The organism is Caballeronia sp. LZ033 (assembly GCF_031451265.1).
In the GTDB taxonomy this organism is placed as follows: Bacteria; Pseudomonadota; Gammaproteobacteria; order Burkholderiales; family Burkholderiaceae; genus Caballeronia.
Genome location: NZ_JARUXQ010000001.1, coordinates 522411 through 579635 on the forward strand (window position 1 = coordinate 522411; position 57225 = coordinate 579635).

51 protein-coding genes, 1 tRNA gene and 1 pseudogene (1 of these 53 cut by a window edge) are annotated in these 57225 nt (G+C 65.9%); 33 read left to right on the top strand and 20 right to left on the bottom strand.

Annotated elements, in window-relative coordinates; genetic code table 11:
• Positions 1-145: 145 nt before the first annotated feature.
• From QCE62_RS02510 to mutL, 4 genes and pseudogenes are all read right to left on the bottom strand, one after another.
• Positions 146-361, bottom strand: a complete 216-nt coding sequence (locus tag QCE62_RS02510) for a HepT-like ribonuclease domain-containing protein (protein WP_309913928.1) — start codon at positions 359-361, stop codon at positions 146-148.
• A 106-nt stretch (positions 362-467) separates the two neighbouring features.
• Positions 468-720: pseudogene (locus QCE62_RS02515) on the bottom strand (nucleotidyltransferase family protein).
• A 45-nt stretch (positions 721-765) separates the two neighbouring features.
• A complete protein-coding gene (gene miaA / locus QCE62_RS02520) occupies positions 766-1713 on the bottom strand; it encodes a tRNA (adenosine(37)-N6)-dimethylallyltransferase MiaA (protein WP_309913931.1) in 948 nt (315 codons plus the stop codon).
• On the bottom strand, positions 1710-3692 hold the full coding sequence (gene mutL, locus QCE62_RS02525) for a DNA mismatch repair endonuclease MutL (protein WP_309913934.1): 1983 nt from the start codon (positions 3690-3692) through the stop codon (positions 1710-1712). Before mutL ends, miaA begins: the two co-directional genes overlap by 4 nt.
• Before the next feature lie 190 nt (positions 3693-3882).
• Between mutL and QCE62_RS02530 the strand changes: the two genes are divergently transcribed.
• From QCE62_RS02530 to QCE62_RS02545, 4 genes are all read left to right on the top strand, one after another.
• Entirely contained in the window at positions 3883-4545 is a 663-nt protein-coding gene (locus QCE62_RS02530) for a DedA family protein (protein WP_309913937.1), read from the top strand.
• A 202-nt stretch (positions 4546-4747) separates the two neighbouring features.
• Positions 4748-5707 carry a peptidoglycan DD-metalloendopeptidase family protein gene (locus tag QCE62_RS02535; protein ID WP_309913940.1) on the top strand — a complete coding sequence of 320 codons (960 nt, stop codon included), beginning with the start codon at positions 4748-4750 and terminating at the stop codon, positions 5705-5707.
• A gap of 35 nt (positions 5708-5742) precedes the next feature.
• Positions 5743-6303, top strand: a complete 561-nt coding sequence (locus QCE62_RS02540; protein WP_309913943.1) for a hypothetical protein — start codon at positions 5743-5745, stop codon at positions 6301-6303.
• A 17-nt stretch (positions 6304-6320) separates the two neighbouring features.
• Positions 6321-6707, top strand: coding sequence for a hypothetical protein (locus QCE62_RS02545; protein ID WP_309913945.1), 387 nt, complete (start codon positions 6321-6323; stop codon positions 6705-6707).
• 377 nt (positions 6708-7084) lie between these two features.
• Here QCE62_RS02545 and QCE62_RS02550 read toward each other — a convergent pair whose 3' ends face one another.
• Both QCE62_RS02550 and QCE62_RS02555 read right to left on the bottom strand, forming a co-directional pair.
• Complete coding sequence (locus QCE62_RS02550) at positions 7085-7564, bottom strand: hypothetical protein (protein ID WP_309913948.1); 480 nt, start codon at positions 7562-7564, stop codon at positions 7085-7087.
• 138 nt (positions 7565-7702) lie between these two features.
• Positions 7703-8371 (bottom strand): glycine zipper 2TM domain-containing protein, encoded by a 669-nt coding sequence (locus QCE62_RS02555; protein WP_309913951.1) that lies wholly within the window; start codon positions 8369-8371, stop codon positions 7703-7705.
• A gap of 217 nt (positions 8372-8588) precedes the next feature.
• On the opposite strand from QCE62_RS02555, the gene QCE62_RS02560 reads away from it, so the two are divergent.
• Entirely contained in the window at positions 8589-9017 is a 429-nt protein-coding gene (locus QCE62_RS02560) for a hypothetical protein (RefSeq protein WP_309913954.1), read from the top strand.
• A 186-nt stretch (positions 9018-9203) separates the two neighbouring features.
• On the opposite strand, the gene QCE62_RS02565 is transcribed toward QCE62_RS02560, so the two are convergent.
• The 4 genes from QCE62_RS02565 to QCE62_RS02580 all read right to left on the bottom strand — a co-directional run bounded on the left by QCE62_RS02565 (position 9204) and on the right by QCE62_RS02580 (position 13578).
• Positions 9204-9280 (bottom strand) — tRNA-Met (locus tag QCE62_RS02565).
• Between the two features lie 81 nt (positions 9281-9361).
• Positions 9362-11020: an MFS transporter gene (locus QCE62_RS02570; protein ID WP_309913957.1), complete on the bottom strand. Its 1659-nt coding sequence runs from the start codon at positions 11018-11020 to the stop codon at positions 9362-9364.
• A 237-nt stretch (positions 11021-11257) separates the two neighbouring features.
• Positions 11258-12838: a sensor histidine kinase N-terminal domain-containing protein gene (locus QCE62_RS02575; RefSeq protein ID WP_309913958.1), complete on the bottom strand. Its 1581-nt coding sequence runs from the start codon at positions 12836-12838 to the stop codon at positions 11258-11260.
• 5 nt (positions 12839-12843) lie between these two features.
• A complete protein-coding gene (locus QCE62_RS02580) occupies positions 12844-13578 on the bottom strand; it encodes a response regulator transcription factor (protein ID WP_309913961.1) in 735 nt (244 codons plus the stop codon).
• A 292-nt stretch (positions 13579-13870) separates the two neighbouring features.
• Between QCE62_RS02580 and recA the strand changes: the two genes are divergently transcribed.
• From recA to QCE62_RS02620, 8 genes are all read left to right on the top strand, one after another.
• Positions 13871-14941: a recombinase RecA gene (recA, locus tag QCE62_RS02585; protein ID WP_309807330.1), complete on the top strand. Its 1071-nt coding sequence runs from the start codon at positions 13871-13873 to the stop codon at positions 14939-14941.
• A 580-nt stretch (positions 14942-15521) separates the two neighbouring features.
• Complete coding sequence (recX, locus tag QCE62_RS02590) at positions 15522-16052, top strand: recombination regulator RecX (RefSeq protein WP_309913964.1); 531 nt, start codon at positions 15522-15524, stop codon at positions 16050-16052.
• A 129-nt stretch (positions 16053-16181) separates the two neighbouring features.
• Positions 16182-16856, top strand: coding sequence for a DUF2889 domain-containing protein (locus QCE62_RS02595; protein WP_309913967.1), 675 nt, complete (start codon positions 16182-16184; stop codon positions 16854-16856).
• Positions 16857-16962: 106 nt separating this feature from the next.
• Positions 16963-18144, top strand: coding sequence for an ADP-forming succinate--CoA ligase subunit beta (gene sucC / locus QCE62_RS02600; RefSeq protein ID WP_309919563.1), 1182 nt, complete (start codon positions 16963-16965; stop codon positions 18142-18144).
• 97 nt (positions 18145-18241) lie between these two features.
• Complete coding sequence (sucD, locus tag QCE62_RS02605) at positions 18242-19123, top strand: succinate--CoA ligase subunit alpha (protein ID WP_309807333.1); 882 nt, start codon at positions 18242-18244, stop codon at positions 19121-19123.
• A 130-nt stretch (positions 19124-19253) separates the two neighbouring features.
• Positions 19254-19964, top strand: coding sequence for a TerC family protein (locus tag QCE62_RS02610; RefSeq protein ID WP_309913968.1), 711 nt, complete (start codon positions 19254-19256; stop codon positions 19962-19964).
• Positions 19965-20107: 143 nt separating this feature from the next.
• Positions 20108-20677, top strand: coding sequence for a pilin (locus tag QCE62_RS02615; protein WP_404987347.1), 570 nt, complete (start codon positions 20108-20110; stop codon positions 20675-20677).
• A gap of 202 nt (positions 20678-20879) precedes the next feature.
• Entirely contained in the window at positions 20880-22691 is a 1812-nt protein-coding gene (locus QCE62_RS02620) for a Wzy polymerase domain-containing protein (RefSeq protein ID WP_309913971.1), read from the top strand.
• A gap of 64 nt (positions 22692-22755) precedes the next feature.
• Here QCE62_RS02620 and moaC read toward each other — a convergent pair whose 3' ends face one another.
• Positions 22756-23232 carry a cyclic pyranopterin monophosphate synthase MoaC gene (moaC, locus tag QCE62_RS02625; protein WP_309913974.1) on the bottom strand — a complete coding sequence of 159 codons (477 nt, stop codon included), beginning with the start codon at positions 23230-23232 and terminating at the stop codon, positions 22756-22758.
• A 193-nt stretch (positions 23233-23425) separates the two neighbouring features.
• On the opposite strand from moaC, the gene QCE62_RS02630 reads away from it, so the two are divergent.
• Positions 23426-25483, top strand: a complete 2058-nt coding sequence (locus QCE62_RS02630; RefSeq protein WP_309913977.1) for a M48 family metalloprotease — start codon at positions 23426-23428, stop codon at positions 25481-25483.
• On the opposite strand, the gene QCE62_RS02635 is transcribed toward QCE62_RS02630, so the two are convergent.
• The 6 genes from QCE62_RS02635 to QCE62_RS02660 form a co-directional block, all read right to left on the bottom strand.
• Positions 25484-26065, bottom strand: coding sequence for a DUF2946 family protein (locus QCE62_RS02635; protein WP_309913979.1), 582 nt, complete (start codon positions 26063-26065; stop codon positions 25484-25486).
• 6 nt (positions 26066-26071) lie between these two features.
• Positions 26072-27145, bottom strand: a complete 1074-nt coding sequence (locus QCE62_RS02640; protein ID WP_409017773.1) for a YheT family hydrolase — start codon at positions 27143-27145, stop codon at positions 26072-26074.
• 42 nt (positions 27146-27187) lie between these two features.
• Positions 27188-27634: a nuclear transport factor 2 family protein gene (locus tag QCE62_RS02645; RefSeq protein WP_309913981.1), complete on the bottom strand. Its 447-nt coding sequence runs from the start codon at positions 27632-27634 to the stop codon at positions 27188-27190.
• A gap of 184 nt (positions 27635-27818) precedes the next feature.
• A complete protein-coding gene (waaF, locus tag QCE62_RS02650; RefSeq protein WP_309913984.1) occupies positions 27819-28892 on the bottom strand; it encodes a lipopolysaccharide heptosyltransferase II in 1074 nt (357 codons plus the stop codon).
• Positions 28893-29008: 116 nt separating this feature from the next.
• Positions 29009-29206 (bottom strand): zinc-finger domain-containing protein, encoded by a 198-nt coding sequence (locus QCE62_RS02655; RefSeq protein WP_309807346.1) that lies wholly within the window; start codon positions 29204-29206, stop codon positions 29009-29011.
• Positions 29207-29310: 104 nt separating this feature from the next.
• The gene (locus QCE62_RS02660; RefSeq protein WP_309807347.1) at positions 29311-30231 is read right to left on the bottom strand and encodes a branched-chain amino acid transaminase; all 921 of its coding nucleotides are present in this window, start codon (positions 30229-30231) and stop codon (positions 29311-29313) included.
• A 372-nt stretch (positions 30232-30603) separates the two neighbouring features.
• On the opposite strand from QCE62_RS02660, the gene QCE62_RS02665 reads away from it, so the two are divergent.
• From QCE62_RS02665 to QCE62_RS02705, 9 genes are all read left to right on the top strand, one after another.
• Complete coding sequence (locus QCE62_RS02665; protein WP_309913989.1) at positions 30604-31371, top strand: AzlC family ABC transporter permease; 768 nt, start codon at positions 30604-30606, stop codon at positions 31369-31371.
• Complete coding sequence (locus QCE62_RS02670) at positions 31368-31691, top strand: AzlD domain-containing protein (protein WP_309807350.1); 324 nt, start codon at positions 31368-31370, stop codon at positions 31689-31691. The genes QCE62_RS02665 and QCE62_RS02670 overlap by 4 nt, the downstream gene beginning before the upstream one ends.
• 389 nt (positions 31692-32080) lie before the next feature.
• Entirely contained in the window at positions 32081-33277 is a 1197-nt protein-coding gene (locus QCE62_RS02675) for a phosphoglycerate kinase (RefSeq protein WP_309913992.1), read from the top strand.
• 355 nt (positions 33278-33632) lie between these two features.
• Complete coding sequence (gene pyk, locus QCE62_RS02680; RefSeq protein ID WP_309919567.1) at positions 33633-35069, top strand: pyruvate kinase; 1437 nt, start codon at positions 33633-33635, stop codon at positions 35067-35069.
• Positions 35070-35201: 132 nt separating this feature from the next.
• Positions 35202-36266, top strand: coding sequence for a class II fructose-bisphosphate aldolase (gene fba / locus QCE62_RS02685; protein WP_309913995.1), 1065 nt, complete (start codon positions 35202-35204; stop codon positions 36264-36266).
• Between the two features lie 158 nt (positions 36267-36424).
• Positions 36425-37315, top strand: coding sequence for a phosphoribosylaminoimidazolesuccinocarboxamide synthase (locus tag QCE62_RS02690; RefSeq protein WP_309913999.1), 891 nt, complete (start codon positions 36425-36427; stop codon positions 37313-37315).
• An 84-nt stretch (positions 37316-37399) separates the two neighbouring features.
• Complete coding sequence (gene purE / locus QCE62_RS02695; protein ID WP_309914002.1) at positions 37400-37921, top strand: 5-(carboxyamino)imidazole ribonucleotide mutase; 522 nt, start codon at positions 37400-37402, stop codon at positions 37919-37921.
• A 100-nt stretch (positions 37922-38021) separates the two neighbouring features.
• A complete protein-coding gene (locus QCE62_RS02700) occupies positions 38022-39209 on the top strand; it encodes a 5-(carboxyamino)imidazole ribonucleotide synthase (protein WP_309914004.1) in 1188 nt (395 codons plus the stop codon).
• A 21-nt stretch (positions 39210-39230) separates the two neighbouring features.
• Positions 39231-40262: an L-threonylcarbamoyladenylate synthase gene (locus QCE62_RS02705; protein ID WP_309914006.1), complete on the top strand. Its 1032-nt coding sequence runs from the start codon at positions 39231-39233 to the stop codon at positions 40260-40262.
• A gap of 81 nt (positions 40263-40343) precedes the next feature.
• On the opposite strand, the gene QCE62_RS02710 is transcribed toward QCE62_RS02705, so the two are convergent.
• Both QCE62_RS02710 and dacB read right to left on the bottom strand, forming a co-directional pair.
• On the bottom strand, positions 40344-41447 hold the full coding sequence (locus QCE62_RS02710; RefSeq protein ID WP_309914010.1) for an SGNH/GDSL hydrolase family protein: 1104 nt from the start codon (positions 41445-41447) through the stop codon (positions 40344-40346).
• A gap of 349 nt (positions 41448-41796) precedes the next feature.
• The gene (gene dacB, locus QCE62_RS02715) at positions 41797-43413 is read right to left on the bottom strand and encodes a D-alanyl-D-alanine carboxypeptidase/D-alanyl-D-alanine-endopeptidase (RefSeq protein WP_309914012.1); all 1617 of its coding nucleotides are present in this window, start codon (positions 43411-43413) and stop codon (positions 41797-41799) included.
• 247 nt (positions 43414-43660) lie between these two features.
• Between dacB and QCE62_RS02720 the strand changes: the two genes are divergently transcribed.
• The 8 genes from QCE62_RS02720 (at position 43661) to QCE62_RS02755 (ending at position 53957) form a co-directional block, all read left to right on the top strand.
• Positions 43661-44323, top strand: a complete 663-nt coding sequence (locus QCE62_RS02720; protein WP_309807361.1) for a response regulator — start codon at positions 43661-43663, stop codon at positions 44321-44323.
• Complete coding sequence (locus QCE62_RS02725; RefSeq protein WP_309807362.1) at positions 44323-45624, top strand: ATP-binding protein; 1302 nt, start codon at positions 44323-44325, stop codon at positions 45622-45624. Before QCE62_RS02720 ends, QCE62_RS02725 begins: the two co-directional genes overlap by 1 nt.
• A gap of 616 nt (positions 45625-46240) precedes the next feature.
• Complete coding sequence (locus QCE62_RS02730; RefSeq protein ID WP_309914015.1) at positions 46241-49429, top strand: YadA-like family protein; 3189 nt, start codon at positions 46241-46243, stop codon at positions 49427-49429.
• 245 nt (positions 49430-49674) lie between these two features.
• Complete coding sequence (locus QCE62_RS02735) at positions 49675-51177, top strand: DegQ family serine endoprotease (protein WP_309914016.1); 1503 nt, start codon at positions 49675-49677, stop codon at positions 51175-51177.
• Between the two features lie 165 nt (positions 51178-51342).
• Complete coding sequence (locus tag QCE62_RS02740) at positions 51343-51837, top strand: carboxypeptidase regulatory-like domain-containing protein (protein ID WP_309914019.1); 495 nt, start codon at positions 51343-51345, stop codon at positions 51835-51837.
• Between the two features lie 167 nt (positions 51838-52004).
• Positions 52005-52382, top strand: a complete 378-nt coding sequence (locus tag QCE62_RS02745) for a DUF427 domain-containing protein (protein ID WP_309914022.1) — start codon at positions 52005-52007, stop codon at positions 52380-52382.
• Between the two features lie 75 nt (positions 52383-52457).
• On the top strand, positions 52458-53258 hold the full coding sequence (locus QCE62_RS02750) for an SRPBCC domain-containing protein (protein WP_309914025.1): 801 nt from the start codon (positions 52458-52460) through the stop codon (positions 53256-53258).
• Positions 53259-53339: 81 nt separating this feature from the next.
• The gene (locus QCE62_RS02755; protein ID WP_309914028.1) at positions 53340-53957 is read left to right on the top strand and encodes a cysteine hydrolase family protein; all 618 of its coding nucleotides are present in this window, start codon (positions 53340-53342) and stop codon (positions 53955-53957) included.
• 7 nt (positions 53958-53964) lie between these two features.
• On the opposite strand, the gene QCE62_RS02760 is transcribed toward QCE62_RS02755, so the two are convergent.
• Complete coding sequence (locus QCE62_RS02760; RefSeq protein ID WP_309914030.1) at positions 53965-54609, bottom strand: TetR family transcriptional regulator; 645 nt, start codon at positions 54607-54609, stop codon at positions 53965-53967.
• Positions 54610-55057: 448 nt separating this feature from the next.
• On the opposite strand from QCE62_RS02760, the gene QCE62_RS02765 reads away from it, so the two are divergent.
• Positions 55058-56347 carry an efflux RND transporter periplasmic adaptor subunit gene (locus tag QCE62_RS02765; protein ID WP_309914033.1) on the top strand — a complete coding sequence of 430 codons (1290 nt, stop codon included), beginning with the start codon at positions 55058-55060 and terminating at the stop codon, positions 56345-56347.
• 15 nt (positions 56348-56362) lie between these two features.
• Positions 56363-57225, top strand: partial view of an efflux RND transporter permease subunit gene (locus QCE62_RS02770; protein ID WP_309914036.1) — the start only. The gene runs 2326 nt beyond the window's last position; the window shows 863 of its 3189 coding nt (coding positions 1-863); its start codon is at positions 56363-56365; the stop codon falls past the right edge of the window.

Sequence of the window (57225 nt, forward strand, 5' to 3'; positions counted from 1 at the left end):
TCTTTGACGACTGCTTGCTTGAATCGTGCGCTGTGCTTGCTCATGAAAAAACACCCCAAATCGTTGGACTGGTGTCCAACTTTTGGGGTGCAGTTCACTTTGCGAGGGTTTTTTGTTTGTGCGTTGCCGTTTCAGATACCTCGCACTATTCGAGCGGCTGAGCCAAGCGGCGCTCCAGATCGGGCAAGGCTGTCTGTACCGTTTCCCAGACGATGTCCAGGTTAGTGTCGAAGTACCCATGGGTCATGCGGTTCCGCATACCGCGCAGCTTCTTCCACGGAACCGCGGCATTGGCCTGCGCGAACGCCGGGACTTCTGTTTCGATCTGAACCGCCGCCTCTCCGATCACGATGAGATTCAAAAATGACGGCTTGCTGGATCATGCGCGTTTCCATGAACTCGGCCTTGTCGATGCGCGCGATGTACTCGCGCGCCGTTCGAGAGACGCAATTGCCGCTGTTTCGCGTTCATAAAGACAGCGCCTCGTCGAGCACGTCGCGGCGGAATTTCGGCGGCGAGTCCTGGGGGTGTCACAACGTCTACCGACACGCCGAGCAAGTCCTCCAGCTCAACCTGAATGGCGCCGAGATCGAGCAATGTGGCGCCTGGCAGCGCATCGACGAGAAGGTCGAGATCGCTTTCGTCGCTGTCGTCGCCGTGCAGTACCGAGCCGAATACGCGAGCATTGGCGGCGTGATTCGTCGTGACGATGCGCAGAATGTCCTGTCGATGTGCGCGCGGCGCCTCAAGACCAAGTCAAGCGGATCAGAGTGCCGCCGCCCGCTCCAGCGCCTCCATCGCCCTTTCCGTCGCATCCCCCGCGCAACAATCCACCACGACCCGCTCCGGCATCCCGCGCAGCCAGGTCAACTGCCGCTTGCACAGTTGACGCGTCGCGAACACGCCCTTGTCGCGCATCTCGTCGTAGGGCGTCGCGCCATCGAGGTATTCCCACGCCTGCCGATACCCGACGCAGCGCATCGACGGCATCGACAGATCGAGATCGCCGCGCGCGCGCAGGCGCTTCACTTCGTCGATGAAACCGTGCGCCAGCATCGCATCGAAGCGCGCCTCGATGCGCGCGTGCAGCACCGCCCGGTCCGACGGCTCCAGCGCCACCGGCACGAAGCGCCAGCGCATGTCCCGCTCGACGACGCGCGGCGCGGCGAGCAGCGCGGACATCGGCTGGCCGGTCAGCATGTGAATTTCGAGCGCGCGCTGGATGCGCTGTGAATCGTTCGGCGCGAGCCGTGCTGCCGTGTCCGGATCGAGCGCCGCGAGACGTGCGTGCAGCGCAGGCCAGCCGTCGCGTTCGGCGTCGGCATCGAGGGCGGCGCGCACCGCGGGATCGGCGCCCGGCAGATCGTTGAGGCCCTGCGTCAGCGCCTTGAAGTAGAGCATCGTGCCGCCGACCAGCAACGGCAGCCGGCCGCGCGCGACGATTTCCTCGACCAGCCGCAGCGTATCGGCGCGAAACTGCGCGGCGGAGTAGGACTCGGCCGGATCGATGATGTCGATCAGATGATGCGGCGCCGCCACGCGCTCTTCGACGCTCGGCTTCGCCGTACCGACATCCATCTCGCGATACACCAGCGCCGAATCCACACTGATGATCTCGACCGGATGCCGCGCCGCGAACGCGAGCGCGGCGGCAGTCTTGCCGGACGCCGTCGGTCCGAGCAGACAGGCTACGGGCAGGGCGGCAGCGCTCATTGTCCGCGCATGAAGAGGCGGTCGAGATCCGCGAGCGTCAGCTGGAACCAGGTCGGCCGCCCGTGGTTGCACTGATCCGCGCGCTCCGTCGCTTCCATCTGGCGCAGCAGCGCGTTCATTTCGTCGAGCGTCAGGCGGCGGTTCGCCCGCACCGCGTTGTGGCACGCGAGCGTGCCGAGCAGTTCGTGCTGGCGCTCGGTCAGCACGCGCGAGCCGCCGTAGGCATGCAGGTCGGCGAGCACGGCGTGCGCGAGCGTCTGCAGATCGGCGTCCTTCAGCAACGCGGGCACGGCGCGGATCGCGATGGAAGTCGGCGAGAGCACCGCAAGATCGAAGCCGAGCGCATCGAGCGTCTCTTTCTCTTCCTCGACGATGCCGATTTCCACCGGTTCCGCCGTCATCGACACCGGAATCAGCAGCGGCTGCACCGCGACGGTGTGATCGGCGAGGGCATGCTTGAACTGTTCGTAGAGAATGCGTTCGTGGGCCGCGTGCATGTCGACGAGGACAAGCCCGCGCGCGTTCTGCGCCAGCACATAGATGCCATGGATCTGCCCGACCGCGAAGCCGAGCGGCTGGTCGTCGGCCTGCGTGGAAGCGGCGGGTCCGTAGGCGGGCGTAGCGCTGTCGCTGGCCCATACGGGCGCTTGCGCGGAGGTCGGGTAGGGCGTGTCACGGTTCTCCGGCGGCGTCGTTGCGCTCGAGGTGCCCGCGTCCTTGCGTCCGAACAGCGCGTCGTACAGCGCCAGCGGCTGCGCGACCGGCAGCGCGCCCTGCGTCATGCGCGACTGGCGCAGCCAGTTCGTGCCGTTCTCACTCGTGCTCCCCGTACCCCGCGTGGCGAGCGGATCGTTGCCTGCGAACGGCTTCGCGCTGAACGACGCCGGACCGGTTGTCTGCAATTGCGCCGCGTGTCCGCCCGAAGTCGTTTCCGGCGATGCGCCCGCGTGCCGTGCCAGCGCCCGCTGCACGGCATGGAACACGTACTGGTGAATCGAGCGTGAATCGCGGAAGCGCACCTCGATCTTCGAGGGATGCACGTTCACATCGACGGATTCGGGCGGCAGATCCAGAAACAGCACGTAGGCGGGGTAACGATTGCCGTGCAGCACGTCTTCGTAGGCGGCGCGCACCGCGTGGGTCAGCAGCTTGTCGCGCACGAAGCGGCCGTTGACGAAGAAGTATTGCTGGTCGGCGCGGCCGCGGCTGGCGGTGGGCAGGCCCGCGCAGCCGTAGACGGCGAGCGGCCCGGCGCGTTCGTCGAGCGGCAGGTGCGCGGTTTCGAAGACCTCGCCCAGGATCTTCGCGACGCGCGTTTGCGGATCGGTGGCGTTCCAGTGTTCGACGGCACGGCCGTTGTGCATCACCGAGATCGCCACGTCCGGGCGCGCCAGCGCCGTGCGGCGTATCACGTCCAGGCAATGGCCCAGTTCGGTCTGTTCGCTTTTCAGAAACTTGCGGCGCGCAGGCGTGTTGAAATACAGCTCGCGCACTTCCATGGTCGTGCCGGTCGTGCCCGCCGCGGGCGACAGCACGCCGGTCTGGGCATCGATGCGGGTGGCGTGCGGGCAGGCGTCGGTGCGGCTCGTGATGAACAACTCGGCCACCGAGGCAATCGACGCAATCGCTTCGCCGCGAAACCCGAGCGTGGCAACCGCTTCGAGGTCGGCAAGCGAGCGGATCTTGCTGGTCGCATGGCGCAGCAGCGCGAGCGGCAGTTCGCCGGGCGGCATGCCGCAGCCGTCATCGGCGACGACGATGCGCTTGACGCCGCCTTCGTCGAGCGTGATGCGCAGCGTCCGGGCGCCGGCATCGAGGGCATTTTCGAGCAGTTCCTTGACCACCGACGCCGGCCGTTCCACCACTTCGCCCGCGGCGATCTGGCTGATGAGCTGGTCGGGCAGCGGCGCGATGCCGCGCGAACGGCGCGGGGCATCCGCGGTCAAAGCGGCGGCGGAGGGTTCGTTGAGGTCGGCCATGGCGAAATTATAGCGATTCGCCCGTAGCCGCTCCGACGTCGGCCGTTTCGCCCAGACGCCTGAACGCGTGCCCCACTGCGTGCTTTTTAACTGACGCGACGCGGCACTTCGGTATCATGGCGCGACTCCCTTTTCCGACCCCCGGATGCGCCGCTCGCCGCGGCCACTGGACTTCTTTCGAGGAACGCTTTTGGACACGCTGCTGCAATTCCTGGGACTCATCCTGCACATCGACAAGTCGCTGGGGGTCTTCATCCAGAGCTACGGCGCCTGGGTCTACGCGGTGTTGTTCCTGATCGTATTCTGCGAGACCGGGCTTGTTGTGTTCCCGTTCCTGCCGGGCGATTCGCTGCTGTTCATCGGCGGCGCGTTCGCCGCGTCCCACGAGATGAATCTGCTGGCGCTGATCGCGCTGCTGCTGATCGCCGCCGTCACCGGCAACACGCTGAACTACTGGATTGGCCGCGCCATCGGGCCGAAGGTCTTCGACACCAACATCCCCGTGCTCGAACGCTTCCTCGACCGCGCCGCGCTGCAGAAGACGCACAACTTCTACGAGCGTCATGGCGGCAAGACCATCGTCATTGCGCGTTTCGTGCCGGTGGTCCGGACGTTTGCGCCGTTCGTCGCGGGTGTGTCCGGCATGAGCCACGCGCGCTTCCAGTTGTTCAACGTGCTGGGCGCGCTGTTCTGGGTGCTGCTGCTCGTACTGCTCGGCTACTTCTTCGGCAACATTCCGTTCATCAAGCAGTATCTGAATGTGATCGTGCTGGTGGGGATCGGCGCGGCGATCGTGCCGGTATTGCTCGGCGCATTGTGGAAAATGAGCCGGCGGCGCAACTCCAAGGCCTGAGGGCCCGGCACGCGCTCACGGAGCCGGACGATGCGTGTCGTTTGGCGCATTTGAACGAATTCGCTCCGCCAATGTTTTATGCTGGCGAAGTTTGTGCTGTTCCAGCAATCGGGATCCGCGCGGCGCAGGTGGCATGAGCGGCGCGCGGCAGGCAGCCGCGTGCCGACGCGGTCGCAAGTCAGAAAAGTTCAAGACTAAAAGCATGAGAAAGCAGGTGGTGATGCACATGGAAGCGTTCGGAATGCAGGCGGCGCGGGGATCGAACACGCATCGTTCGATCATGAGAACGCTGCTTGCAGCGGGGATGGCGGCCGGTCTGGCCGCGTGTTCGTCGACGCCGCGCACGCCGGCGCCGATCGTCGAAAGTTCGGTGAGCAGTGCGCCGCCGGTCGTGCAGAGCCCGTCTGCGGGCGTGACGACCGCGCCAGCCGTGCCGCTCGCGGCGCCTGTCGTTGCGCCGCTTGCGCCGACAGCGCCGGTCGAAGCGGGCTTCTATCGGGTCAAGCCGGGCGACACGCTCTATGGCATCTCGCGCACTTTCAAGCAGCAACCCGCCGATCTGATCATGTGGAACCATCTGCCCGAGAGCAAGCAGGTCAACATCGGACAGGTGTTGCGGGTCATGCCGCCGGGCTCGACAGGCGTTGCTTCGGCAACTGCGTCTTCATCGACGGTGAAGTCGGCGCAGCCGCCGCTCCTGTCGACGCCCGACAAGTCAGCGGCCGCGAAGCCTGCCCAGTCCCCTGCCCCGGCCACTGAACATGCGAGCACCAGCAGCGCCCCCGTAGGCAAGGGCACTTTCGCGTGGCCTGCGCACGGTGACGTCGTCCGCAAGTTCGGGGCGAGCGGCAACAAGGGTATCGACATCGAAGGCAAGGTCGGCCAGCCGGTCAAGGCCGCGGCGGCCGGCAAGGTCGTGTATGCGGGCAGCGGCTTGCGCTCGTATGGCCGCATGATCATCGTCAAGCACGGCAACGACTATCTCACCGCCTACGCCTACAACGAAAAGCTGCTCGTGAAGGAAGGCGATACCGTCAAGCAGGGCGCGACCATCGCCGACATGGGTACCGGCCCGAGCGGCACGCCGGCGCTGCACTTCGAAGTGAGAAAGGCGGGTGCCGCCATCGATCCGATGCCGCTGCTGGGCTCGGCCGGCGGCTGATTCCGCGCGTGGACACGCGGGCGAGGGGAGCGGAGATGAGAAAGATCGTGTGCAGCGTGTTGGTCGCGGTATCGGCTGCGGTGCTGCTGTCGGGCTGCGATCAGCAATCTGGCGAGGATGCAGTGAACAAGCTCAAGGCGTTCTTCAATGCGGTGAAGCCGGACACGCTGCTGCTCAAGAACCTGCAGCCGGGCGTCACGACCGAGGCGCAGATCCGCGACCAGATGGGCGAGCCCGAGACCGAGCGGAATTTCACCGACGGCAGCAAGCGCCTCGAATATCCGCGCGGTCCCGCCGGCACGAATACCTATATGGTCGACCTCGATGCCAACGGCCGCTTCGTGTCCGTCACTCAGGTCCTGACGGCCGCGAACTTCGCGAAGGTTCGTCCCGGCATGACCATGGACGAAGCCCGCAGGCTGCTGGGCAAGCCGACGACCATCGCCGAATATCCGCTCAAGAAGGAGCGCGTGTGGAGCTGGCACTGGCTGGAGGACGGCGTGAACCAGGACGCGATGTTCAATGCGCACTTCGGTCCGGACGGCACGGTGGTGACGACCTCGCGCTCCGAGTCGATCCGCGGCGGTCAGCACTGACCGCTGCCTTGCATCCCATGGCACGCCCGGACAAGCGCAACGCGTATCGTCAGCCGATGGCGGCAGCGGCGCGTTATCGGGAACGCGCGGCGAGTGGCGCGAACCCGGATGCGTCGGTGCTGTGGACGTGTACGTGCGGACATGCGTGGGATGCATCGCCCGAATCGGCGCAGAACGTGCGGTGCATGAACTGCGCATTGCAGCGTCGCGATGCGGCCACGCGGCGCCTGCGCGACATGGCGCAGGCACGCGGCGGCGTGCTGCTTTCACCGTGCTATGTCGACGACGCCACGCCGCTTCAATGGCAGTGCGCGTTCGGTCATGTCTGGAGCGCCCGGGCGGAGCTTGCGCCGCGTGTCTGGTGCACGGAATGCGCGCGGCGGATGTTTTCGCGGTATCGCTGAATTTGTTTGGTTGTTCAGCGTTGACTTCAGCGTGACAGCAAAAGAAAAGCCGGCGTGAGCCGGCTTTTGAACATCGTTTTGTCGGAGCGTCGGCTTGTTTGCCTGCGACTCACAGGGCCGTTGTCAAAAGCATGCGCGTGTTGTTGTTGTGATCCGGCTTGTGCGCTTTGCTTCCATCAACGAACCGTTCGAGTGCCGCCCATCCTGTTTCTCGGTCTCTCAGCGCGCCGTGCTGCGTCCCCCCGTGCGCTAAGGACAAGTATCGTGAGCGTTCATTCGTCTGACTGTTCGGTCGCAAACATTTGTTCCGGTTGCTGCATGTTTTCCGGGAAAGTACGGATGTCATGTGTTGCGAACACGCCACCGTTCTTTTTCCATCACGCAGGTTGAGCGCGCTTGAGGCCCGAGCGCATGCTCGCGGCGAGCAGCGATTGCGTGACCATCCGGGCTTCCGCCTGCGCGATGTGCTCGAGCGTCGCTTCCTCCAGTTGCTGACCGAAGAGCGCGAGCGCCGTGCAGAGTTGAGCGTGGGCGTCGGCATCGAGGATCCACGCGCCTTCGGCTGAGTGATGCGTATCGAGTGCGACGAGCGCTTCGTGCGCGACCGTGATGGCGTCGGCGCAATCGGCTGCGTGGCCCAGCTGGCACAGTTCCTCGGCAACCAGAAGGTGACGGCAGAGCGTCATGAAGAGCGTCTGCGAGCCGTGGCCGCGATCGAATGCATCGAGTGCGGCGTAGCACTGCAACAGCATGCCGTCGATCATCGGCTCGCGCGCCGCGCGGCTGTACGTCAGCGAGCGGAGCAACGGCGACATGGCCGGACGGCCGGATTTCATGCTGGTCGATTTCTTCTTCACAGAAGCACTCCCGATAGAGTTTCTCGCGTAGGCCGGCGCGTTGCGCGACGCCGGGACGCGGGTTGCGCGGATGCATTCGACATGAATGCATCTTCGCACCGGAAAATTAGGCTTGTCTTAAGCGTTGAGTCTTTTGTTTCAGGCGGGCGTCAAGGTCTCGCCCGACACGCGCACCTTCTGGCCGACGGCCACGCCCGGCGCGGCGTCGTAGTTGAAGCTGCGCACATTGCCGTCGTTCATGCGGACTTGCACTTGATAGGTGGTCGTCTTGTGAACGACGTGCTCGATCTGGTTGCCCGCGAGGCCTCCGCCGATCGCGCCGAGAATCGTCGCCGCCGTGCGGCCGCGGCCATTGCCGATCTGCGTGCCCGCGAGGCCGCCGACCACCGCGCCGCCGATCGCGCCGATGCCCGTCGACGGCTGCGCGGTCTGCACGGCGTTGACGGCGGTCACCTGGCCGGCGTAGGGATCGTAGGCGGGGACGGGATTCTGTGCAGGCTGAACGGTCTCGCGAACCGGCTCGACGGCGCGCGCGGGATTCACGTGATGTCCGCGTACTGCGCGCGGCAGGGGGGTGTTCTTCTGGCTCGCTGGCTGCGACGGTGCGGTTCCCGCAACTTGCGCATCGACGAGCGGTGAGGCCGTGACGGTGGTCGCGGTCGCTTTCGAGGACGGCAGCAGCCCGGTCATCGCCGCGATGCCGGTGCCGCACGCAAGGATCACCGACACGGCCGCAGCCGCGACCAGCGGATGAATGCGCGACGCTTTCGTCGGGACGTCGGACTGGATCTGGGGAAGGGCGTTCATGGCGGTGACTCCGGTTGTCGGCATGCGAAGCGCGGGTGCCTGTCTGCCATAAACGCGATGCCGCGCGCGCGGTGGACGCGGGAGGTGTGACATTTGTAAGCAAACGTCGTGGGGATGCCTTTGCGAGCCCGTCATTCGTTGGCTCGTATCAGCGTGCGAGAATCGAGCGCGGCATTGATGTCCGCCAATTGGAACGACTGACACCGAGCTTCAAAACATGTCAAGGCACGAAGAAGACGAGTTTGAGATTGTCGAGAACCCTGATTACGTCCGGGTCATGCCGGAGTACACGTCGAACGGCATATGGCATTTCGATGGCATGCACATGGATCCGGAAGAACTTCCGGTGTCAGATGATCTGAAGGCGCGGCTTGAGCAGTGGGCCGACTGGTACAACATCAACGATGATTTCAATCCGCCGGAGGAGCGTCGGAACCGGTTGGACTGGACCAAATTCAATGCGGAGGGAGTCGCGATTGCGCGCGCTATCAAGCAGGCGCTGCCCGCTTGGACCGTGGTCTGGTGGGATGAGAAAATTCTTAGCGAGCTTGTGAACTTGGGCGAGACGCCGCAGCGCAGTCTCTATGCATTTGAAGTGACGTCGGACGGCACGCTTGAACCTCTGGAGAACGAGCCGAACAGATAGCGCGGGCACCGGCTTGGGTGGTTCAGGACGTGTTATCGGGAAGGGTAGCGGTGCCGTGTAGCAATCTGGCTTCGGGAATTGCCGGCACCTGAGACGGACGCCACAACGCGCCCTACCAGAGGATCTCCGCAGCCGGAACGCAAAAAAGCCGCTGTTCCTTTCGGAACAGCGGCTTTTTCTTGAAGCTGGTGGCGAATCAGGGATTCGAACCCCGGACCTGCGGATTATGATTCCGTCGCTCTAACCGACTGAGCTAATTCGCCGAAAGACGAGATTATGCAGAGGGCGGTCCGGGCTGTCAAGCCTTCCCCTGCGATTTATTAAAACAGCCCGCCCCGGCCTCCTCAATCCTCGTGATACACGTTCGACTTGCGCGTGTCCTTCACGAACAGCATGCCGATCACGAACGTCGCCAGCGCAATCACGATCGGATACCACAGCCCCGAGTAGATGTCGCCCTTGGCCGCGACGATCGCGAAGGCCGTCGCTGGCAGGAAGCCGCCGAACCAGCCATTGCCGATGTGATACGGCAGCGACATCGACGTATAGCGGATCCGCGCCGGGAACATCTCGACCAGCATCGCCGCGATCGGCCCGTACACCATCGTCACGAAGATCACGAGGATGGTCAGCACCACGATCGCCATCGGCCAGTTGATCAGCGCCGGATCGGCCTTCGCCGGATAGCCCGCGCTTTTCAGCGTGCCGGCGAGCGTCTTGTCGAACGCGGCGCCCTGGGCCTTGGCGTCGGCGCCCTTGCCGTCATAGGTGTTGACGACCGTTTCGCCCACCTTGATCTGCGCCAGCGTGCCCGCCGGCGCCGCCACGTTCTCATAGTTCAGGCCGGCCTTCGACAGCGCGCCCTTCGCGATATCGCACGACGACGTGAACTTCGACGTGCCCACCGGATTGAACTGGAACGAGCACTCGTCCGGATTCGCGATCACGACGATCGGCGACTTGAGCGTCGCGGCCTCGAGCGTCGGATTGGTGTAGTGGGCGAGTGCCTTGAACAGCGGGAAGAACGAGAGCGCGGCGATCAGGCAGCCGGCCATGATGATCGGCTTGCGTCCGATGCGGTCCGACAGCGACCCGAAGAACACGAAGAACGGCGTGCCGATCAGCAGCGCCACGGCGACCATGATGTTCGCGCTGGTGCCGTCCACCTTGAGCGTCTGCGTGAGGAAGAACAGCGAATAGAACTGGCCCGTGTACCACACGACCGCCTGGCCCGCCGTCAGGCCGAACAGCGCCAGCAGCACGATCTTCAGGTTCTTCCACTCGCCGAACGCCTCGGTGAGCGGCGCCTTCGAGGTCTTGCCTTCGGCCTTGATGCGCTCGAACACCGGCGATTCATGCAGCTTCATCCGGATCCACACCGACACCGCGAGCAGCAGGATCGACACGAGGAACGGGATGCGCCACGCCCATGCGCCGAACTGTTCCTCGCCGACCGCCGTGCGCACCGCGAGAATCACGATCAGCGAGATGAACAGGCCGAGCGTCGCCGTGGTCTGGATCCACGCCGTCCACGCGCCGCGCTTGTTCGAGGGCGCGTGCTCCGCGACATAGGTGGCCGCGCCGCCGTACTCGCCGCCGAGCGCGAGGCCCTGCAACAGACGCATCGCGATGAAGATGACCGGCGCCGCGATGCCGATGGTCGCGTAACCCGGCAGGAAGCCGATCAGGAACGTCGACAGGCCCATGATCACGATCGTCACGAGGAACGTGTACTTGCGCCCGACCATGTCGCCGAGCCGCCCGAACACGATCGCGCCGAACGGACGCACTGCAAAGCCCGCCGCGAAGCCGAGCAGGGTAAAGATGAAGCCGGCCGTCGGGTTCACGCCCGAGAAGAAGGTCTTGCTGATGTAGACGGCGAGCGAGCCCGCCAGATAGAAGTCGTACCACTCGAACACCGTCCCGAGCGACGAAGCGAAAATGACCTTCTTTTCCTCCGCCGTCATCGGTGCGTGCGAAACGCGCCCCTCAACCGTAGCCATGTACCGCCTCCTGTCCTGATCTGATTTTTCGAATACGTCGGTCCGCGACCTGGCGGTTCCGGTGCAACGATTATTGGAACGAAAACTTACGGCGTTCTGACGCGCGGCGTTAGGCCTTCAGCGCTGCCTTTGCTGGCAGAACGCAGCGATTTGACGGGATCGTGGTGCAAACGATCGTTTAATTTCGGGCAACGTCGGGCTTCCAACGCCCAAGCGAGAAAAAATCGATCCGGACGCTCAGGGTTTGTCCCGGGCAGGATAAACCCGCTGGAGGCTGACCCGTACAAGGGTTCCGGCCAGCCGGGGGCTGTCCTGATACACGTGATCCTCGATCGTGAGCGTGCCGCCGTGCATCGTCGCGATCTCATTGACGATCGCAAGTCCGAGCCCGCTGCCGTCGCCTTCGCGCCCGAGAATCCGGTAGAAGCGCTCCACCACGCGCTCGCGCTCCGCCGCCGGAATGCCGAGCCCCGAGTCTTCTACTTCGAGATGCACGAGATCGAGGTTGTCCTCCTCCGTCCGCACGCGCACGGTGATGCGCCCGCCCGCGGGCGTGTAGCGGATCGCGTTGTCGATCAGGTTCGAGAGCATCTCCCGCAGCATCACGACATTGCCTTCCACCTCCACCGGATGAGGCGGCTCCTCATAGCCCAGGTCCATGCCCTTGGCGAGCGCAGGCTGCACCCAGTCGCGCACCGCGAGGCGCGCGAGCGCCGTCAGCTCGATACGCGCAAAGATGCCGCCCGCCGCGCGATTCTCGGCGCGCGCCAGCGCCAGCAATTGCGTGACGAGGCGGGCGGCATGTTCGGAGCTCGTCGCGATCTGTTCCAGCGAGCGCTGCACCTCCGCCGACACCTCTTGGCGCATCGCAAACTCGGCCTGCATGCGCAAGCCGGCCAGCGGCGTCTTCATCTGATGCGCGGCATCGGCGATGAAACGCTTCTGGAACTCCATGTTCTGTTCGAGCCGCGTGAGCAGATCGTTGAACGAGGCGACCAGCGGCGCGATCTCCGGCGGGGCGCGGTCGGCCTCCAGCGGCGAGAGATCGTCCGGACGGCGCGCCCGGATATTCGATTGCAGCGCATGCAGCGGCGCAAGCCCGCGCGACAGTCCGAACCACACCAGGATGATCGCGAGCGGCAGGATCACGAACTGCGGCAGGATCACGCCCTTGATGATGTCGTTGGCGAGCTGGCTGCGTTTGTCGAGCGTCTCGGCAACCTGCACCAGCACCGGCTGGGTGCTGGCCGGATCGCGTCCGGGCGCGAGTCCGGGCAGATCCACCGTCGTGTAGGCGACGCGGATGTCGTTGCCGCGCAGTACATCGTCGCGGAATTCGACGATGCCGGGCTGCGGCCGGTCGTCGTCGTGCGGCAGCGGCATGTCGCGGTCGCCGCCGACCAGCTCGCCGCGCGTGCCGAGCACCTGGAAGAACACGCTGTCGATGTTGTCGGCGCGCAGGAAGTCGCGGGTAGCGTCGGGGAGGCGCAGTTCCGCGACGCCGTTGACCGGCTGGATCTGCCGCGCCAGCACGTAGGCGTCGGCTTCGAGCGCGCGATCGAAGGGCCCGTTGGCGATCGACTTGGCGACGAGATAGGTCACCGCGATGCTCATCGGCCAGAGCAGCAGCAGCGGCGCCAGCATCCAGTCGAGAATTTCACCGAAGAGCGAGCGCGGATGCGCGTGCGCATCGGGCTCGAGCTCGTCGGGCGGCGCGAACGGGTTGGCGTAGCGCGCGTCGCGCTGGGTGTCGGAGTCGGCGGAGGCTTCAGCGGATGGCTTCTGCGCGCGCGATTCGGTGGAAGCCGACGACGCCATGCCGCCTACTTGTAGTGATGGCTGGCGGGCATCGGGTCGGCCGGCGGCTGCGGGCCCGCGCCGTTCGACGACGCGCCCGCTTTCTCCAGCGTGTAACCGAGTCCGCGTACCGTGATGATCTTCGCGCCGCTCGGCTCGATCTTCTTGCGCAGCCGGTGCACGTAGACCTCGATGGCGTTATTGCTGACTTCCTCGCCCCACTCGCACAGATGATTGACGAGCTGTTCCTTCGACACGAGCCGGCCGCTTCGCTGCAGCAGCACTTCGAGCACGCCGAGCTCGCGCGCGGACAAGTCGATGACCTGCTCGCCGATCGTCGCGATGCGTCCGACCTGGTCGAAGCTCAGAGAACCGTGCTTCACGACCGTCGGACCGCCGCCCGCGCCGCGCCGCGTCAGCGCGCGCACGCGCGCTTCGAGCTCGTTGAGCGCGAAGGGCTTGGCCATATAGTCATCTGCGCCGAGGTCGAGTCCCTTCACGCGTTCGTCGACGCTGTCGGCGGCGGTGAGGATCAGCACGGGCATCTGCGAATTGCGTGCGCGCAGGCGGCGCAGCACCTCCAGGCCGGGCATCAGCGGCAGGCCGAGATCGAGGATCAGGAGGTCGAAAGTCTGTAGCGAGAGGGCGGTATCGGCCTCGACGCCATGCTTCACATGGTCGACGGCATAGCCCGATTGGCGGAGTGATCGGACGAGACCGTCCGCGAGTATGCTGTCGTCTTCGGCAATGAGGATTCGCATCGTCGTGTGCGCCTTGGTACGCCCGCATGCGCGGCGAAGCGCAGCGGCATTGCCGGCACCGAATGTCGCCCGGCGCGGCGGTCTCCAGGTGTATCGCGGTTCTTGCGCAGGGCGTGCAACTTGGGCGACGCGGAAAAAAGCAGCGTCGCACCGTTACCTGCTTGCAAAAACTACTGTTTTTTTATACAGTGTCTGCGTGCGTGTGAAAAGGCCTTTCGAGAAGCTCGTTCGAGCAGCGGAAATGCCCGTGAACACTGCCTCAGACGCCGTTCATCATAGCAAAGGACGATTCATGGAAGAAAGCAAGAAAGGCCCGGCTGGAATGACTGCGGAGAAGAGCAAGGCCCTGGCCGCCGCGCTCTCGCAGATCGAAAAGCAATTCGGCAAAGGGTCGATCATGCGGCTCGGCGCAGGTGAGGCGGTCGAAGACATTCAGGTGGTGTCCACCGGTTCGCTCGGTCTGGACATCGCACTCGGCGTCGGCGGTTTGCCGCGCGGCCGTGTAGTGGAAATCTACGGTCCGGAATCATCGGGCAAGACCACGCTCACGCTGCAGGTAGTTGCCGAAATGCAGAAGCTCGGCGGCACGGCGGCCTTCATCGACGCGGAACACGCGCTCGACGTTCAGTACGCAGGCAAGCTCGGCGTGAACGTGCCGGAACTGCTGATCTCGCAGCCGGACACGGGCGAGCAGGCACTCGAAATCGCGGACGCGCTGGTGCGCTCCGGCTCCATCGACATGATCGTCATCGACTCCGTAGCGGCGCTCGTGCCGAAGGCGGAAATCGAAGGCGAAATGGGCGACTCGCTGCCGGGTTTGCAGGCGCGTCTGATGTCGCAGGCGCTGCGCAAGCTGACTGGCACCATCAAGCGCACGAACTGCCTGGTCATCTTCATCAACCAGATCCGCATGAAGATCGGCGTGATGTTCGGCAACCCGGAAACCACTACCGGCGGTAATGCGCTCAAGTTCTATTCGTCTGTGCGTCTGGATATCCGCCGCATTGGCTCGATCAAGAAGAACGACGAAGTCATCGGCAATGAAACGCGCGTCAAGGTCGTGAAGAACAAGGTCGCGCCGCCGTTCCGCGAAGCCATCTTCGACATCCTGTACGGTGAAGGCATCTCGCGTCAGGGCGAAATCATCGACCTGGGCGTGCAGGCGAAGCTGGTCGACAAGGCCGGCGCCTGGTACAGCTACAACGGCGAGCGGATCGGTCAGGGCAAGGACAACGCGCGTGAATTCCTGCGCGAGAATCCGGACATCGCACGCGAGATCGAGAACAAGATCCGTGAATCGCTGGGCGTGGCTGCGCTGGGTGAAGTGGTCGCCGTCAAGGCCGAAGTGGCCGACGACGAATAAGCGTCGAGCCTGAAGGACGATGCTCAGGCGCCGGCCCGGTTCGAAGACGGATTCGAAGGCTGATCCGGAGGCTGGTTCGGAGCCTGCTTCGGAGCCCGGTCCGGCTGATGAGGCAACGGAGGAAGGTTGTGCATCCGTCGACCGCTACGAACGAAGCAGCGAACGGCGCGGAGTCTCGCCCAAAGGCGCATTCCCACGCAGTGACAAGAAACGCGCCGACGCGAAGAGGTCTTTCGCGTCGGCGCGTCGCGTTTCCGGGGCAAGCATGGGCGGGCGGTCGGACGAGCCGGATACGGCATCGGACCTGGCGGCTGCATCGGACGCCTCTCTAAGCCGCGCAAACCCCCGCTCAACGCGCCTCGCACACGCTCGCGCCCTGCTGAAGCAGGCCACCGAGCAGCCCCCGGCACAGCGCGCCAAACGCACATCGGCGTCCGTCGAGTCCCCGTCCACGCCCGCGCCCCGGCGCGCGCGGCCAGCGCCTCCGCCATTCACAGATCCCTTCAAAGACGCCGACCCCTTCGAGCCATTCGAGCAATGCGCGCCGGCTGAAGCACCACCAGCCGCGGCGGACGAAGCAGTGTTCACCCGCACGAGCCAGCGCACTCGCAAGACTTCGGTTGCCGAAGCGAGCGACCCAAGGCGTCCGAAGCGCTCGTTGAAAGGGCGTGCGCTCGCGGCGCTGTCGCGTCGCGAGTTCAGCCGGGCCGAGTTGTCGCGAAAGTTGAGTCCGTATGTCAGCGAAACCGAATCCCTGGACACCGTGCTGGACGACCTGGAACGCGACGGCTGGCTGTCGAACGAACGCTTCGTGGAGAGCGTCGTGCATCGGCGGGCCGCGCGCATGGGCGGCAGCCGGATCATCAGCGAACTGAAGCGCCATGCGGTCGGCGAGTCGCTCATCAGCGAGACCGCCGACAAGCTCGCGCAAACCGAGACCGACCGCGCCCGGGCCGTATGGGAGAAGAAGTACGGCACCTTGCCGGACACGCCCGCTGAACGCGCCAGGCAGGCGCGCTTCCTGGCGGCGCGCGGCTTCTCCGGCGGCACGATCGGCAAGATCCTGAAGGGCGGCGACGAGGACTGGAGCGAAGAGATCGTCGACGACTGAGCACAGCCGCTCGAACCTGCATCACGCCACACGGCAACAGGTATGCGCCGATCCTCAGGGGCATGTCCGGCCGGAAATACCCAATATGCTAAAATCGCACGGTTTTCTCCGTACCGGCTCACTTCCAGCATGCCTCTCTCGCCTCCCGCTCCCCGACACTTGCGCCATCGACGCGCAATTCGGCTGGAAGCCTTCGAGCGCGAAGATAGTCTGTGGGATATTGAAGCCTGTCTAACCGACGAGAAGCCGCGCGACTTCACACTCGCGACGGGCGTCCGGCCGCTCGGCCTGCCGATCCATGAACTCTGGCTGCGCATCACCATCGACCGCAATTGCACCATCGTCGGCGCGGAAGCATCGTCCGACTGGGCGCCCTATGGCGGTCTGTGCGCCGAGTCCAACACGGCCTATCGCAAGCTCATCGGCCTCAACCTCCTGCAGAATTTCCGCCGCGAAGCCAATCAGGTGCTGCGCGGCACGGTCGGCTGCACGCATCTCACGGAACTGTGCGGCGTGCTGCCGACCGCGGCTGTCCAAGCCTTCGCGGGCGACGTCTGGAAGATCGAAAGCGGCAATCCCTTCAAGCGGTCCGAAGCCGGCCAGCCCGGCAGCAGCGCGCCCGAAGAGCCGCCGTTCCAGCTCGGCCGCTGTCATGCGTTGCGCTTCGACGGTCCCGCGGTCAAGGAACATTACCCGCGCTGGTTCGGCCATGAGCCGGCCGCAAAAGAACCCACGGTCGCCACGCATGACGCAAGCGCGCAAACCAGCGAGCAAGCAGATCCGAAAGACAGGCGGGAGACATAGTTCGCCTCGTGCAGCACACCCGCTCACGCGGACGCACGGCAATCTGAAAAGAAGAATCGAAAGAATCAGCGGTTCAAACACATAGAAGTTCACTCCAACTCTCAGACTGAAGGAATCACGCATGAAGATTCACGAGTACCAGGGTAAGGAAATCCTGCGGAAATTCGGCGTCGCGGTCCCGCGCGGCACACCCGTGTTCTCGGTGGATGATGCGGTCAAGGCCGCGGAAGCGCTGGGCGGCCCGGTTTGGGTCGTGAAGGCGCAGATCCACGCTGGCGGCCGCGGCAAGGGCGGCGGCGTGAAGGTCGCGAAGTCGATCGAACAGGTCCGCGAGTACGCGAGCCAGATCCTCGGCATGCAGCTCGTCACGCACCAGACCGGCCCGGAAGGCCAGAAGGTGAACCGCCTGCTGATCGAAGAAGGCGCGGACATCAAGAAGGAACTGTACGTCGGCCTCGTGCTGGATCGCGTGACGCAGAAGATCGTCGTGATGGCGTCGAGCGAAGGCGGCATGGACATCGAGGAAGTCGCGGAAAAGACGCCGGAACTGCTGCACAAGTTCGCCGTCGAGCCGTCGACCGGCCTGCAGGACAAGGACGCGGACGACCTGGCCCGCAAGATCGGCATTCCGGACGCATCGATCCCGCAAGCGCGCGCGATCCTGCAAGGCCTGTACAAGGCGTTCTACGAAACCGACGCATCGCTCGCGGAAATCAACCCGCTGATCGTGACCGGCGACGGCAAGGTCATCGCACTGGACGCCAAGTTCAACTTCGACGCGAACGCGCTGTTCCGTCATCCGGAAATCGTCGCGTACCGCGATCTGGACGAAGAAGATCCGGCTGAAGTCGAAGCGTCGAAGTTCGACCTCGCGTACATCTCGCTCGACGGCAACATCGGCTGTCTGGTGAACGGTGCTGGCCTGGCAATGGCCACGATGGACACCATCAAGCTGTTCGGCGGCGAGCCGGCGAACTTCCTCGACGTCGGCGGCGGCGCCACGACCGAGAAGGTCACGGAAGCCTTCAAGCTGATGCTGAAGAACCCGAACCTGAAGGCGATCCTCGTGAACATCTTCGGCGGCATCATGCGCTGCGACGTGATCGCGGAAGGCGTGATGGCGGCTTCGAAGGCGGTGGACCTGAAGGTGCCGCTGGTCGTGCGCATGAAGGGCACGAACGAGGACCTCGGCAAGAAGATGCTGGCGGACTCGGGCCTGCCGATCATCTCGGCCGACAGCATGGAAGAAGCTGCGCAGAAGGTCGTCGCGGCGGCCGAAGGCAAGTAAGCGCACGCGCTGCCTGCCTCAGAAGAGCGTTCCACCAGATACGAATGGCGGCGCGGGGCTCGAGCCTTGGCGACGCCAAACGAACAGAGGTCACTACATGTCGATTCTGATCAACAAAGACACGAAGGTCATCACGCAGGGCATCACCGGCAAGACCGGTCAGTTCCATACGCGCGCCTGCCGCGAATACGCGAATGGCCGTGAAGCCTACGTCGCGGGTGTGAACCCGAAGCGCGCGGGCGAGGATTTCGAAGGCATTCCCATCTATGCGTCCGTCAAGGAAGCAAAGTCCGAGACCGGCGCCACGGTTTCGGTGATCTACGTGCCGCCCGCGGGCGCTGCCGCGGCGATCTGGGAAGCCGTCGAAGCCGATCTCGATCTCGCGATCTGCATCACGGAAGGCATTCCGGTTCGCGACATGCTCGAAATCAAGGACCGCATGCGCCGTGAAAACCGCAAGACGCTGCTGCTCGGACCGAACTGCCCCGGCACGATCACGCCGGACGAGCTGAAAATCGGCATCATGCCGGGTCACATCCACAAGAAGGGCCGCATCGGCGTGGTGTCGCGCTCGGGCACGCTGACGTATGAAGCAGTCGGTCAGCTGACGGCGCTGGGTCTTGGCCAGTCGTCGGCGGTCGGTATCGGCGGCGATCCGATCAACGGTCTGAAGCACATCGACGTGATGAAGATGTTCAACGACGATCCGGATACGGACGCCGTCATCATGATCGGCGAGATCGGCGGTCCGGACGAAGCCAACGCGGCTTACTGGATCAAGGACAACATGAAGAAGCCGGTGGTCGGCTTCATCGCGGGCGTCACGGCGCCTCCGGGCAAGCGCATGGGCCACGCAGGCGCGCTGATCTCGGGCGGGGCGGACACGGCGGACGCCAAGCTCGAAATCATGGACGCGTGCGGCATCAAGGTCACGAAGAACCCGTCCGAGATGGGCCGTCTGCTGAAGTCGGTCATCTAAGATCGATGCGGACAAACTACGCGAGGGTTTGGTACTCTTACTGATTCCTTTCGTATGAGCCGATACCAAGCGAGGGAGCGTTGCTTCCTCGCTTTTTTTTCGGCTTCCGTTTTCGCTTTCACTCCGCACCATGCTCGAATTCTTCTCCACGCTTCACTGGGGAGCGGTCGTCCAGATCATCGTGATCGACATCCTCCTCGGCGGCGACAACGCCGTCGTCATCGCGCTGGCGTGCCGCAATCTGCCGGACCGGCAGCGCACGCGCGGCATCGTGCTCGGCACGCTCGGCGCCATCATCCTGCGCGTCGTGCTGATCGCCTTCGCGGTGCTGCTGCTGGACATTCCCTTCCTCAAGTTCGTGGGCGGGCTGCTGCTGCTGTGGATCGGTATCAAGCTGCTGCAACCGGATCACGACGAGCACGAAATTAACGCATCCGATCGTCTCTGGGCCGCGGTGAAGACCATCATCGTCGCGGATGCCGTGATGAGCCTCGACAACGTGATCGCCATCGCGGGCGCGGCGGAGGCGGCGGATCCGCGCCACCGGCTGACGCTGGTGATCTTCGGGCTGGTCGTCAGCATTCCGCTGATCGTGTGGGGCAGCACGCTGGTGCTGAAGCTGATCGACCGGTTTCCGATGGTCGTGCTGCTCGGGGCGGGGCTGCTGGGCTGGATCGCGGGCGGCCTGATCATCGACGATCCGTTCATCGACCGCTGGCCCGCGCTCAACACCGATTTCGCGATCTACGCGGCGCGGGTGGCGGGGGCGGTGCTAGTGGTGGCGTTGGGCTGGCTGCTCAAGCGCCGCGCGCTCGAAGCGGGAAGGCGAGCGGCAGGCTGAGGCTCTGTTGGACCTAGGCCATCTGGCTGACTGTCGCCTGAGGCGTGCACTGAATACGATCGAAGCGTCCTGTCCGCATTGCGCGGCAGGGCGCTTTTTTCGTTTTCCCGGGAGCAGAGATGACAACGTTGGTGCTGGGTGTGATGCACGCGCCGCGCGAGCCGCGCGTGTGGTGGTTGGGACGGGCAAGGGACATGCTGGTGCGGGGCTTTACGCTCATCGAGCTGATGATCGTGCTGGCAATCGTGGGCGTGGTCGCGGCCTATGCGATTCCTGCGTATCAGGATTATCTGGCGCGCAGCCGGGTGGGCGAGGGCATCGCGCTGGCGGCATCGGCGCGGCTGGCGGTGGCCGAGAACGCAGCCAGCGGCGCGGACTTCGCGGGCGGCTACGCGTCGCCGCCGGGTACGCGCAATGTCGAATCCATTCACGTCGATAGCGACACAGGGCAGATAACCATCTCGTATTCGACCCGCGTCGCGCCGGCGGGCTCGAACACGCTCGTGCTGGTTCCGTCCACGCCGGACAACGCCGAGACGCCCACCGCACGCGTGACGCTGAGTCGCGGCGTGGTGCAGGCGGGCTCGGTCACGTGGGAATGCTTCGCGGCGGCCAAGACGGTTTCGTCCCTGCCGGCGCCGGGTTCGGGGCCGTTGCCGGTCGATCCGGCCACCTTGCCGGCCAATCTTGCGCCACCGGAGTGCCGCGCGTGAGGGGCACATGAGTGGAGCGTCGTGACGCGGGATACCGCTGAGATGAAGCATCAAGGCGCGGTGGCAGCATTTACGGGGCCACCGCGCCTTGCGGGTCGTTTTTGCGGCAAAGGCGGGGTTTTCGTCGTAAATCCGTTGGTTCGACGGACAGCAGGGACAAAGTTTTGTATAGTGCGCCGGTTCCCGACGTTCCCAGTCCCTCATGCCTTCCCAATTCGCGCGTTACCTTTGTTTTGCGGTCCTGTGCCTGGCGTTGACGATCCCTTTCGCCGTCGTCAACCACACGTATCCGATCCCGACTTTCTACGCCGAATACAGTGCGCTCGCGCTCTACCTGGCGCTCGGCGCGACCGTGGCGCTGCTGGTGCGCGTGGCGGAGCCGAAGGTGTCGTTCGCCTCGCCGGTCGTCGCGTTGATGCCGCTTGCCTTCGGCGTGCTGCTGGTCGCCCAGACCGTGTTGCTGCCGATCGCGCAGCCCTCCATGAACTGGCTGGGCGGCGCCTATCTGCTGGCGTCGTTCGTCGCCGTGCATACGGGCTTCGGGCTCGTGCGCGCGGGGCTTGGAGAGAAGGCGCTGCGCGTCGGCGCGGCGGCGCTGATGCTCGGCGGGCTGTTTGCGGTGTTCTGTCAGGTCGTGCAGCTGTTTCATCTCGAGGTGAAGTTCACGCCCTTCGTGGTGGCCTACAACGTCATGACCGAGCGGCGTCCGTTCGGCAACATGGCGCAGGCGAATCACCTGGCCACGGTCATTGCGTTCGCCATGGCGGGCGCGCTGTTCTTCGTGCAGACGCGTCGGCTGCCGCTCGTGGTGTGGGTCGCGGTGTCGGTGGTGTATTCGCTTGGACTGGCCTTGACCGTGTCGCGCGGGCCGTGGCTGCAGACGGCGGTGATCGTCGTCGGCGGCTTGTGGATGGCGTTCGTGCAGGGAAGGCCGCGCTCGTCGGACGGCTTCGACGGGCCGGGCAAGCGCGACCTGCGCGCGTGGCTCGTGCCGCTGCTGCTCGCCGTCGTGTTCTTCGCGGTCAATGCGGCGGTGCGCTGGGCCAATACCCGTTACGACTTTGGTCTCGCGCAGTCGGCGGCGGAACGCATGCAGGACGCCAACCAGATCGCGCCGCGTCTTGCGCTGTGGAAGTACGGCTGGACGATGTTCAGGACGCATCCGCTGCTGGGCGTCGGCTGGGGTGAATTTCCGCGCTATCAGTTTGAGATTGTCCGCGAGCTCGGTGGTGTCGAGATTGCCAACAATGCGCACGACATCTTCATCGACCTGCTCGCGAAGACCGGTGTGCTCGGCGTGGCGATCCTCGTGGCGGGCGTCGTGTTCTGGCTGATTCGCGTGCTGCGGGCGCCGCATACGCCGGCGCGTATCTTCGGGCTGTCGCTGCTCGGCGTGCTGATGATGCATGCGCTCGTCGAATATCCGCAGCAGTACATGTTCTTCCTGATGCCGGCGATGCTCGTCATCGGCCTGCTGGACACGCGGCCGCTACGGCTCGTCGCGCGGCCGGTGTCGTACGGCGTCTATGTCGTGCTGGTGCTGGGCGGACTGGCCGCGCTGTATCCGACGCTGCGTGACTACAACCGCGCCGAGGTGCTGTATTACGGGTCGCGGCCGGCGGAGCAATATCGTGACGCGCCGTCGTTCCTGTTCACGGCGTGGGGCGAGTACGGGGCGGCGACGCTCTTGCCCATCAACGCGCAGAACGTGCAGGCGAAGCTTGCGGCGCACCGGAAGGCCATCGCGCTGTTGCCGGGCGAGACGGTGCTGCGCCGCTATGCGGTGCTTCAGGCGCTCGCCGGACAGAAGACCGAGGCGCTCGATACGATGGCCCGTCTCAAGATCTTCGCGACCGAGTTGCACGACTGGCCGAAGCAACTGGCGGCGGTGTATGGATTGATCGATGAGGCGGGCACGCCGCTCACCGCGTTCAAGGCCGATCTGGTCAGGCTGTATGGGATGCCGAAGGACGAGCCGGCTGCGGCGGATGGGGATGATGAAGACAGTGATTGAGCATCGCGGCTGAGGCGATGCTCGGAAGGGCAGGTGTGCGGGCTGTCGCGGTGAGCGTGCGGCTTCACGCCGCCACCCAATCCCCCGACTTCCCCCCATGCTTCTCCATGACCCGAACGTTGTTGATGGTCATGCCGCGATCGACCGCCTTGCACATGTCATAAATCGTCAGCAATCCGACCTGCACGGCGGTCAACGCTTCCATCTCGACCCCAGTGCGCCCGACCGTCTCCACGCGTACTTCGCAATGCACGCCGGGCAGCGTCTCATCGATGGCAAAATCCACCGCAACCCGCGTGAGCGCGAGCGGATGGCATAGCGGAATCAGATCGGCGGTGCGCTTCGCGCCCTGGATCGCGGCGATGCGCGCGACGCCCAGAACATCGCCTTTCTTCGCGCGGCCTTCGCGAATCAGCGCGAGCGTGGCATCGAGCATCACGATCGAACCGCGCGCAACCGCGACCCGGCGCGTCTCGTCCTTCGCGCCGACATCGACCATGTGCGCCTCGCCGGCGGCATCGAAATGGGTGAGTCCGGACATGGCGTCTCCTTCGAAATGGGCGCCTATCATAACAGCGTGAAGAGGCGCGGTTCCCGGCCCGCGGACCCCGTTTCCATCAAGACTCATGCAGCAAGCAGGCAGCAAATCCGGCCGCCGCGCGCCCTACACTTGATACGATAAGCCCGTTCCCTTTTTCCAGCCGGTTGCCGGTCCCGCATCGCCTTCGCGTCTCATGCCTTCGACACGTCCGAGCCGCGTGCTCGTCTTCCTGCTGTGCGTAGCCCTCGCCGCGCCGCCCGCCGTGCTGGCGCAATCGGCCGCGCCCGTCGGGAGCGCGAACACCGCCAACACCGCGAACACGATCGGCGGCACCGGGACGCTGGCCGCGTCGCAGCTCCGCTCGGCGCAGGAAGGCAGCAACCCCGGCGACCTGCCCGGCAACGTCGCGGAAGGCGTCTTCGGCGTCTATGGCGGCGCGGAAAGCCGCTTCGCCAACCGGCCGGGCACGATGTCCGGCCTGCGCGCGCCGCTCTCGTCGGTGCAGCTGCCCGATCTCGGCGACGGCTCCGGCGGCTCGCTGACGCCGCAAGCCGAACGCCGCGTCGGCGAACGGGCGATGCGCGAAGTGCGCGCCGACCCCGACTATCTCGACGACTGGCTGATCCGCGACTACCTCGATTCCGTCTCCTCCAAGCTGTCCGCGGCGGCCGCGACGCAGTTTCTCGGCGGCTATCGGCCCGACTTCGACCTGTTCGCCGTACGCGACGCCCAGATCAACGCGTTTTCGATGCCAGGCGGTTTCATCGGCGTGAATACGGGGCTGATCGCGGCGACCCAGACCGAATCGGAGCTGGCGTCGGTCATCGGTCATGAAATGGGACACGTGCTCCAGCGGCACATCGCGCGCATGCTCGGCGCACAGGAAAAGAACAGCTACACCGCGCTCGCCGGCATGCTGGCCGGACTGCTCGCGGGCCTGCTCGCGCACAGCGGCGATCTCGGCATGGGGCTCGCGATGGGCGGCCAGGCGCTGGCAGTCGACAACCAGTTGCGCTTCTCGCGCGCGGCCGAACACGAGGCCGATCGCGTCGGCTTCCAGATGCTGGCGGCGGCCGGCTACGATCCCTATGCGATGGCCGCGTTCTTCGAACGCCTCGACCGCTCGACGATGGCCGACAACGGCGTGCCGCCCTATGTGCACACGCACCCGCTGACCACCGAGCGTATCGCCGACATGGAAGGCCGCGCGCGGCGCGTGCCGTACCGGCAGCCGCGCCAGTCGGCCGAGTATGCGTTCGTGCGCGCCCGCGCCCGGGTGCTGCAAGTGAATTTCGCGAGCGACTATCGCGAGGTGGCGAGCCGCCTGAAGGCCGAAATCGACGATCAGACCGCGCTCAATCCCGCCGCGAACTGGTATGGCATTGCGCTGGCGCAAACCCTGACCGGCGATTACGCCGCCGCCGACGAAGCGCTCGCCCGCGCGCGCAAGCTCTTCGAGGGAGAGGAAGCGAGCAGCGCGGCGGCGTCGGCGCAGGTTCGGCAGGAGAACGCGAAGGGGACGGGCACGGCGGCATCGGGCGTCAGGCCCGCGACGCCGCCACCGCGTACCGCAACCGCCGCCGATGCGAGCTCATCGCTACGCAATGCGGACTCGCTGACGACCGCGACACCGCTCGACCGCACGCACGCGTCGCTTGACCTCGGCCGCGTTCCTGCCCAACCGAAAGCCGCGTCGGTGCCTCAGGCGCGCTCCGTCGGCGATATCGCGCTGGCGCCGGTGCGCATCGAAGGCGGTCCCGCGCCCGTGGCGAAAACGCCGGCTGCTCCAGCGGCCGTTCGCAGTTCGCCCAGCCTCGACGTGCTCGACGCCGACATCGCCCGGCGCGCCGGCCGGCTGGACGATGCCATCCGGCTGGCGGCGAACGCCAGGAAACGCTGGCCCGAATCTCACGCCGCGCTCGATGTGCAGTTGCAGTCGCTGCTGGCCGCGCACCGCTATGGCGAAGCGCAGACGCTCGCGCGCCAGGAAACCCGCGCGGAGCCGACGCGCCCCGACTGGTGGCTCTATCTCGCCCAGGCGAGCAAGGGGCTCGACGACCCGCTGCAACAGCATCAGGCCATGGCGGAAAAGCTCGCGCTGGACGGCGCGTGGCCGTCCGCGATTCGTCAGCTGAAGGAGGCGCGCGACGTGAAGAACGCAAGCTTCTACGATCTGTCCGCGATCTCGGCGCGCCTGCACGACTTCGAGGCGCGCTACAAGGAAGAGCGCGAACAGGAGAAGAACGGCTAGTCAGCCCGCCGCCGCGGCCCGCGCCGCCGGACTCGCCACGAAACCGAAGCGTTCCGCGACCTGGGCGCGCGCGATCGGGCTGACGGCGAGATCAGCGCCCTCGCGCCAGTGGAACACGCCGCTCGCGCCGGCTTCATCGAGTGAAGCATGGTTCGCGAAGAGTTCGAGATCATGGTCGTGCAGCGCCGCGATGCGCGAGGGCGTGGCGTCGTCCGAGAACAGGATGTTGCCTTCATCGTCGAGCCACGCGCGCGCCGGTTCGAAGTCGGCGCCGGCCTGATCGGTCAGGCGCAGGCGCCCGTCCACGTCCAGCAGTCGCACGATCCACGGCGTATAGCCCAGCTCGACATACACCCGCTGCGGCCCGTTCTGGAAGAACCACTGGCCGTCGGCATCGCATTCGTAGTTGCGGTTGATGAAGCCGAGCAGCGCGTCGTGGCGGATCGGCGTGCCGGGTTCTCCGGCAGCTTGCGCCGCGTCATCGCGCATGCGCCACTGGCCGCGCCGGTCCAGCATCAGCCAGCCCGTGCAATGCGGGACGTTGGGCCATTTGGCGAGCGCCTGCCTGACGATGTCATCCATGATCGGTCACGAAACGAATTGCTCCAGATAGCCGAACACGCGCAGCGACAGCCAGTCGATGCGGCCCGGAAACGGCCCGGTCATGAAGCCGACGTGTCCGCCATGATTCGGCTGATCGAGCGTGACGCGCGCCGACACTTCCGCCTGCGACGGCAACGCGAATTCCGGCAGGAACGGGTCGTTGCGCGCGTTCAGCAGCAACGCGGGCACGTCCACATGCTTCAGATGGGCGCGGACGGTCGCCGTCGACCAGTAGTGGTTGGTGTCGCGGAAGCCGTGCACCGGCGCCGTGACCACGTTGTCGAACTCGTACAGCGTGCGGGCAGCGAGCACGGCCTCGCGGTCGTACAGCCCGGGATACTGGCCGAGCTTCGCGAGCGCCTTCTTCTTCAGCGACTTGAGGAAGCTGCGCGTGTACACCATGCCGAAGCCGCTCGAGATCGCTTCGCCGCCCGCGTGGACATCGAGCGGCGCGGAGATGGCAGCCGCCGCACGGATGATCGACGCGTCGCTGCCGCGTTCGCACAGCCAGTGCAGCAGCACGTTGCCGCCGAGCGAGACCCCCGCCGCGACGATCGGCCCGCGATGCCGCTGCGCGAGCCGCCGCAGGATCCAGTCGGCTTCGGCGCCGTCGGCGAGATGATAAAAGCGCGGCAGCAGGTTCAACGGCCCGCTGCAACTGCGGAAATGCGGCACCACGCCGTGCCAGCCGCGCGCCTGGGCGGCCGCCATCATCGTGCGGGCGTAGTGGGAGTCGGAATTGCCTTCGAGGCCGTGGAACAGCACGAAGAGCGGGGCGGTCGCGGCGGGTTCGGAGGCCGGGTCGTGCGCGAGGAAGTCGAGGTCGATGAAATCGCCGTCCGGCGTGTCCCAGCGTTCGCGCCGGTACCGCACGGCGGGTTTGCGGCCGAACAGCGCGGGCACGATGGTTTGCGCATGGCTTGTCGGTAGCCAGCGCGGCGCGCTGTAGAGCCAGTCCGCCGCGCCCGGCGTGAGCGCCCGTGCGGCATCGCGCAGTGCCATCGCAGGCGCCTTGTCCACGAACGACGAGTCGTGTGTCAACAACGGATCGCGCTTCATGGCCCCTCCCCGACAAACGTCTTGTTCAGCGCTTCATTCTTCTTAATGCAGCGGTCCCTGACCGTGCCGCAGCCTGGCCGCGTACTGTCCCGCTGTTTCCATCGGCATGGCGCTCGCGTGGATGTGCGCGATGCGCCATTCGCCGCGCTCATGAACCATCACGTAGGTCGCGTAGACCATGCGCGGCACGCCATTCGACGCCGCCGGCTGATGCGCCTCCGCAATCGCGTACACGACCGTGCCGAGGCTGTCGTACACGCGGATGTCGAGCGGCTCGATGGTCACCGGCTGCGCTTCGAACTGCTTGCCGAGACCCGCGCGGATGCTCTCCAGCCCGTGCAGGTGCGTCCCGTCCGGGCAGACGCACGTGGCGAATTCCTCGTCGAGCCACAACGACATGACCGCGTCGATGCTGTTGTCCGCGACGGCCTGATAGTAAGCATTGAGAGTATCGGCGGCGGCTTCGAAGAGGCGGGCGAAACGTGGCATGGCTCGTGGGTCTCTGGCATTCGATGCGGGCGCCGTCCGTGTTGCCGTGCTGCCGCGGGTAGCGGCAGGGCGGCGCGCTGCATCGGTCATTGGTCAAAGCATGCCCCCGTTCGGAGACATTCGCGTGTCCGCGCCCGCACACACACGGCGGCTAACCGCCTGAACCCGCCGTTATGGAGGAATTTCAGCGATGCGCGAGCAGCATGCCGCGCAAGTCGCCGAAAACCTGTTCGGCGGTGAGTTCGCGAAGGCAGTTCAGATGGCCGAGCGGACACTCGCGGGCAAAGCACGGACTGCATTCAAGATGCAGCCATTGTACCTTTGCGAGATCGGACAAGGGCGGCGTATGGCGCGGGTCGGTCGAGCCGTAGACCGCGACCAGCGGCCGTCGCGATGCCGCCGCGACGTGCATCAGCCCGGAATCGTTGGTGACGACCGCGCTTGCCCGCGAAATCAGTGCGCAGGCCTCGCCGAGCGAGGTCTGGCCGCACAGGTTGCGCACGTTGGGCGCGCGGTCCGCGATGGCCTGCGCGATCGGCGCGTCCTTCTTCGAGCCCAGCGCGACGATGCGGGCATACGGGAACGACTGCGCGATGAACTGCGCGAGCGAGGCAAAGTGCTCGGGCGGCCAGCGCTTGGCCGGGCCGTACTCGGCGCCCGGGCAGAACACGACGAGCGGCGTGCGCGTATCGAGATTGAAGCGCGCCGAGACGCGCGCGGCCTCGTTCGGATCGGCTTCGAGGCGCGGCACCGGCAGCGTCTGCGCGTCGGGGCGGGCGGCGGCCTCGGGCTGTGCGAAGCGGTCGACGAACGGCAGCTTCGCGCCGGGCGCGTAGGCGAGCGCGGCGTAATGCGCGGTCATCGGCGGCCGCTCGGTCTTCGGCGGATTCGCGTGGCGCACGTTCAGCAAGCCGTAGCGGCTCTCGCCCTTGTAGCCGATGCGCAGGTTGATGCCCGCCATCCACGGAATCAGCGCGGACTTCACGGAGTTGGGCAGCACGTAGGCGGCGTCATAGCCGACGTCGCGCAGGTCGCTCGCCAGCTGCCAGCGGCGCAGCAGCTGCAGCTTGCCGTGCGCGAGGTCAGTGGCGTAGACGTCGCGGATCTCGGGCATGCGCTCGAGCACGGGCGCGACCCACGTCGGCGCGACGGCATCGATCGCGATGCGTGGATGCAGCTTTCGCAGGAGCGTGAAAAGCGGCTGCGCCATCAATGCGTCACCGATCCAGTTCGGTGCTATAACCAGCGCGCGGCGCATCTGTCTTTATCCGATCTCAAAAAAGAAACGCGGCCCGTCGTCTTGGGGCGGGTCGTCGGGTGTCGTGGATTGCGTGGGAGCGCGGGCATGTGTCCGCGCGGAGGCTGTCGAAGGCGTCAGTGGCCGCCCTTGATCACTTCGCCGTCTTTCAGCTTGTAGCGCGTGCCGCAGTAGGGGCAGCGTGCTTCGCCGTGCGTCACGTCGATGAACACGCGCGGATGCGTGCTCCAGCGCTGCATCTTCGGGTTCGGGCAGAAAGCGGGCAGGTCCTTGGCGGTCAGTTCCACCAGCGGCATTTCCTTCAGGTCGCTCATTGCTATCTCGTGTCAGGTGTCGTGCGTTGCGTTTGCGTGCGTTTGCGGGCCGGAGCCGGAAGTACACGGCGGACGCGCGCCCGCCGTTTCGGTGCAGGCCTCGCTCAGACCTTCGAGAGCCAGCTCGCGTACTTCTCGTTCTTGCCGCCGACCACGTCGAAGAAGGCGCTTTGCAGCTTCTCGGTGATCGGGCCGCGCTTGCCGGCGCCGATGGTGCGGTTGTCCAGTTCGCGGATGGGCGTCACTTCGGCGGCCGTGCCGGTGAAGAAGGCTTCGTCGCAGGTGTAGACCTCGTCGCGCGTGATGCGCTTCTCGATCACCGGAATGCCGAAGTCGCGCGCCAGCGTGATGACCGTGTCGCGCGTGATGCCGTCCAGGCACGAGGCCAGGTCGGGCGTATAGATCTTGCCGTTGTTCACGAGGAAGAAGTTCTCGCCCGAGCCTTCGGAGACGTAGCCGTCGACGTCGAGCAGCAGCGCTTCGTCATAACCGTCCGTGACGGCTTCCTGGTTGGCGAGGATCGAGTTCACGTACCAGCCGGAGGCCTTGGCGCGCACCATCGACACGTTGACGTGATGGCGCGTGAACGACGACGTCTTCACGCGAATGCCCTTGGCCAGGCCGTCTTCGCCGAGATACGCGCCCCACGGCCACGCCGCGATGGCCACATGGATGGTGTTGCCCTTGGCCGAGACGCCTAGTTTTTCCGAACCGACCCAGATGATCGGGCGCAGGTAGCACGACTCCAGGTTGTTTTCCTTGACGACTTCGAGCTGCGCGGCTTCGAGCGTGGCCTGGTCGAACGGCACGTCCATCTGGAAGATCTTGGCCGAGTTGAGCAGGCGCTTCGTGTGTTCCTTCAGGCGGAAAATGGCGGTGCCCTGCGCTGTCTTGTACGCGCGCACGCCTTCGAATACGCCCATGCCGTAGTGCAACGTGTGGGTCAGCACGTGGATCTTGGCATCACGCCAGTCGATCAGCTTGCCATCCATCCAGATCTTGCCGTCGCGGTCGGCCATTGACATACGGTTCTCCTAGCTCTCGTTCAAGTGGGGTCGGGCAGGCCGCCCGGGGGTGTGGGACGGCGCTCGTGCGCGGGTTTGCGTGCGGTTCCTGTGACGCAGAGTTGGACATGCCTGCGGGAGGAACGCGCGCCCGAGGCGCAAAGGCGGCGAAAGAGCGTCATTTTAGCGTCTTTTCGCAACGAAACCGATCTGGGCGCGTCTTTCACGACGCTATAATTTGCCTTTCGCCGCGGCTTGCCCGCCTCGTCGATCGCCGCAGCCGAACCGCGCGGTCGAAAACCTCCGGCGGCTTGTCCGGGCCCGCGCCTGCAACCCGAGCCTCGGGATTTGAGGCCCGCCGTCCGGCTTTTCCTCCAGGCCTTGCCCCGATCCATGTTCGACCGGCTGTCCGACACCAATCGCCGCGCCTTCTTCGAGGGCATGCGCACGTTCTCTCCCGCCGTCCTGGCGACGCTCTCCTGGGGCCTCGTGACCGGCATCGCGATGACCAAGTCCGTCCTGACGGTGCCCCAGGCGCTCGGCATGACCGTGATGGTGTACGCGGGCTCCTCGCAACTGGCCGTGCTGCCGCTTTTCGCCGCGAAGCTGCCGCTCTGGACCATTCTGCTGACCGCCGGGATGGTCAATCTGCGCTTCGTGATCTTCAGCGCCGGGCTCGCACCGCATTTCGCCTATCTGCCGCTGAAGCGCCGCCTGATGCTCGGCTACTTCAACGGTGACATCGTCTACCTGATGTTCTCGAAGCGAAACTTCGCGACCGGCTGGCAGCCCGGCAAGGAAGCGTTCTTCTGGGGGCTGGTCGCGTGCAGCTGGGGTTCCTGGCAGATTTCCTCGGTGCTCGGCATCCTGCTGGCGAGCCTGATTCCCGACAACTGGGGCCTGGAACTGGCCGGCACGCTGGCGCTGCTGCCGCTGATCGTCTCGGCGATCGCCACGCGCTCGACTTTCGCGGCAGTGGCCGTGGCGAGCGTGGTGGCGCTGCTGTCGTTCGACCTGCCGTACCGTCTGGGCCTGCCGCTGGCGGTGTTCGCCGCGCTGATCGCCGGGACGCTGGCGGACCTGATCGCCGACCGCGCGCGCCCGAAAGCGCCGGAGACCCCGACCGCCCCGAAAGCCGACCCCGCGAGGACCGTCCGATGAGCGCGCTGCAAATCTGGCTGGCGATCATCGCGATGTGCATCGTCACCGCGCTGACGCGCACGCTGTTCCTGATCGGCGGCGAGCGCATGGTGCTGCCGCCCGCCGTGCAGCGCGCGCTGCGCTACGCGCCGGCCGCGGCGCTCACCGGCGTGGTCGTGCCGGATCTGCTGGAAACGTCCACGGGCATTTCGCTGGCGTTGTCGAACCATGCGCTGTGGGCGTCGGTGGCCGCGCTCGCGTACTACCTGTGGCGGCGCGGCATGATGGGCACGATCGCCGTCGGCATGCTCGTGTTCACGCTGCTGCGGCTCGTCGCCTGAGGCGAACCGGCCTCGCCAAATACGGGTCATCATCGATTGCCAGCTAAAAGCATTCAGGGTGATCGGTTAAAATGTGCGTCTTTTCCGAGTGAGCGAGGTCGAAAGTGTGTCCGGCAGTCACCCCGCTACGGTTGTCCACCTCGTCGCGCACGCTTTGGCCGCACCGGCTGCCGTGTCCGCATGACGGCGGCCCGCGCCGGAGGCCCCTGTCCGACTCCTTCCTCCCGCCCATGGTCCGCGCCTCCGGTTTCGACGCGCGGCCCTCGCCGCCAGCCTGATCCGCGCGCGAGCCGTCCTGCCCGGCGGCCCGTGCGCGGCGACTCCACGAACCGGCCGGTTTCCCCACCGGTCTTCTCGCCCGAACCGCTTCTCTACCTACGTTGACTCCCATGACGAAAGTACTGCGTTTCACCGATCTGATCGCCGAAGGCAAAGTCTCCGGCAAGCGTGTCTTCATCCGCGCGGATCTCAACGTGCCGCAAGACGACGCCGGCAACATCACCGAAGATACGCGCGTGCGTGCGTCGGTCCCGGCGATCCGCGCGGCGCTCGACGCCGGCGCGGCCGTGATGGTCACCTCGCACCTCGGCCGTCCGACGGAAGGCCAGTTCAAGCCGGAAGATTCGCTGGCGCCGGTCGCGCAGCGCCTGTCGGAACTGCTGGGCGCGGACGTGCCGCTGGTCGCCGACTGGGTCGACGGCGTGCAGGTGCAGCCCGGCCAGGTCGTGCTGCTGGAAAACTGCCGCTGCAACAAGGGCGAGAAAAAGAACGACGACGGCCTCGCGCAAAAGATGGCGAAGCTCTGCGACATCTACGTCAACGACGCCTTCGGCACCGCGCACCGCGCCGAAGCCACCACGCACGGCATCGCGAAGTACGCGGCCGTGGCGTGCGCGGGTCCGCTGCTGGCCGCCGAACTCGACGCGCTCGGCCGCGCGCTCGGCAACCCGAAGCGCCCGCTGGTGGCGATCGTTGCCGGCTCGAAGGTCTCGACCAAGCTCACGATTCTCAAGTCGCTGGCGGAGAAGGTGGATCAGCTGATCGTCGGCGGCGGCATCGCCAACACGTTCATGGTCGCGTCCGGCCTCAACATCGGCAAGTCGCTCGCGGAGAAGGATCTCGTCGGCGAGGCGAAGGACATCATCGAGCAGGCGCGCACGCGCGGCGCCTCGGTGCCGATTCCGAGCGACGTCGTCACCGCGAAGGAATTCGCGCCCACCGCGAAGGCCGAAACCAAGCCGGTCGCCGCCGTCACCGACGACGACATGATTCTCGACATCGGCCCGGACACGGCCAAGGCGCTCGCGGCCCAGCTGGAAACGGCGGGCACGATCGTCTGGAACGGCCCGGTCGGCGTGTTCGAGTTCGACCAGTTCGGCAACGGCACGAAGACGCTCGCGCAGGCCATCGCCAGTTCGTCGGCGTTCTCGATCGCGGGCGGCGGCGACACGCTCGCGGCCATCGCGAAGTACGACATCGCCGACAAGGTGAGCTACATCTCGACAGGCGGCGGCGCCTTCCTCGAATTCCTGGAAGGCAAGACGCTGCCGGCGGTCGAAGTGCTCGAATCGCGCGCCGGAGCCTGAGGCGTTGGCGGCCCGCAATAGTCCGGCGAAGGCAGCAAGGAAGGGCGCGCAGGAAGCCGGCGGCGCGCAGGCAGAGGTACAGGAAGCGGGCGGCGCCATCGACGCCGCCGCGGAGGCCGCCCAGGTCATCGCCGATGCGGCGCGGCCGGAGCAGGCCGAACCGGGCGCGGAGGGCGTCATTCCCGCGACGCCGCCGGTCATCATCGGCGGCATGCCCGCTCACGCATTGAAGGACATCGACAAAGCGACGCCGGCACGAACCGGCGCGCGTGCGCAACCGGTGAGCAACACCTCATCGCAAGCGCAACGTGCTCGCAGCCTCAACACAGGCGTTCCTACAGAGACGAGGAAAGACATGCATCGCGCCACCAAGATTGTTGCCACCATCGGTCCGGCTTCGACAAGTCCGGACATCCTCCTGCAAATGCTGCAGGCCGGCCTCGACGTCGTTCGTTTCAACTTCTCGCACGGCACCGCCGACGACCATCGTCAGCGCGCCGAGATCGTGCGCGAAGCGGCGCGCCAGGTTGGCCGCGAAGTCGCGATCATGGCGGACCTGCAGGGCCCGAAGATCCGCGTCGGCAAGTTCGAGAACGGCAAGACCATGCTCGTCGCGGGCGAGCCGTTCATCCTCGACGCCAATTGCCCGCTCGGCAGCAACGAGCGCGTGGGCCTCGACTACAAGGACCTGCCGCGCGACCTGCGCGCCGGCGACACGCTGCTGCTCAACGACGGCCTGATCGTGCTCGACGTGACGCGCGTGATCGGCGAGGAAGTGCACACGGTCGTGAAAGTGGGCGGCGAGCTGTCCAACAACAAGGGCATCAACCGCCAGGGCGGCGGCCTCACGGCGCCCGCGCTGACCGAGAAGGACATGGAGGACATCAAGACGGCGATGTCGCTCGGCGCGGACTTCGTCGCGGTGTCGTTCCCGAAGAACGCGACCGACATGGAAATGGCTCGCCAGCTCGCGAACATCGCGGGCGCGCCCTACGGCATCAAGCCGAAGATGATCGCGAAGATCGAGCGTGCCGAGGCCATTCCGGCGCTGCAGGGCATTCTCGACGCGTCCGACGGCATCATGGTCGCGCGCGGCGATCTGGCGGTGGAAGTCGGCAACGCGGCCGTGCCGGCGCTGCAGAAGCGCATGATCCGCATGGCGCGCGAGTCGAACAAGCTCGTGATCACCGCCACGCAGATGATGGAGTCGATGATCCACGCGCCGGTGCCGACACGCGCCGAAGTGTCCGACGTGGCGAACGCCGTGCTCGACGGCACCGACGCCGTGATGCTGTCCGCCGAAACCGCGGCGGGCAAGTATCCGGTGACGACCATCGAGACGATGGCGGCCGTGTGTATCGAGGCGGAAAAGTCGGAGGAGTCACAGCTGGACCGCGATTTCCTGGACCGCACGTTCACGCGCATCGACCAGTCCATTGCGATGGGCGCGCTGTTCACCGCGTTCCACCTGGGCGCGAAGGCGGTCGTGGCGCTGACCGAATCGGGCTCCACGGCGCTGTGGATGTCGCGTCACTGGACCCACGTGCCGATCTTCGCGCTGACGCCGCGCGTGTCCAGCGAACGCACGATGGCGCTGTACCGCAACGTGACCTCGCTGCATGTCGACACCAACATGGACCGCGACGCCGCGCTCAATCAGGCGCTGGAAGTGGTGGTGTCGAAGGGCTATGCGGCGCGCGGCGACATGGTCGTGCTGACGGTCGGCGAGCCGATGGGCGCGGCGGGCGGCACCAACACGCTGAAGATCGTGCGCGTGGGCGATCACATCTAGGCAGCATGCGCAGGAAATAAACGCGCAGAACAGACGGAGGCTCATGCCTCCGTCTGTCGTTCAAAAAACCGAAAACGCCCCAGAGCGGAATCGTGCGCACAGAATTCGTTTCACCTTTGGAGTCTCACCACAATGCCTCTCGTATCAATGCGTCAACTGCTGGATCACGCAGCCGAAAACGGCTACGGACTCCCGGCGTTCAACGTCAACAATCTGGAGCAGGTCCAGGCCATCATGGCCGCCGCCAGCGAAGTGAACGCGCCCGTCATCATGCAGGCGTCGGCCGGCGCGCGGAAGTATGCGGGCGAAGCCTTCCTGCGCCATCTGATCGAAGCGGCCGTCGAGTCGTATCCGCAGATTCCGGTCGTGATGCACCAGGATCACGGCCAGTCGCCGGCGGTGTGCATGGCCGCGATCCGCTCCGGCTTCACCAGCGTCATGATGGACGGCTCGCTCGAAGCCGACGGCAAGAGCGTCGCGTCCTACGAGTACAACGTCGCGGTGTCGAAGCAGGTCGTGGACTTCTCGCACGCGATCGGCGTCACCGTCGAAGCCGAGCTGGGCGTGCTGGGCTCGCTCGAGACCATGAAGGGCGACAAGGAAGACGGCCACGGCGCCGAAGGCACGATGACGCGCGAACAGCTGCTCACCGACGTCGAGCAGGCCGCCGACTTCGTCAGGCAGACCCAGTGCGATGCGCTGGCGATCGCCATCGGCACGTCGCACGGCGCGTACAAGTTCTCCAAGAAGCCGACGGGCGATATCCTCGCCATCGACCGCATCAAGGAAATCCATCAGCGCATCCCGAACACGCACCTGGTGATGCACGGATCGTCGTCGGTGCCGCAGGAACTGCTCGCGCAGATCCGCGAATTCGGCGGCGACATGAAGGAAACCTATGGCGTGCCGGTCGAGGAAATCCAGGAAGGCATCAAGCACGGCGTGCGCAAGGTGAACATCGACACCGACCTGCGTCTCGCGATCACCGGCGCGATCCGCCGCTTCCTGATCGAAAATCCGTCGAAGTTCGACCCGCGCGACTACCTGAAGCCGGCCCGCGAGGCGACCAGGGAAATCGTCCGCCAGCGCTACATGCAGTTCGGCTGCGAAGGCATGGCGGGCAGGATCAAGCCGGTGCCGCTCGAGAAGATCGCCGAGAAGTACAAGTCCGGCGAGCTCGCGCAGATCGTCAAATGACGGCGAATTGAGCGCCCGCTGAGCGTCGCGGTCTTTGTAAAGTAAAATCAACGGGTTCCGGCGACGGGACCCGTTCGCTTTGCCCCGCCGTCCCGGCTTCCGGCCCGCCAGGGTCCGGGGCGGCAGCCCACCTTTCCAGCACTCTTCGGTACACGACGATGTCCACGCTATACGAATCCACGATCAAATCGCTGCCGCTGCTCGGCCGCGGCAAGGTCCGCGACAACTACGCCGTCGGTCAGGACAAGCTCCTGATCGTCACGACCGACCGCCTTTCCGCATTCGACGTCGTGATGGGCGAGCCGATCCCGAACAAGGGCCGCGTGCTGAACACGATGGCCGATTTCTGGTTCGACAAGCTCGGCCACATCGTGCCGAACCACAACACGGGCATCGACCCCGCGACGGTCGTGACGGCGGACGAAGCCGCCCAGCTCGAAGGCCGCGCGGTCGTGGTGAAGCGCCTGGAGCCGATTCTCGTCGAGGCGGTGGTGCGCGGCTATCTCGCCGGCAGCGGCTGGAAGGACTATCAGGCGACGGGCGCGGTGTGCGGCGTCGAACTGCCGCCGGGCCTGCAGAACGCGCAGAAGCTGCCCGAGCCCATCTTTACGCCGGCAGCCAAGGCCGAAATGGGCCATCACGACGAAAACATCACCTACGACGAGATGGAACGGCGCATCGGCACGGAACTGTCGGCGACCATCCGGCGCATTTCCATCCAGCTGTACCAGGAAGCGGCGGAATACGCGGCGACGCGCGGCATCATCATTGCGGACACCAAGTTCGAGTTCGGCCTCGACAACAAGGGCGAACTGTTCCTGATGGACGAAGTGCTGACCGCCGATTCGTCGCGCTTCTGGCCCGCCGACGGCTATCAGGTCGGCACCAATCCGCCGTCCTTCGACAAGCAGTTCGTGCGCGACTGGCTCGAAACCCAGCCGTGGAAGAAGGAACCGCCCGCGCCGAAGCTGCCGGACGACGTGATCGCGAAGACCTCCGAGAAGTATCAGGAAGCGTTGCAGCGCCTGACCGGCCAGACGCTCTCCTGAGGTCGGCGGGAACAGGTCGAGTTTGACTGGCGCCGCTTGCCGGACTGTCTCAGGCGGCGGCGCATGCATTTCAAGGGAAACGGAATGAGCGAAGTACAGACCGGCGCGCATGTGCATGACGCGCCGCTCGTCGGTGTGTTGATGGGTTCCAGTTCCGACTGGGACGTGATGAAGCACGCCGTGGCAATCCTGCAGGAATTCGGCGTGCCCTACGAGGCGAAGGTGGTGTCCGCGCACCGCATGCCGGACGAGATGTTCGTCTACGCGGAGCAGGCGCGCGAGCGCGGCCTGCGCGCGATCATCGCGGGTGCGGGCGGCGCGGCGCATCTGCCGGGCATGCTGGCCGCCAAGACCACGCTGCCGGTGCTGGGCGTGCCGGTGGCGAGCAAGTATCTGAAGGGCGTGGACTCGCTGCACTCGATCGTGCAGATGCCCAAGGGCGTACCGGTCGCGACCTTCGCCATCGGCGAGGCGGGCGCGGCGAACGCGGCGCTGTTCGCGGTCTCGCTCCTGAGCGCCACCGAGGCGAAATTCGCCGATGCGCTCGCGGCGTTCCGCGTGAAGCAGAATCAGGCGGCGCGGGACATGGCGCTGCCGCCGCTGTAAGGACTGTGCGCGCGGCCTGCATGTCGAAAACGGGCCGCGCTCCCACTTATCATCCCGACGACGCTTTCCTGAACCGCTCGCCAGCCCCCCAGCCCCCACGATGAACCCACATAACTCCCCGATCTCCCCCATCCTGCCGGGCGCCTGGCTCGGCATGGTGGGCGGCGGCCAGCTCGGCCGCATGTTCTGCTTCGCCGCGCAGTCGATGGGCTATCGCGTCGCCGTCCTCGATCCGGACGCGACGAGTCCCGCCGGCGCCGTCGCGGACCGTCACATCCGCGCCGCCTACGACGACCCGAACGCGCTCACCGAGCTCGGCCGCCTGTGCGCGGCGGTCTCGACGGAATTCGAGAACGTGCCGTCCGCGAGCCTCGAATTTCTCGCGTCCCGCACCTTCGTCAGTCCGGCCGCGAGCTGCGTGGCGATCGCGCAGGATCGCGTGGCGGAAAAGCGCTTCATCGCGCAGGCGAGCGTGCCGGTGGCGCCGCACGTGGTGATCGAATCGACCGAAGCGCTCGCCGCGCTGTCCGACGAGCAACTCGTCGCCGTGCTGCCCGGCATCCTGAAGACGGCGCGTCTCGGCTACGACGGCAAGGGGCAGGTGAACGTGCGCAACGTGCAGGAAGTGCGCGAGGCGCATGCGTCGCTGGCGGGCGTGCCGTGCGTGCTGGAAAAGCGCATGCCGCTCAAGTACGAGGTGTCCGTGCTGATCGCGCGCGGCGGCGACGGCAAATCGGCCGTGTTCCCGCTCGCGCAGAACGTGCACGTCAACGGCATTCTCGCAAAGACGGTCGTGCCCGCGCCCGATGCGTCCGACGCGCTGGTCGCGCAGGCGCAGGACGCGGCGCTGACCATCGCGGCGAAGCTCGGTTATGTGGGCGTGCTGTGCGTGGAGTTCTTCGTGCTGGAAGACGGCTCGCTGATCGCCAATGAAATGGCGCCGCGTCCGCACAATTCCGGGCACTACACGGTCGATGCCTGCGCGACGAGCCAGTTCGAGCAGCAGGTCCGCGCGATGACCGGCATGCCGCTCGGCGACACGCGCCAGCATTCGCCGGCCGCGATGCTGAACCTGCTCGGCGACATCTGGTTCGACGGCGACAAGTCGCGTCCGCCGGCGTGGACCGAGGTCGCGGCGATGCCGGCGGCGCGGCTGCATCTGTACGGCAAGGAAGAGGCGCGGCGCGGGCGCAAGATGGGGCACATCAACTTCACGGCGGCGACGCTCGAGGAAGCGCGCACGGCGGCGCGCGACTGCGCGCGCATGCTGCACATTCCGCTCGACTGAGCCTCACCGAAGCAGCAGGCCATGACCCTCCATTTCCCGAGCGCCGCGCAGATCGACGAGGCGGCCGCCTTGCTCGATGCCGGCGAGCTCGTCGCGTTCCCGACCGAAACGGTCTATGGCCTCGGCGGCGACGCCGAGAATCCGGACGCCATCGCGCGCATCTATGCGGCGAAGGGCCGCCCGGCGAATCATCCGGTGATCGTGCACCTGGCGCCCGAGGCCGATCCCGGCTACTGGGTGCGCGAGCTTCCCGCCGATGCCCGCAAGCTTATCGATGCATTCTGGCCCGGCCCGTTGACGCTGATCCTCAAGCGCGCAGCACATATTCCGGCTGCGGTGAGCGGCGGACAGGATTCGGTGGGCGTGCGGTGTCCGTCGCATCCGGTGGCGCAGCAGCTGCTGTCGGCGTTTCACCGGCGGCGTCTCGGCACCGGGCGGCAGGGCGGCGTGGCGGGGCCGTCGGCGAACCGCTTCGGACACGTCAGCCCGACCACCGCGCAGCACGTGCGCGACGAGTTCGGCGGCGCGGTGCATGTGGTCGACGGCGGTGCGGCGGAGGTCGGGATCGAATCGACGATTCTGGATCTGTCGCGCGGTTTCGCGGCGTTGTTGCGCCCGGGGCACGTCAGTCCGCAACAGATCGCGGACGTGCTGGGCGTGGCGCCGCGCCTGCCCGACGGTTCGGACGCCACCGCGCCGCGCGCATCCGGCACGCTGAAGGCGCACTACGCGCCGCGCACGCCGCTCGCGCTGTTGCCGTTCGCGGCGCTCGCGCCCTTGCTCGCCGCGCAGGACCGGTCGAGCGGCAGGAAGATCGCACTGGTGGCGCGGGCGTCGAGCGCGGGCGAGTGGGCCCATGCGCCGAACGTGCACTTTGTCGCCGCGCCCGAGGATCCGCAAAGCTATGCGCGCGATCTGTACGGCCTGCTGCGCGCGCTCGACCGGGCGAACGTGGAACGTATCCTGATCGAGAAGCTGCCTGAATCGATGGAATGGATTGCGGTCAACGACCGGCTGGGCCGGGCGGCGGCGGCCTTCGAAGCGGACGCCTGACCACATCCGAAGCTTCCAAACAAAACCGCCCGGTCGAAATCGACCGGGCGGTTTGTCTTTGAGCGTGGCCTCGCGGCGGGCTTACTTCCCGAGTCCCGATGCCGCGATCGTCTGCTCGGCCTGTTGCGCGTAGAGCGCATGCAGGTGCGTGGTCGGATGCACGGTGTCGGCGTACATGTAGGTCTGGTCCGCGCCGGCCTCGGTCTGCACCTGCGGCGAGCAGAACAGCGAAGTCGCGAAGTCCTGCGGGTCAGGCTCGCCGTATTTCGCGGCGGCCGCGGCCATCGCCTGCAGGTTGCACGCGGTGCCCGTGTTCGACACCTTGAAGCCGAGTTGCTGGTAGTTCGCGGTGATCTGCGCGAGCTTCGGCGGCACGTCCAGATAGATGACCTTCGACTTGATCTGCAGCCCTTGCAGCGTCAGGTCGAGCGCGTTGTTGAAGCCCTGCGATGCCGCGGTGAGCGCGCCGCGCGTGACGGCATCGCTCAAGGCGCCCTGCGGCGTCGTGCCGATATCCGGCACGTTCGACACCAGCACGTGGGTCGCGCCGTGACTCAGGATCGACGCGACGATGCCGCCCAGCTGCTGCGCGGCCAGTCCGATCGCGGCGAAGGCGTCGGTCTGGCTGATCGCGCCGGCCTTGAGCGCCTGCAGGTTATAGAGGATGTCGTTGGCGCCGCCATTGACGATGACGAGCTGGTTCGCGTTGAAGCTGCCATGCGCGGCCAGGTAGTTCTGCACCTGTGCCGAGACCGGCACGGTCAGCGCGCCGGCGTAGCTGTTCGGGTCGGTGGCGTGGCCGATGCCCATCGCGTTCGTGACGCGCGAGCCGCCCTGCGCGTAGCCCAGGCCGGTCTGATTCACCGGCGCGACGCCGAAGCCGCCGGTCATGGCCGGGGTCAGCGTGCCGCCGTAGTATTGCGCGACGTTCTGGACCCAGACCTGGCCCGGATTTGTCGTGAAGCGTCCGCCGCCGAAATTGGCCGCCGCGACCGGCGCGTAGGTGCCGACGTCCGACAGGCTGTCGCCGAACGACACCACCTGCAGCTTGACGCCGCCCGCGGGCGTGGAGTTGTTGTCGTCACCGCCGCCGCCGCATGCGGCGAGTGCGGCAATCGCGGCGCAGGCCGTCGCGGCTTGGGTCAGGCGCGTCAGGGCGGCGCGCATCGAGCGTTGCTTCTTCATGGACCTCGTCTCCGTCTTCTGGTGTTTATAGTTCGATCGCGGCGTTCGGGCTTTCTTTCCGGCCCTTTCGCCTCGCCTCGCTACCGCGAGTTTAAGTGATGCAGCGTATCCGGCCCAGGCGGCCGAACGCCGTGCCCGACAGCGTACACGCCGCACGCATTGTTCCGGACTCGACTTCGTAGAAGAAATCTTCGGTAGCCCGTGCTTTGGCCGTGCCTGAGGACGTGCCTGAGGACGTGCCTGAGGACGTGCCTGAGGACGTGCCTGAGGACACGCCTGAGGACACGCCTGAGGACGTGCCTGACGACGTGCCTGAGGACGTACCCGCGCGCCGTATATGCGGCCGCTCTCAGTCCTCGACGCCCGCCTTGCGCGCGCCTTCGTAGACCCATTCGAGCAGCGCATCGTGCGCGGCGCGCGCGGCCTCGGCGCGCGGATCGTTGATGAAGCTCACGACCACATAGCTCTCGCCATTCTCCGCGCCGACATAGCCCGCGATGGCGCGCACGTCGCGTAGCGTGCCGGTCTTGATGTGGGCATTGCCGAGCGCGCCCGCGTTGGTGAGGCGGTTGCGCATCGTGCCGTCGACGCCTGCAATCGGCAGCGATTCGATGTACACCTGCGCCACCGGGCTTGCATTCGCGGCCAGCAGCAGGTCGGCGAGCGAGGCCGCGCTGATGTGCTCGTCGCGCGACAGACCCGAGCCGTTGTCGAGCACGAGACCGTTCATCGGCAGCGCGCTGCGGCGCAGGAACGCCTGAATGGCCTGGGAGGATTTAGCGGTAGTCGCGGGCGGCTTGAGTTGCGCCGCGCCGATCGTCAGGAACAGGTTGCGCGCCATCACGTTGTTGCTGAACTTGTTGATGTCACGCACCACATCTGACAGCACCGGACTCCGATGCGTGCCGACCAGCCGTGCATTCGACGGCGTCGGACCTTCGCGCGTCGTGCCCTGGAAGGTGCCGCCCGCCTGCTTCCACAACGCGAGGAAGCCGCCCGCGAAGAAGGTCGAGTGATCGAGCGCCGCGACGTTGACGGTGCGCGGGCCGCAGCGCAGCGGATAGTCGCCGACGAACGACGCCTGCACGAAGCCGCCCTGGACCTGCGCCACCGAAGGCGACGCCGCCTGCAACGAGCCGACGCAGGCGCCGCGCGTCACGCGCAGTTCGTTGTCGATCTGCAGTTGCGCGAGCTGCGGCAGCACGTCGATGGCCACCTGTCCGTCCGTGCCCGGCGTGAGCGTGAAGGACAGCGACTTGAACGCGTACAGCAGCGGATCCGGGCCGACGTTATAGGGCGCGGAATCCTCGTTGTCGAAGGCGGGCAGATCGCGCGTGGAGACGTCGAAGTAACGCTTGTCCAGCACCAGCGCGCCGTCGATGCCGTTAATGCCGCTCTTGCGGATCTGCTCGACGAGATCGATCAGTTCCTCGGGCACGAGCTTCGGATCGCCCGTGCCCTGGATATACAGATTGCCGTGCAGCACGCCTTGCGCATCGAGTTCGCCGTCGGCGTAGGCGGTGGTCTTCCAGCGGTAGTCGGGGCCCAGGATCGACAGGCCCGAAAAGGTCGTGACGAGCTTCATCGTGGAGGCGGGCAGCATCGGCTCGTTCGCGTTGATCGCCACGAGCGGCACCGGCGCGCCGACCCGCTGCACGACGACGCTCATCGACGACAGCGGCACATGCGCGCGCGCGAGCGCGGTCATGACCGAGGCGGGCAGCGGGCCGGCGGGCACGCTGATCTTCGCTGCGCGTCCGGCCTTTGCTGCCTGCTTCGAAGACGCGGCGCCCTTCGTGCCTTTGCCGCCCCTGGCCGCCCGTTCCGGCGCATGAGCCTGGGCTTCGGCTTTCGTGCCGCCGCGTGCATAGGCATCGGGCATCGCGCCGAGGGCCACGGCGCCGGCCATGACAGCGAGAGTGAACGGGGCAAGACGGCGGTACACGGAGCGGAAAGCGAGCGGCATGGACGAACGATCGATTCGAAGCGGGTTGGCGGGCAGCGGCTATTGTAGACAAGCTGGCTTGCGAAAATCGTACGAATGGGCTTGAGTTGCGGCGGGTTGCGGCATGCGCGCGACATGGGGCAGCGCCGGGCCGCAGCGCATGCATGACACGCTGTTAAGACCCGCTTAAGCCTGCGCCGGAGCCGCGCGGCTACAATGAACCGCGGCCGAGAGGACCGCTCCACGTAACCACCGATAGACATGTGCCATGCGAATCCTGCTTGTCGAAGATGACCGGATGATCGCCGAAGGCGTGCGCAAGGCGCTGCGCGCGGACGGCTTCGCAGTCGACTGGGTGCAGGACGGCGAGGCCGCGCTCACGGCAGTCGCGGGCGAGCCCTACGACCTGATGCTGCTCGACCTCGGCCTGCCCAGGCGCGACGGCCTCGACGTGCTGAAGACATTGCGCGCGCGCGGCAACGGCTTGCCGGTGCTGGTCGTGACGGCGCGCGACGCCATCGCGGACCGCGTCAAGGGGCTCGACGCCGGTGCGGACGACTACCTCGTCAAGCCGTTCGATCTCGACGAACTCGGCGCCCGCATGCGCGCGCTGATCCGGCGTCACGCGGGCCGCGGCGAGTCGCTCGTGCGGCACGGCGAGCTGGCGCTCGATCCCGTCGGGCACCAGGTGACGCTCGCGGGCAATCCGGTGGCGCTGTCGGCGCGCGAGTTCGCGCTGCTCGAAGCCTTGATGGCGCGTCCCGGCGCGGTGCTCTCCAAGAGCCAGCTCGAGGAAAAGATCTACGGCTGGGGCGAGGAGATCGGCAGCAATACGGTCGAGGTGTACATTCACTCGCTGCGCAAGAAGCTCGGCGCCGATCTGATCCGCAACGTGCGCGGCCTGGGCTACATGGTCGCGAAGGACGCCTGATGCGGTCGATCCGCCGCACGCTGCTCATCTGGCTGCTCGCGCTGGTGATTTTCGGCGTCGGTTTCGCGGGCTGGCTGATCTACCGGCAGGCGCTCGCCGAAGCCAACGAACTCTTCGATTACCAGCTGCAGCAGATCGCGGCGGCGTTGCCGTCGGAGCCGTTTTCGTCGGTGCTCAGTTCACGCAGCGAAAGCGACGAAGGCGTCGTGATCCAGATCTGGAATCGCAATGGCGTGCTGATGTACTACTCGCATCCGCGCGTCCCGCTCGCGCCGCATGCGGAACTCGGCTTCTCCACCGAAACCACGCCGCGCGGCGAATGGCGCGTGTATAGCGCGATCGTCGGTGACAACGTGGTGCAGCTCGCGCAGCCGCTGTCGATCCGCAACCGCGTCGCGGCCGGCGTCGCCTGGCGCACGCTGTGGCCGCTGGTGCTGCTGTTGCCGCTGCTGGGCGTCGCGATCTGGGTCATCGTCGGACGCGGGCTCGCGCCGCTGCGACGCGTGACGCATGCGCTCGACACGCGTCATCCCGAGGCGCTCGATCCGCTCTCCGACCGGCGTCTGCCGCAGGAAGTGCGGCCGGTCGTGCGTGCGCTCAATGCGCTGCTGTCGCGGCTGTCGGCGGCGCTGGACACCCAGAAAGCCTTCGTCGCCGACGCCGCGCACGAGTTGCGCACGCCGCTTGCCGCGGTGCAGATCCAGGCGCAGCTGGTCGGGCGTGCCCAGGACGATGACGCGCGGCGCGAGGCGCTCGCGGACCTCAACGAAGGCATCGCGCGCGCGACGCGGCTTGCCGAGCAGCTGCTCGCGCTGGCGCGGTCGGAGCCGGATGGCCAGGGTGCGGGCGTGACGGTCGACCTGTGCGCGCTGCTGGAAGGCTGCGTGCGCGGTTATGTGCTGGTGGCGCAGGAGCGCGGCGTCGATCTGGGCATCGAGGCGAGCGAGCCGGCGAGCGTCGAGGGCAACCCGGACGCGCTGCGCGTGATGTTCAACAATCTCATCGACAACGCGACCAAATACACGCCGCGCGGCGGCCGCGTGGATGTCTGCCTGAAGGTGCGGGACGGGCGGCCGCTGGTCGAGATTTCGGATACGGGACCGGGCATCCCTCAAGAAGAACGAGAAAGGGTGTTCGACCGCTTTTATCGCGTCGGCGAAGGCGCGGACCGGGCGCGTACCGATGTGGCCGGCAGCGGGCTGGGCCTGGCGATCGTGCGCAGGATCGCCGCTCAGCATGGCACGCGTGTGGAACTCGGGGAATCGCAGGCCGGCGGGTTGAAGGTATCGATCCGGTTCTGAGCATTGGATTGACCGGGTCTGCCGGACAGCGGTTCTTGCTGCTGACCAGCAGTTGGCGTGTTTTATCTTCTGACCGTCAGCGCTTGAATGGTTTCTTTTGGCAGCATTCATGAATGCTGCCTCCATCAGAGAAAGACGAATTTCATATCTCACCGGCGATTTTGAGACTTTACTCATACGCCGCCGGCATCCCGATTCTTAGAATTAAAAAAGCGGCAATCGACGGATTCCTAAAGATCCATCCGAGATCCACCGGAATTCCTGACACCACTCCCGTCTGTTCCAGAGAAGGTCGTCCGACGAGTGATCGGCGTGGGCGAGCGCGCGCTCGTCTGACTGCCCGGCTTCATTTCGAATCTTCCCTCTGTTTCGACATTGAGCGTGTCGCCGATTCATGCCGTCGAGGCGCCCCGGAGAGGCCGGGGTGTTCATAACAAAAAGATTCCTGGGAAAAGAAATGAATTCGAAGTTTGGAGCGTTGTGGGACGGCACCTTCCGGCGTGCCGTGCAGGCATGTGTCGAGGCGCGTGGCGAGGGCAGGCCAGGGCGCATCAGGCGGGTCACGTGTGGAGCGGGAGCGGTCACGTTCTTGCTGTCGGGAAGCGCATGGGCGGATATGTGTGCAAATAGTGGATCGGCCAACTTCAATTACACGTCAGGGAACGTCCTGTCGAACTGCGGATTATGGGGGAGCGGGGACATCATCGGCGACCTGCCTGCCGTCGGCATCTGGAACGCGATGGGCAGCGGCACCACGCAAATCGTTGCTTCGACGACGCAGAAAAAGCTGGCGTTCTCGCCAGGTACGTATATCGCCACGATGACTGACAGCGTGAACGGCGGCGTTTTGCTGTCGGGCATTGCGGCGGGCTTGAGCGGACGGGACGCCATCAACGTCGGTCAATTCAGTCCGATGGTGGCCGCGCTCGGAGGCGGCGCTTCACTCAATGCAACGACGGGTGCTGTCACCGGGCCTTCCTATACGCTCGCCAGCACTAACCTGATTGCCGGCACGAGCGGCGCGGCGGGCGACATCGGCACGGGATTCTCCAAGGTCGATGCGGCGCTGGGCGCGCTCAACACGTCCGTGGCGAACAACACGACTTCCGTCGCCAATATCACCAATCAGCTCAACAACGGGGGCGTGGGACTGGTGCAGCTGGACGGGGTATTGGGCACCGTGTCGGTGGCCAAGAACTCTGTCGGCGCGACGGTCGACATTTCCGGCATCACGGGCACCCGGACGCTGGCGGGCTTGACCAACGGCCTGGTGAACGGCGCGAGCACGCAGGCCGTGAACGGCTCGCAGTTGTTCGCGCTGTCAGGGTCGGCTGCGGCGGCGCTGGGCGGCGGCGCGGCGGTGGGCATCGACGGGACGATCGCGCTGCCTACGTTTACGGTTGGCGGTCTGCCGGTCAACAATGTCGGTGACGCGCTGTCGAACATCGACGCACGCACGACCCAGAACCTGGTGGACATTGGCGACATCAGTGCGCAGATCAACATCGGTGCAATTGGGCTGGTGCGGCAGGATCCGCTGACGCGCAAGATCACCGTTGCAGGCGCCTCCGATGGTGCGACGGTTGATTTCACTGGTCTCGCGGGCGCGCGTACGCTGATGGGATTGGCCGATGGCGCGGTGAACGGCGGAAGCACGGAAGCAGTGAACGGGTCGCAGCTTTTTGCGGTTTCGAGTTCGGCGGCGGCGGCGTTGGGTGGTGGCTCGTCCGTGGATGCGAACGGGCTGGTGACGATGCCGGCTTATTCGCTTGGCGGTCAGTCCGTGCAAGGGGTTGAGGCGGCGTTCGCCAACATTGACGGGCGCACGACGCAGAACACCACGGACATCAGCACGATCAACACGCAGATCAGCGACGGCACGATCGGACTGGTGCAGCAGGACGTTGCTTCGCGCGTCATTACCGTGGCGAAAGACACTGACGGCGCGGTGGTCGATTTCACTGGATCGGCGGGTGCGCGCACGCTGACGGGGGTGGCGAACGGTGTGGTGAACGGTGGAAGCAATGAAGCCGTCAACGGCTCGCAACTCTTTGCGGCTTCGGCTTCAGCCGCAGCCGCGTTGGGCGGCGGGTCATCCGTAGACATAAACGGCCTGGTCACGATGCCGACCTACACCCTTAACGGTCAACCTGTGCAAGGGGTAGAGGCAGCATTCACCAACCTCGACGGCCGCACGATACAAAACACCGGCGACATCACGAACAACACGGCCGCGATCAACAACATCACGAATCAGATCAACAACGGCACGGTGGGCCTGGTTCAACAAGACCCGGCAACGCGCACGATCACGGTTGGCAAGGACGCGGACGGCTCGGTGGTCGATTTCAGTGGATCGGGAGGTGCGCGCACACTGATGGGCGTGGCGAACGGCTCGGTGAATGGCGGAAGCACGGAAGCCGTGAACGGGTCGCAACTCTTCGCAACTGCCAATTCGGCCGCAGCCGCGCTGGGCGGCGGCGCATCTGTAGACGCCAACGGCCTGGTCACGATGCCGACCTACACCCTCAACGGTCAATCCGTGCAAGGCGTGGAGGCGGCATTCACGAACCTCGACGGACGCACGACGCAAAACACCACGGACATCAGCACGATCAACACGCAGATCAGCAACGGAACGATCGGACTGGTGCAGCAGGACGCCGTCTCGCGCGTCATCACGGTGGCGAAAAGCACCGATGGCACCGTGGTCGATTTCACGGGTATGGGCGGGGCGCGCGCGCTGACGGGCGTGGCGAACGGTGCAGTGGACAGCGCGAGCAAGCAAGCCGTGAACGGTTCGCAACTCCACGGTCTCGCGAATTCCACGGCCGCAGCGCTGGGCGGAGGCTCCTCCGTGGACGCCAACGGCGCGGTCAGTCAGCCAACCTACACCCTCAGTGGCCAATCCGTGCAAGGCGTAGAAGCCGCATTCACCAACCTCGACGGCCGCACGTCGCAAAACACGTCGAACATTTCAAACTTGCAGGTGAACGTCGCGAACAACACCGCCGCCATCGAGAAAAACACGACCGATATCGCCGACATCACCACTCAGATCAACAGCGGCACCGTCGGTCTTGTCCAGCAGGATCCGGTTTCGCGCAAGATCACGGTGGCGCGAAACGCCAACGGCACGGTCGTCGACGTGACCGGTAGCGAAGGCACGCGCACGGTCACGGGCGTATCGGCAGGCACGCTTTCCGCCGACAGCACCGAGGCCGTGAACGGCTCCCAGTTGTGGACGACGAACCAGCAAATCGCCGACATCACGTCGCGAGTGCAAAACTTCGCGGGCGGCGGCAGCGGCACGGTGATCGCCGCGCAGACCAACGACACACCCGCTGTCGCCAGCGGCACGGATTCCACCGCAATCGGCAACGGCGCCAATGCTTCCGGCAACAATGCGGTCGCACTGGGCAGCGGTTCAGTTGCCGAACAGGACAACACCGTGTCGATCGGCGCACAGGGCAAGGAACGCCGTGTGACCAACGTGGCGCCGGGCGTGAACGGAACCGATGCCGTCAACATGAACCAGTTGGGCGCAGTGCAGAACAGCGTCAACACCGTGGCGCGTCAGGCTTTCGCCGGCGTCGCCGCCGCGATGGCCATGCCGAACCTGACGCCGAGCGCGCCAGGCAAGACCGTCGTTGCAGTGGGCGTGGGCAACTACAAGGGCTACACGGCAGTCGGGCTCGGCGGCACGTATCGTTCGGAAAACAATCGCTGGCTCGTGAACGGCGCCGCGTCGATCACACCGCACGGCGACACCGGCGTACGGGGGCAAGTGGGCTACGAGTTCTGAGCATCGTTGCATGAAACAGTCGGCTGTAATCAAACAGTAAAGCAGTTCGAAGCAAACGGTCGGCGGTGCGAAGGACGGCAGCCTTGACGGGCTGCCGTCCGAACCTTTTCTGATGCAATTCCAAGCCGGACACAACCACGCCCAGCCCCTCATGAACTTTAAGAAAGCTTTAAGCGACACCCCGTAATCTTGCTTCATCGAAATAGCGCGCTCCAGAAGAGCGCATCCCTCGTCAGGAGCACACGATGAACGCAAAGATCCTCACCCGTAGCGCCGTTGCAGCGGCGGTTGCCGTCGCCTTGTCAGCGGGCTATGTGGCCGGCCATAACAACGTGCCTGCTCCGCAGGTGATTTCGCCGGCTTCCGCGGCCATGATGCCCGCCGAAGCCGCCGCCAAGACCGGCATTCCCGACTTCTCGGGTCTCGTGGAGACTTACGGCCCGGCCGTCGTGAACATCAGCGCCAAGCATGTCGTGAAGCAGACGTCCAATCGTCGCAACATGAACCAGGTGCCGATGGATCCCGACGATCCTTTCTATCAGTTCTTCAAGCGCTTCGGCGGCGTGCCCGGCATGGGCGGGGGCGACGGCGGCCAGGGCGCCGATCGTCCGAGCGAAGGACTGGGATCCGGCTTCATCGTGTCGAGCGACGGCTACATCCTGACGAACGCGCACGTCGTCGACAACGCCAACATTGTCACCGTCAAGCTCACGGACAAGCGCGAGTATCGCGCGAAAGTCATCGGCGCGGACAAGCAGTCCGATGTCGCCGTGCTGAAGATCGACGCGAAGAATCTTCCCACCGTCAAGATCGGCGATCCAAACGGCAGCAAGGTCGGCCAGTGGGTCGTGGCAATCGGCTCGCCGTACGGGTTCGACAACACCGTGACCTCGGGCATCATCAGCGCGAAGTCGCGCGCGTTGCCCAACGAGAACTACACGCCGTTCATCCAGACCGACGTGCCGGTGAACCCGGGCAACTCGGGCGGACCGCTCTTCAATTTGCAGGGCGAAGTCATCGGCATCAACTCGATGATCTACTCGCAGACCGGCGGCTTCCAGGGCCTTTCGTTCGCGATCCCGATCAACGAAGCCATCAAGGTGAAGGACGCGCTCATCAAGACGGGTCACGTCGATCGCGGCCGGCTCGGCGTGACGGTGCAGGGCATGAACCAGACCCTGGCCAATTCGTTCGGCATGAAGTCGCCGCAAGGCGCCTTGGTGAGCTCGGTGGAACCGGGCGGCCCGGCCGCGAAGGGCGGCCTGCAACCGGGCGACGTGATCACCGCGCTGAACGGCGTGGCCGTCTCGGATTCGACGTCGCTGCCGTCGCAGGTCGCGGGCCTTGCGCCGGGCACGTCCGCGAAGGTCACGGTGTGGCGCGACAAGGGATCGAAGGACCTGAGCGTCACGATCGGCGCGCTGAAGGACGCCAAGACCGCCAGCGCGGACACCAAGGGCGACGACGACGCCGGTGCGCAGGATGCCCGCCTGGGCGTCGCGGTGCGGCCGCTCACGCCGGACGAAAAGCAGAGCGATTCGCTCTCGCGCGGGCTGCTCGTGCAGCAATCGAACGGCGCGGCGGCCAATGCGGGCATTCAGGCCGGCGACGTGATCCTGGCCGTCAACGGCCAGCCGGTGACGTCGGTGCAGCAGTTGAAGACCATGGTGTCGCACGCCGGCGACAGCATCGCGCTCCTGATCCAGCGCGACAACGCGCAGATCTTCGTGCCGGTCGACCTCGGCTGAGCCCGCGCTCCAGCATCGTGTCCGCGCCGCGGGCACGATGCATGCTCACCCGTTCCCCGGTGCCCTATCGCGTGAAACCGGTTGAAACCGGCGCATCGGGCGTGACGTCGCCATGACACCAGTGCAGTCTTCGGGCGTCGCGACATCGACAAAAAGGAGCAAGACATGACGAGCAAACTCACGGGCAAACTCACCGCTGCGCTGCTCACGGCGGCCTTGGGCGCAGGCATGACAGGCGGCGCGTGGGCGCAAACCCCGGGCGCAACCACGGGCGGCACCACGGCCGATCAGTCGAGCGCCGGCAATACCAACGGCGGCGGCCTGCCGCAAGTCCAGCAGCAGGGCGACGTGTCCTACACGTCAGGCGGCGTCGGGCTCGACGAATCGCACGCGTTGATCCGCGAGCAGGCGCACTGGCCGCTGTCGCTGCGCTTCACCGGACCGACCGCCGATTACCTTTCGGGCGTGCGGGTGCGCATCGTCGGCGGGAAGGGCGGCGAGGTGCTGAACACCGAATCGATGGGCCCTTACATGCTCGTGAAACTGCCGCCGGGCAGCTATACGGTGTACGCGAAGTACAAGGATCAGGAAAAGAAGCAGTCCGTCAGCGTGGCGGGTCCGGGCAAGGCCAAGGCGGCCTTCCACTGGAGCATTCAGTAAGCGATCAGGACAGCTGCCCGGGATAGCTGCAGGAGGGAGACAGGCCGTCGAAAAAGCGCGCCACCCGGCCGGGGCAGTTTGTCCCATAATGAAGTCACGAGCGTCGGTCAGCAGGCGGGCGCTCGTGGCTTTTTCGTTTTCGGACGCCACGCAGGAGGCGCATCACGATGGGCACGGAACTGAACGACGCACATGACGCGGCGCATCGCATCGAGATCACGCCGAACAGCCGGCGCTGTCGCGTGATCCATCAGGGCGTCACGTACGCCGATACGCACGCTTCTTTCACGCTCCATGAAGGCGGCACTGACAAAGTGCATTATTTCCCGCGCGCCGACGTGAACATGGCGCGGCTGGAGCGCTCGATTCACGTGACGCATTGCCCGTTCAAGGGCGAGGCCACGCACTATCATCTGCTGACAGAAGACGGTCCGGTCGAAAACGCCGCCTGGAGTTACGAGGCGCCGCTCGACGCCGCAGCGAAGATCAAGGGCTATCTTGCGTTCTATCACGGACGTGTCGATCGCATCGACGAAACGTCCTAGGCGGGCATCCGTACAGACAGCTTTCCATCCACTCGGCGATAACGGACGCATGCGTTTCCCGGCCCGGAGGCTTGCATGGAAGTCACCGATGCGTTTCGCGTTCCGCTCGACCCGGATCACGTCCGGGAGGCGCTGGGCGATCTCGCGCTGGTCCGCGCCAGTCTCGACCATTGCGAATCCTTCACGCGCACTCCGGGCGGCGAGTACGCGCTGACGCTGATCGTGCCGCTTGGCGCGTTGCGTGCGCGTTACGCGATTCGCGCGCACCTGGCCGGGCGCACGCGTGAAGCGGCTCACGAGGAAGGCGCGCCCACCGGCGGCAACGAAGACGCGGGCGCCGGCTACGCGCGCACGCTGAGCTTCAAGGCGCGCGGAGAGGGCGTGGGCTCGCTGCGCGGACAGATCGCGGTGACGCTGAATCCGGAGGACGAGGGCCGTTCGACCTGGATCGAATACACGGTCTGGGCGACGATTTCGGGTCCGCTCGCGGGCCTGCCGCCGCGGCAGATCGAGAATGCGCTGCGCGAAGGCGCCGACGATTTCTTCGCTGAATTCTGCGAAGTGGTGCGGGCGAAGCACGGCTTTGCGTCGCTGCGCGCGGCGGACGGCGATACGCCGCGACGCCACGTGTTCCTGCGCCCGGGCGCGATGTCGACGGTATTGTCGCGACGCCCCGGCGCGACACGCAGCCTCGCCGCGGACCCGCACGCGAGCGGCGTGCTGCGGCATCGTCTGCATGGTCAGGCGTTCGGGCATCGCGAGCGCGACCATTCGCATGATCCGCATCCGCTCGGCCTGCCTGCCTGGGCCTGGGCGGCGATGCTCGTGTGCGTCGCGCTGTTCGCGTTCGTGGCGCAGTACGTCGGGCTGCAGTAAGGCAGGCCGCATGAGCGCCGATCGGACGCATCGGCGACAATGCGCCGGTCCAACCCGCGCTTATCCGCCGAGGAGCCGAACATGCCGCGCCGCGCCCTGATCGTCATCGACGTGCAGAACGAGTACGTCACCGGCAATCTGCCGATCGAATATCCCGATGTGAACGTGTCGCTCGCCAACATCGGCCGGGCGATGGATGCCGCCGAAAAGCACGGCGTGCCGGTTGTCGTCGTGCAGAACTTTGCGCCTGCCAGCGCGCCCATCTTCGCGCGCGGTTCCGCGCTGGCCGACCTGCACGAGACGGTGGCGTCGCGGCCGCGCGCGCATTACGTCGAGAAGTCGCTGCCGAGCGCATTCGCCGGCACCGATCTCGCCGACTGGCTGAGCGCCCGTGAGATCGACACGCTCGTGATCGCGGGCTACATGACCCACAATTGCGACGATTCCACCGTCAAGCACGCGGTGCATGCAGGCCTTGCCGTGGAGTTTCTCGCTGACGCCACCGGCGCCGTGCCCTACGAAAACCGCGCGGGAAGGGCGAGCGCGGAGGAGATCCATCGGGTCTTCACGGTGGTGATGCAGTCGCGTTTCGCCGCCGTGCTCGATACCGCCGAGTGGCTCGCCGCGCTGGAAAGCGGCGAGCCGCCCGCGCGCGACAACATCTACGCGTCGAACCAGCGGGCGCGCGCCGCGAGGTAACGCGACCTCAGGCGCTGGCCGGCAGCAGCAGGGCCGCGCTGGAGCGCAAAGCGTCGAAGCTGGCGTCGATGAGCGCTTCGGCATCGCGCTCCGGATCGACGAGGTCGGGCAACATCAGCGAGTCGTGCAGGATGCCCGTGAAGAGGCAGTGCAGCATGGTCGTGGCGCGGCGGGTGTCGAGCCGGGCGGGCAACTGCTGCTTGTCGACGGCATTGCGCAGCGCCCGCTCGATGCGCTCCATGCCGTCGCGCATGTTGTTCTGATGACGCTCGCGCACCGGCCCCATCTCCTCGACGAATTCACACTTCATGAACAGGATGTCGAAGACGCGGCGGCGCTGCGCGTCCGTCGTGATGTTGTGCATGCACCAGACGAACAAAGCCCGCAGACGCTCGAGCGGATCTTCTTCCTTGCCGTCCAGCGTGGCTTCGATGAGTTCGTCGAGCGGCAGCAGGCTGCGGTCGAACATCGCGTTGAAGAGGTCGCCCTTGTTGGCGAAGTGCCAGTAGATTGCGCCGCGCGTGACGCCCGCCGCCTGCGCGATGTCCGCCAGCGTCGTACGCGACACGCCTTTTTCGTAGAAGACCCGCTCGGCCGCGTCCAGAACGCGATTGCGCGTGGCCTGCGCTTCTTCCTTGGTTCGTCTGACCATATCGTCCGGTCCGTGGACCGTGTGCTCCTGATGCTGCCATGAAAGCCGCGCACGAAACGCGGCGATGTCGAAGGTTTGTCGTACGTAATCGATTCCCCGAGCGGATTTCTCTCGCGGCTTATCAGGAGAAACACGTACAGTTTTTTACATTCATTCGTGAATGTATATACAATACCACCCGTCGACCGATAGCCCAAGTAGCAGACCGCGAGTAGTATCCGAACCTAGCTTTCATTTCGATTGCCGTTCTGGCCGTCCATGGCCTCGAGGCGGCGCTCCACGAGCGTCGCGCACGGAATTGTGAAAGCCCGGCCGCTGGCCGGCGGTTGCGCTCACTGGTCTCACTGGTTGGTTATTGGTCAGCGTCTTGCGACGCTCGTGCGCGGCATTGCCCGGGGAAGGCCGCCGCGCACCCACTTCACTCTCAGTCTTAGACAGAGGTCGCTCCATGCGTGTCGAACGGGTACCACTCCGCTTAATCACCGCCGCGACGGCTGCCATGTTCCTGGCGGCGTGCGGGCAAAAACAGTCAGCCCCTCCTCCGCAGACGCCGGAAGTCGGCATCGTCACCGTCCAGCCGACGAGCGTGCCGGTCGTCGCCGACCTGCCGGGCCGCACCAGCGCTTTCCTGGTCGCGCAAGTGCGCGCGCGGGTCGACGGCATCGTGCTGCGCCGTGAATTCACCGAAGGCTCCGACGTCAAGGCCGGCCAGCGTCTCTACAAGATCGATCCGGCGCCTTACATCGCCGCGCTGAACAACGCCAAGGCCACGCTTGCAAAGGCGCAGGCGAACGTCGCGACGCAGAACGCGCTGGTGCAGCGCTACAAGGTGCTGGTCGCGGCCAACGCGGTGTCGAAGCAGGACTACGACAACGCCGTGGCGACCCAAGGCCAGGCCGTCGCGGATGTCGCGGCGGGCAAGGCGGCCGTCGATACCGCGCAGATCAACCTCGGCTACACCGACGTGCTTTCGCCGATCTCCGGCCGCACCGGCCTGTCGCAGGTGACGCCGGGCGCGTACGTGCAGGCGAGCGCCGCGACGCTGCTCACGACCGTGCAGCAGCTCGATCCGATCTACGTCGATCTGACGCAGTCGAGCGTCGAGGGTCTCAAGCTGCGCAGGCAGATCCAGGAAGGGCGTCTGCAGACCGAGGGCATTCACGCGGCGAAGGTCACGCTGGTACTCGAGGACGGCCGCAACTACACCGAGCAGGGCAAGCTGCAGTTCTCCGACGTGAGCGTCGACCAGAGCACCGGTTCGGTCACGATCCGCGCGATCTTCCAGAACAAGGACCGCGTGCTGCTGCCGGGCATGTTCGTGCGCGCGCGCATCCAGGAAGGCATGAACGACCACGCGCTGGTCGTGCCGCAGATCGGCATCACGCATGACCAGAAGGGCACGCCGACCGCGCTCGTCGTCAACAAGGACGACAAGGTCGAACTGCGCCAGCTCGTCACCGGCGGCACCAGCGGCAACAACTGGGTGGTCGACAGCGGCCTGAACCCGGGCGACCGCGTGATCGTGAACGGTGTCGAGAAGGCCAAGCCGGGCATGCAGGTGAAGCCGGTCGCCGCCCAGTTCCCGTATCCGGCATCCGGTGCGCAGGCGGCATCGGCGCCGGCGGCGTCCGATGCACAAGGCGCACAAGGCACGCAGGGCGCGTCGGCTCCGGCAAACGGCAGCGGCGCACAGCCGGCTTCGGCCTCGGCCGCCTCCGCTGCGTCAGGCGCGCAATAAAAGGGAGCCTGTTACATGGCAAAGTTTTTTATCGATCGACCTATCTTCGCGTGGGTGATCGCGATCATCCTGATGCTGGCGGGGATGGCCTCGATCTTCACGCTGCCGGTCGCACAGTACCCGACCATCGCGCCGCCCGCGATCCAGATCAGCGCGTCGTATCCGGGCGCATCGGCGAGCACGGTGGAAAACACCGTGACGCAGGTGATCGAGCAGCAGATGACCGGCCTCGACCACTTGCTGTATCTGTCGTCGACTTCCGATGACTCGGGCACGGCCACCGTCACGCTGACCTTCGCGGCGGGCACCAACCCCGACATCGCGCAGGTGCAGGTGCAGAACAAGCTGCAGCTCGCGACGCCGCTCCTGCCGCAGGTCGTGCAGCAGCTCGGCACCAAGGTCACGAAGTCGAGTTCTTCGTTCCTGCTGGTGCTCGCCTTCGTGTCCGAAGACGGCAGCATGAACAAGTACGACCTCGCGAACTACGTGGCGTCGAACATAGCGGATCCGCTCTCGCGTCTCGACGGCGTCGGCACCACCACGCTGTTCGGCTCGCAGTACGCGATGCGCGTCTGGCTCGATGCAACCAAGCTCACGAACTACTCGCTCACGCCGGTGGACGTGAAGAACGCCATCACCAACCAGAACGTGCAGGTGGCGGCGGGCGCGCTCGGCGGCACGCCGTCGGTGCCGGGGCAGATGTTGCAGGCAACCATCACGGAAGCCACGCTGCTGCGCACGCCCGAGCAGTTCGGCGACATCCTGCTGAAGGTGAACCAGGACGGCTCGCAGGTGCGCCTGAAGGACGTGTCGCACATCGAGCTCGGCGGCGAAAACTACAACTTCGACACCAAGTACAACGGTCAGCCGACGGCGGG

Bases quoted from the DNA above. Each gene is read 5' to 3' on its own strand.
- miaA (WP_309913931.1), bottom strand. From the start codon at position 1,713: ATGAGCGCTGCCGCCCTGCCCGTAGCCTGTCTGCTCGGACCGACGGCG.
- mutL (WP_309913934.1), bottom strand. From the start codon at position 3,692: ATGGCCGACCTCAACGAACCCTCCGCCGCCGCTTTGACCGCGGATGCC.
- QCE62_RS02535 (WP_309913940.1), top strand. From the start codon at position 4,748: ATGAGAAAGCAGGTGGTGATGCACATGGAAGCGTTCGGAATGCAGGCG.
- QCE62_RS02540 (WP_309913943.1), top strand. From the start codon at position 5,743: ATGAGAAAGATCGTGTGCAGCGTGTTGGTCGCGGTATCGGCTGCGGTG.
- QCE62_RS02545 (WP_309913945.1), top strand. From the start codon at position 6,321: ATGGCACGCCCGGACAAGCGCAACGCGTATCGTCAGCCGATGGCGGCA.
- QCE62_RS02555 (WP_309913951.1), bottom strand. From the start codon at position 8,371: ATGAACGCCCTTCCCCAGATCCAGTCCGACGTCCCGACGAAAGCGTCG.
- QCE62_RS02560 (WP_309913954.1), top strand. From the start codon at position 8,589: ATGTCAAGGCACGAAGAAGACGAGTTTGAGATTGTCGAGAACCCTGAT.
- QCE62_RS02570 (WP_309913957.1), bottom strand. From the start codon at position 11,020: ATGGCTACGGTTGAGGGGCGCGTTTCGCACGCACCGATGACGGCGGAG.
- QCE62_RS02575 (WP_309913958.1), bottom strand. From the start codon at position 12,838: ATGGCGTCGTCGGCTTCCACCGAATCGCGCGCGCAGAAGCCATCCGCT.
- QCE62_RS02580 (WP_309913961.1), bottom strand. From the start codon at position 13,578: ATGCGAATCCTCATTGCCGAAGACGACAGCATACTCGCGGACGGTCTC.
- recA (WP_309807330.1), top strand. From the start codon at position 13,871: ATGGAAGAAAGCAAGAAAGGCCCGGCTGGAATGACTGCGGAGAAGAGC.
- QCE62_RS02595 (WP_309913967.1), top strand. From the start codon at position 16,182: ATGCCTCTCTCGCCTCCCGCTCCCCGACACTTGCGCCATCGACGCGCA.
- sucD (WP_309807333.1), top strand. From the start codon at position 18,242: ATGTCGATTCTGATCAACAAAGACACGAAGGTCATCACGCAGGGCATC.
- QCE62_RS02610 (WP_309913968.1), top strand. From the start codon at position 19,254: ATGCTCGAATTCTTCTCCACGCTTCACTGGGGAGCGGTCGTCCAGATC.
- QCE62_RS02615 (WP_404987347.1), top strand. From the start codon at position 20,108: ATGCACGCGCCGCGCGAGCCGCGCGTGTGGTGGTTGGGACGGGCAAGG.
- QCE62_RS02620 (WP_309913971.1), top strand. From the start codon at position 20,880: ATGCCTTCCCAATTCGCGCGTTACCTTTGTTTTGCGGTCCTGTGCCTG.
- moaC (WP_309913974.1), bottom strand. From the start codon at position 23,232: ATGTCCGGACTCACCCATTTCGATGCCGCCGGCGAGGCGCACATGGTC.
- QCE62_RS02630 (WP_309913977.1), top strand. From the start codon at position 23,426: ATGCCTTCGACACGTCCGAGCCGCGTGCTCGTCTTCCTGCTGTGCGTA.
- QCE62_RS02635 (WP_309913979.1), bottom strand. From the start codon at position 26,065: ATGGATGACATCGTCAGGCAGGCGCTCGCCAAATGGCCCAACGTCCCG.
- QCE62_RS02640 (WP_409017773.1), bottom strand. From the start codon at position 27,145: ATGAAGCGCGATCCGTTGTTGACACACGACTCGTCGTTCGTGGACAAG.
- QCE62_RS02645 (WP_309913981.1), bottom strand. From the start codon at position 27,634: ATGCCACGTTTCGCCCGCCTCTTCGAAGCCGCCGCCGATACTCTCAAT.
- waaF (WP_309913984.1), bottom strand. From the start codon at position 28,892: ATGCGCCGCGCGCTGGTTATAGCACCGAACTGGATCGGTGACGCATTG.
- QCE62_RS02655 (WP_309807346.1), bottom strand. From the start codon at position 29,206: ATGAGCGACCTGAAGGAAATGCCGCTGGTGGAACTGACCGCCAAGGAC.
- QCE62_RS02660 (WP_309807347.1), bottom strand. From the start codon at position 30,231: ATGTCAATGGCCGACCGCGACGGCAAGATCTGGATGGATGGCAAGCTG.
- QCE62_RS02665 (WP_309913989.1), top strand. From the start codon at position 30,604: ATGTTCGACCGGCTGTCCGACACCAATCGCCGCGCCTTCTTCGAGGGC.
- QCE62_RS02670 (WP_309807350.1), top strand. From the start codon at position 31,368: ATGAGCGCGCTGCAAATCTGGCTGGCGATCATCGCGATGTGCATCGTC.
- QCE62_RS02675 (WP_309913992.1), top strand. From the start codon at position 32,081: ATGACGAAAGTACTGCGTTTCACCGATCTGATCGCCGAAGGCAAAGTC.
- pyk (WP_309919567.1), top strand. From the start codon at position 33,633: ATGCATCGCGCCACCAAGATTGTTGCCACCATCGGTCCGGCTTCGACA.
- fba (WP_309913995.1), top strand. From the start codon at position 35,202: ATGCCTCTCGTATCAATGCGTCAACTGCTGGATCACGCAGCCGAAAAC.
- QCE62_RS02690 (WP_309913999.1), top strand. From the start codon at position 36,425: ATGTCCACGCTATACGAATCCACGATCAAATCGCTGCCGCTGCTCGGC.
- purE (WP_309914002.1), top strand. From the start codon at position 37,400: ATGAGCGAAGTACAGACCGGCGCGCATGTGCATGACGCGCCGCTCGTC.
- QCE62_RS02700 (WP_309914004.1), top strand. From the start codon at position 38,022: ATGAACCCACATAACTCCCCGATCTCCCCCATCCTGCCGGGCGCCTGG.
- QCE62_RS02705 (WP_309914006.1), top strand. From the start codon at position 39,231: ATGACCCTCCATTTCCCGAGCGCCGCGCAGATCGACGAGGCGGCCGCC.
- QCE62_RS02710 (WP_309914010.1), bottom strand. From the start codon at position 41,447: ATGAAGAAGCAACGCTCGATGCGCGCCGCCCTGACGCGCCTGACCCAA.
- dacB (WP_309914012.1), bottom strand. From the start codon at position 43,413: ATGCCGCTCGCTTTCCGCTCCGTGTACCGCCGTCTTGCCCCGTTCACT.
- QCE62_RS02720 (WP_309807361.1), top strand. From the start codon at position 43,661: ATGCGAATCCTGCTTGTCGAAGATGACCGGATGATCGCCGAAGGCGTG.
- QCE62_RS02725 (WP_309807362.1), top strand. From the start codon at position 44,323: ATGCGGTCGATCCGCCGCACGCTGCTCATCTGGCTGCTCGCGCTGGTG.
- QCE62_RS02730 (WP_309914015.1), top strand. From the start codon at position 46,241: ATGTGTGCAAATAGTGGATCGGCCAACTTCAATTACACGTCAGGGAAC.
- QCE62_RS02735 (WP_309914016.1), top strand. From the start codon at position 49,675: ATGAACGCAAAGATCCTCACCCGTAGCGCCGTTGCAGCGGCGGTTGCC.
- QCE62_RS02740 (WP_309914019.1), top strand. From the start codon at position 51,343: ATGACGAGCAAACTCACGGGCAAACTCACCGCTGCGCTGCTCACGGCG.
- QCE62_RS02745 (WP_309914022.1), top strand. From the start codon at position 52,005: ATGGGCACGGAACTGAACGACGCACATGACGCGGCGCATCGCATCGAG.
- QCE62_RS02750 (WP_309914025.1), top strand. From the start codon at position 52,458: ATGGAAGTCACCGATGCGTTTCGCGTTCCGCTCGACCCGGATCACGTC.
- QCE62_RS02755 (WP_309914028.1), top strand. From the start codon at position 53,340: ATGCCGCGCCGCGCCCTGATCGTCATCGACGTGCAGAACGAGTACGTC.
- QCE62_RS02760 (WP_309914030.1), bottom strand. From the start codon at position 54,609: ATGGTCAGACGAACCAAGGAAGAAGCGCAGGCCACGCGCAATCGCGTT.
- QCE62_RS02765 (WP_309914033.1), top strand. From the start codon at position 55,058: ATGCGTGTCGAACGGGTACCACTCCGCTTAATCACCGCCGCGACGGCT.